Raw genomic sequence first — 57,671 nt, 5'->3', positions numbered from 1 at the left:
TGAACCAACTTGACCCAATAGCTGGCGCCTACCGGTAGCAAGGCATCATTGAAGTCATAGTTGGGGTTATGCAGCTGGCAGGGGCCCATGCCGTGATACGGCTGCTGGCGATGATCGCCGTCGCCATTACCCAGGAACAGATAGCAACCCGGCACTTTTTCCAGAAAAAAGGAGAAATCTTCGGCCGCCATAGACTGCATCACCGAGGGATTGACGTGCTCCTTACCGAAAGTCTCCTCGGCTACCTTGAGTGCGAAAGCCGTTTCCTGTTTCCAATTAACCAGGGGAGGGTAGGCGCGCACAAAATGCAGTTCCCCTGTGCCGCCATAAACCTGGGGCAGCGTCGTGGCAATGCGGCGCATATCCGCCTCGATCTTGTCGAGCGCATCCAGCGTATAGGTTCGCACCGTACCGCGCAGCACGGCTTCGCCCGGAATGACGTTGTAAGCATCCCCGGCATGAATTTGGGTAATGGACAACACCGCCGGATCGAGCGGATCTCGCCCCCGGGAAATCACCGTCTGCAAAGACTGCACCATTTCTGCGGCAATCACGATGGGATCAACAGCGCCATGCGGCTGCGCCGCATGACCACCCAGCCCCTTGATGACGATATCCCAGCGATTGCTCGAGGCCATCATGGGCCCGGCACGGAAACCGAACTGGTTGACCGGCATGCCCGGCATATTGTGCAAGCCGAAAATCGCATCGCAGGGGAAACGCTCGAACAGCCCGTCCTGCATCATGGCCCGGGCACCCACATTACCGCCTTCCTCGGCCGGCTGAAAAATAAAGTTTACGGCGCCGTCAAAATCCGGATGCGCCGCAAGATACTGTGCGGCGCCCAACAAAATGGCCGTATGGCCATCATGACCGCAGCCGTGCATGCGCCCGGCGATCGTGGATCTGTGCGCGAAACGATTTTCCTCGGGCATGGGCAACGCATCCATATCCGCCCGTAAACCAATCGACTTTTTACCGCTGCCAGCACGCAACACGCCCACCACACCGGTTCTCCCCAGGCCGGTATGGACTTCCAGGCCCAGGGCGCGCAGCCGTTCTGCGACCAGATTTGAGGTGCGGGTTTCCTGAAACGCCAATTCAGGGTGTGCATGGATATCACGGCGCAAGGCAGTCAATTCGCCGTGCGCGCGCTGAATTTCATCTATGGTTTTCATCGTCGGGGCAAAGATAAGAAACAGCCCTCTTTTAGCACACCGCCCATCCGGCATCATCCAGAGTAGGCCGAGGCCGGCTCAGGCCAGCAACAAGCTATCCACGGCCCTCGTTCGTGCAGCAGTTATAGTCCCTCATTAGCCTTTTTTTGCTGTTTTTTCTCCTCATGAGCCACGCCCTTCCCATCGCTGCCATCGCCACCGCCCCTGGACGCGGAGGCATCGGCGTCGTGCGCGTTTCCGGTCCGCGCCTGGATGCCTATATCCGCGCGCTACTGGGCCGCGATCTGACACCGCGTCATGCTCATTACCTGCCTTTTCTCGCGGAGGATGGCGAACGTATAGACGAAGGTATCGCCATCTACTTCCAAGGCCCGCATTCGTATACCGGCGAAGACGTGCTCGAGTTACAGGGCCACGGCGGACCCGCTGTGCTCAAGCGACTACTGGCGCGCTGTCTGGAAGCCGGCCGCAGTCTCGGTATGCGCCTGGCCGAACCCGGTGAATTCACCCGCCGGGCCTTTCTGAACGATCGTATGGACCTTGCCCAGGCCGAAGCTGTCGCCGATTTGATCGAGGCCTCATCCGAAGCTGCCGCACGCGGCGCAATGGCCTCGCTATCCGGTGAGTTCTCGCAACGCATCAATGACCTCTCAGGCCGCATTGTGCATCTGCGTATGCTGGTGGAAGCCACACTCGACTTCCCTGAAGAAGAAATCGACTTCCTCGAAAAATATCAGGCCAGACCCACCCTGGACGGCCTGCGCCAGGACCTCGACACCCTGATCGCTCAGGCCCGCCAGGGCATTATTCTGCGTGAAGGTCTGCATGTTGTATTGGCCGGTCAACCCAACGTCGGAAAAAGCAGCCTGCTCAATGCCCTGGCGGGTGATGACATCGCGATCGTCACCCCCATCGCCGGCACTACGCGAGACAAAGTCGTGCAAGAGATCTTCATCGACGGCGTGCCGCTGCATATCGTCGATACCGCAGGCCTGCGCGAAACAGAAGACACCGTTGAAAGCATAGGCATCGCACGCACCTGGAAAGAAATCGAGCGCGCCGACCTCATTTTGCACCTGCAAGACGCCACCGCCCCCGGCGACATCCTCGATGTCGACATCACCGCACGCCTGCCCGCACGCACGCCAGTACTGGCTGTCTTCAACAAAATCGATCTGTTGACCAGCACCGCTCAACTCGCTGAAAACAGCATCGGCATCTCGGCGAAACAGGGCCTGGGGCTGGAGGAACTGCGCGCCAGACTGCTGCAAATGGCCGGCTGGAATCCCGGTGCCGAATCTCCGTGGCTGGCCCGCGAACGCCACTTGCATGCACTGCAGGCAGCCCGAGACCATCTCGACATTGCTGCGGAACATGCTAGCCATGATGACCGTGTGCTCGATCTCTTTGCGGAAGAACTTCGCCTGTCGCACGAAAGCCTATCGAGCATCACCGGAAAGTTCACCAGCGACGATTTGCTAGGCGAGATTTTCTCCAGTTTCTGCATCGGAAAGTGATCTTGCAACCGCAATCTGGATTTGATCAGAAACAAACGCCATTTCAATCCGATTTCCCCAGAGCGGATAAAGCGATAAAAGCCATTGGAAAAGATCTTCAACGGTATTTTCACGACGGGAAAAATTTTATCTCACAGATCTCATCCGAAAAAAATAGTTGTTTGATCAACTATTTTTCTAGGAAAAAAACCAGTTCGATACCTGCTATCAAACCCTGGGTCTGACACTGCCATCAGCAAGACTCTGCTGGCGCATCCCCGCAACCGCAACAGGACTGTGCAAGTTGAACGCTACGCACCTAGCAAAAGATCAGTTTCTCTTTCTGGAATCGCTGAAAAGCGCCAAGGCCGAACAATGGGTGTCGGCGCAGAACGCAAGGACACTCGACAAGCTCGGCCAAGATCCGGCTATCGCCACGCTGACACAGCGTTTGGTAGAGAGCTACGACTCTCCTGATCGCATTGTCAGCTGCTCGCGGCATGGCGACTGGGCCTACAACACCTGGACCGATGCCGAACACCCTTTGGGGCTGGTGCGGCGTACGCCCTGGCAAGATTGGCTCGATGGCAAAGCTCAGTGGGACACTGTGCTCGATGTCGATGCCCTACCAATGAATCAGGAAAGCGCAGACGGCACGCGCTGGGCGCTGGCTGACTTTGATCTGCGCTATCCGGACGAAGAAAGAGCACTCGTCAGTCTTTCTCCAGATGGGTCTGATGCCTGCATCATCCATGAGTTCGACATGGTCTCGCGTTGTTTTGTGGATGCCGGTTTCGCACTGCCCGAACCCGGCCAGCATAGCATGGCTTGGATAGACCGCGATACGGTATATGTGGCATGGGATGACAGTGCCGAAAACGACGAGGCCGCACTGACCGATGCGGGACACCCTCGCCAGTTGCGCCGCTGGCGACGCGGCACGTCTTTGCTTTCCGCTCCGGTCGTGCTGGAATGCGCCAGCACCGACATCGTGGCTCATGCCTGGTTCGACCATGAACAGCAACGGCATCTGGCCACGCGTTATCTCAGCATGTGGCGTACCGACTGGTTATGGTTTGATGAGGCGGCCTCACAATGGCGACGCTATGCCGTGCCGGGCGATGCCGACCTGAACGAATGGCAAGACTGGCTATTTATCACGCTGCGTTCAGACTGGCGGACGGATGCGGAAAACTATGCCGCCGGTAGTCTTCTGGCGGTGCGGCGCGATGATTTTCTGGCGGGCCTGGCTAGGCCTGACGTGCTGTTCATGCCTGCCACGCGACGGGTTCTGGCCGATCTGGATTTCACGCTGCATTACCTCATCCTGACAGAACGCGAAGAGTGCGTGACCAAACTGCGACGCCTTCAGCCACCTGCCTCGCGCGAGGCAAGCTGGACATCGCAAGAGATCGCCATCCCCCCTGAAAGCGCCGTGGCGATGGAGGCGGTCGATGGTATGCGCGACGATACCGTTCTGATCCATGTCGATCACTTTCTCGAACCCACTGCGCTGTATTACGCCGACCTTAGCCGCAACGGGGGCGGCAAAGATGATTGGCGATTGCTGGCGCGCCAAGCTCCGCAGTTCGATACCCGTGGCATGAGTGCGCAGTTACGCCATGCCAACGCCCCCGACGGAACGCGCATCCCGTACTGGTTGATCGGACGGATATCAGATACCCCACAACCCTGCCTGTTATATGGCTATGGTGGTTTCGAAGAGTCGCTCGATGAACCCGCCTATATCGCAACCACAGGTATAAGCTGGCTGGAGCGCGGCGGGCTTTACGCCATTGCCTGCATTCGGGGCGGCGGCGAATTCGGTCCAGCCTGGCATCAGGCAGCATTACGTGAAAACCGCCAGATCGCTTTCGATGATTTCATTGCGGTAGCAGAAACCCTGGTCGCAACGGGTGTCACACGCCCCGAACAACTGGGTATCAGCGGCGCCAGCAACGGCGGACTACTGGTTGCGGCCTGCATGGTACAAAAACCCGAACTGTTTGGTGCCGTGCTTTGCAGTGTGCCGGTACTGGATATGGCACGTTTTCACAAGCTTCTGCAAGGCGCGACCTGGGTCGAAGAATACGGTAATCCGGACGACGCACAGGCTCTGAAATGGCTGCTGGCATACTCTCCCTATCATCAAGTTCAGGCAGACGTGGCTTACCCCGACGTGTTGTTCACGACGTCGTCCAGCGATGATCGCGTGCATCCCGGACATGCCAGAAAAATGGCCGCAAAAATGCAAGCGCTGGGTCACGAGAACGTCTGTTATCTGGAGCGCCGCGACGGCGGGCATGGCGCGGGTGTCGATGCGCGCGCCATCGCCTATGCCGAAGCCATAGAAGCCAGCTTTCTATGGCGTGCGCTGACTGAAGAACCAGCGGCCTGATACGGCAGTGGGACTATCTTCCGTGCATTTGCGCGCAGACGTCACGCAGCGCCTGCGCGAATAAGCCATCGACTTCCCGCGCCTGGGCATCGCTGCGCGTAAACAAGGCAATGGGCGGCAACTTCCATTCAAAAGTAAAAGGCACGACGGCGACACCGGCAATACGCACCAGCTCATCCGCAATATCGGCCGGCAGCGCCGACACGGCACGCTCGCTGGCGGCCACCATTTCACCAATCAGTTTGGATGAGTTGGTTTCGACCACAGGCATAGGAGGCGGCAATCCCACGCTGAGAAACAAGGCGGCCACCTGTTCGCGCATAGGGGTGTGGGCCGTACCAAGTATCCAGTCCAGATCAGACAGATCATTCCAACCTAGCTTGCTTTGCGTCAACCGGGCCGCCAGGCGCCGACTGGCAATCAAGCGCGGACGCTGGCGGTACAACACCTCGAATTGCAGTTTGTCGCGCATCGCCGGCGCAGCCGCCCGTGCAATCACCGCATCCAGCGCATGTTCCTGCAATTGTCCAAGAAGATGATCGCTGGTGCCTTCATGCACCGTGACAGTGACCCGCCGCCCGCCTGGCAAGGTCCGTGCAATGGCGGCCGAGATCAACTGGCCCGACACAAAGGGAATCACGCCCACCTTGATATGCCCCGCATGACCGTTGGCAGCCGCCTCCATATCGCGGGCAAGATGATCAAGGTCCTGCAACATGGCCTGTGCGCGCGCAAGCGCAATCTCACCCAGCGGGGTCGGCACCATGCCGCGTATCGAGCGGGTGAACAGCGGGGCGCCGAACATGGCTTCGATTTCGGCCAGTGCGCTGGTGACGGCGGGTTGACTCGTCGCCATATGTTGCGCGACCCGCGTAAGCGATCCGTGCTGGCGGATCATCAGCAATAAACGCAGATGCCGCATCTTCAAACGGGTCGCCAGACGGTGCAGGATATCGGCCGCACGGTTCATCACAGCACAGCCTTTTTCAGATAATGGAATGCCATGTCCTAATAATAAGACTTATCTTATGTATATATAAAAATCTCAAATTTCTGCCTTATGGATGATCGCTAGACTTGATCACATGCTGAGCACCCGCTGCAGCACACTTCAAGTAAGCGAGACAAGCCATGCCCCAGAATCCCAATGACCGTCAGGCAGCACTGGACTACCACGAGTTTCCGACCCCCGGAAAAATCGCCGTCACGGCATCCAAACCCCTGGTGACGCAACGCGATCTGGCGCTGGCCTATTCGCCCGGCGTGGCGGCGGCCTGTGAAGAAATCGTCGACGATCCCGCCAACGCCTTTCGCTATACCGGACGCGGCAATCTGGTGGGTGTGATCTCCAACGGCACGGCTGTGCTGGGTCTGGGCAATATCGGCGCGTTGGCCTCCAAGCCCGTGATGGAGGGCAAGGCCGTGCTGTTCAAGAAGTTCGCCGGCCTGGACGTGTTCGATATCGAAATCAACGAGACCGACCCTGACAAGCTGGTCGAGATCATCGCCGGCCTGGAGCCCACCTTCGGCGGCATCAACCTCGAAGACATCAAGGCGCCCGAGTGCTTCACGGTCGAGCGCAAGCTGCGCGAGCGCATGAAGATTCCCGTCTTCCATGACGATCAGCATGGCACCGCCATTACCGTCAGCGCCGCCTTCATCAACGGCCTGAAGGTCGTGGGCAAGGACATCAAGCAGGTCAAGGTCGTGACCTCGGGCGCCGGCGCGGCCGCGCTGGCCTGCCTGGACCTGATGGTGGACCTGGGCCTGCCGCTGGAAAACATCTGGGTGACCGATATCGAGGGTGTGGTTTACGAAGGCCGTGTCGCGCTGATGGACCCGGACAAGGCCCGTTTTGCGCAAAAAACCGACGCCCGCAAGCTGGCTGATGTCATCGCTGACGCGGATGTGTTCCTGGGCCTGTCGGCCGGCGGCGTGCTCAAACCCGAAATGGTCGCCGCGATGGCGCCGCGCCCCCTGATTCTGGCCCTGGCCAATCCCACGCCGGAAATCCTGCCCGAAGTCGCAAATAGCGTGCGTGACGATATCGTCATGGCCACGGGCCGTTCGGACTATCCCAACCAGGTCAACAACGTCCTGTGTTTCCCCTACATCTTCCGCGGCGCGCTGGACGTCGGCGCCACCACGATCACGCGTGAGATGGAAAAAGCCGCGGTTTACGCCATCGCTGGCCTCGCTGAAGAAGAGGCCAATGAAGTCGTGGCAGCCGCCTATGGCAGTTACGATCTGTCTTTCGGTCCGAATTACCTGATTCCCAAGCCCTTTGATCCGCGCCTGATCGTGCGCATCGCGCCGGCCGTGGCCCGCGCGGCGATGGCCGAAGGCGTGGCCACCCGCCCGATTGCCGATCTGGACGCCTACGTCGAGCAGTTGCAGCAATTCGTCTACCACTCCGGCGCTTTCATGAAACCCCTGTTCGCCATCGCCAAACAGGTCGTGCGTGACCAGGGCCGCGCGCGCATCGTGTTCACGGAAGGCGAAGATGAACGCGTGCTGCGTGCCGTGCAAGTCATCGTGGACGAAAAACTCGCCAAACCGATTCTGGTCGGCCGTCCGGCCGTGCTGCTTTCCCGCATCGAGAAATTCGGCCTGCGCCTGCGCCTGGGTCAGGACGTCGAGGTCACTAATCCGGAATACGACGAACGCTTCCATCAATACTGGACGACCTACTGGGAGCTGATGAACCGTCGTGGCATCACCAAGGAAATGGCGCGTGTGGAGATGCGCCGCCGCATGACGCTGATCGGCGCCATGATGGTGCGCCTGGGCGATGCGGATGGCATGATTTGCGGCGCAGTAGGGGCCTATCACGACCATTTGCGATTCGTGGATGAAGTGCTGGGCAAAAAACCCGGCGCCAACACCTACGCCGCAATGAACATCCTTTTGTTGGATCAACGTACCGTCGCATTGGTAGACACCCACGTCAACGAAGACCCCACGGCGCAACAGATCTCCGAGTTCACGCTGGCAGCCGCCGAAGAAATGAAGCGCCTGAATCTGGCGCCGAAAGTGGCGTTGCTGTCGCGCTCTAATTTCGGTTCGGGCAGTTCCACCTCCGGCGGCAAAATGCGCGCTGCGCTGGAACTGATCCGCGAACAAGCACCCGAATTAGAGATCGACGGAGAAATGCACGGAGATTGCGCGCTGGATGAGGCCCTGCGCCTGCGCATACTGCCCTCATCAACGTTGCGCGGCTCTGCCAATCTGCTGGTCTGCCCCAACGTGGACTCTGGCAATATCGCCTACAACCTGCTCAAGACGGCCGCAGGCGGTAATGTGGCCGTCGGTCCTTTCCTGCTGGGCGCCAACGCTCCCGTCAATATCCTGACGTCCAGCTCGACCGTACGCCGCATCATCAACATGACAGCGCTGACGGTCATCGAAGCCAATCGACGCGACTAAGCCTTCAACGCCTTCCTCAAACCGCCCGCAAGGGCGTTTTTTTTTGGCCTGAATCGCTGGCGCAGGTCAGGGTTTTCAGAACGCGCAGCAGCTTTTTTTGCCACTAGCGCTGCAGAAGAAAGTTCGGCGCGCTTTCTTTTCCACATCAAATTTTGCGCAGCTGACCGTCAGCAAGCACCTTCTTTTGTCAGGCGCACGCGGCCGCCCCTCGGCGGGAGAAAGCGCCCTGATGGCCGGATTTTGCCGCCTGAAATACCGAATTTTCATCCTCTACATGGCGGCGTTTTCAGGGCTGAAACACCCCGAATTCGGGGTGGAAGGACGCTCAGGGGCTGTGGATAACTCCTAAGGCGCGTTGTTGTGCACATTCTGTGAACCAAAGTTGAACAAGCAGGTGTTTTCGCCTTACCCCAAAAACTTGTTCAACTTGGGCTTTCTTGCCAAACAGAGTTCTTACACAGCCAAAAAGTGCTTTAAGTATTTGAAAAAAATAGGGTTTTCAAGGTTAAGGTAGTTATCCACAGGCCTTATTAATCATTAGTCTTTTTATAAAGAAAAAAAAGGAAAAGCCAAAGCGTCTTTTCTCAGCGCCACCATCCCCCGCGGGGTTCCTGCGATACGTAGTCCTTTTGAAGAAAATGAAGTCAGGCAAAACCAGGGCGCCCTGCGGCCAAATATCCGAACGCTCAAGCAGGCAGCGGTCGCCATGTCTGACTGTTGACCGTTCTTGACGGTCGATGAATTCAAACCCTTGCATCGCATCGACAGGCGAGAGGAAAACTTCAGGCTTTGTGCGGATCAGAAAAAAATTCGCCCGCTCAAGACCTTTACGAACTTTTTTTTCGGAGTCATTCCCTTGGGGGATATGACATCTCCATGCCAAAAAACCGCGGACGTCACTGTCCACGGCTTTCCTGCTTAACTTTTTTGATGTTCCGAAGCGCAATTTCGAGGGGCTGAAGCTGCCTAGCACTTATCCCCAGGAAACGCCGCCGTGCGTCCCGCACGGCTTGAAAAACAGCTTGTCAGCTGACTAGCTTCTTCTCGAACACAACCACAGAAAGAACCCGAACTGGCGTGATCAGCGCACTCTCGCGAAAACGCCTGTTGAAAACTCGTAGTAAGAAAAAAATGCGCGCTTCGCGCGGCGATGCGAACTCAGACCAAGATCTAAAACGTGGTGCTGAGGGCAGAAATAGGCGGATACTGCGATGGCTAGCATGCGTAGCGAATCGGGAAATTTTGCGAACCACGACTTATCCACTGTTGGCGGTGGATTACCCGTAGTGGGCCGTATCGGTCGAATTTTTTCCGAAAATGGCCAATGACGACTCGGTCTACTTAGGCTATTACCGAGAACGAGCTACCCGAACCGGGTAAACCGGGGTAGCAGCGTAGTGTTCATTGCCGGCCGGGTTTTTCTCTGCCCGCTACAGGCAACGATGGGCAAGGAGGCGAGCAAACAGGGGCCTGCTGCGATGAGTCGGGAAAACACCGTACATCCGAGCAGACGTCCCCCGGATCTCCAAACCTGAACACCCCGGCAGAAACGCTTGTATTGGCCTTTGTAGCCATTTGCGCTGTGTACCCGCTCCCCTGGTGACCGCCCGGCTGTTAGCGCCGCAGAAGGCGTTTAAAACGTGTTGAGACACCCTGGTTGACGACAGAGCCGATCCCAATCAAGGACTTGCGCGCCAAGACCCGGGATAGACTCTCTTCCCGGATAGCGGTTTGGACCTCTCTGCGGTCGCTACGCCAAGGTCGGGCTCGACGTGAACCGCATCTATCCAGGCTATCGCCACGCGGGAAACCCGCCTGGAAGCCTTTAAACGGCCGCTAGCGGCCTGAAAGGAAGATAGCCTGCCCGAAGGGGCACATCAGGGTTTTGAGAGCCGTATCGCGTGTTTTGAGGGTTTTCAGGGCATAGAGATCGCCGAGAACCCGCCCAAAAGCGAATGGGCATGACTCTTGCTATGGGATGGAAAAGGCATTTCAGCCCTTCCAGCGCATTTTTGACCTGATGAGTGCTCCACCCCTTAACCTGTCCATTCAAACGCCGTAGCGGGCGTTTTAAGCCCAGGGTGGAGCGGTCTGTGCGATTTCCCCCTGCGGTTTTACATCTCTTGTCGAAAGTTGCTGTGTTCTGCATGCCTCGAAGATCAGGCCGAGGCAAGGCGATGTGTTTGAAGACGATGGATATCCCACGTGAATTCACCGCTCTTGCTAGGCAAAGCCTGTCACGCCGCTGAATGAAGGGGAAGACTTCCTGCAGGGGAAAAACGGCGGAATCTGCCTGCCGCTGACATTTTTGCGTTTCCCGATGATTTGTACCCAACGTCGAACTTGTCTTTGCCTGATCGCTTTCCCGGAGCCATAAGCAGGTTTCCGTCGTCATTGGGCAGCGACTTTGCGGACTGACAATCACCAAGCCGGTTTTGCATTCTTTTTTGCGTCTTTTGAAAATAGTTGCTTAAACAACTATTTTCACCAAGCAGTGATATGGCGACGTTCACCGCATGGCGCGGAGAAGGAGGCTGTTGCGCCACTGGCATGAGCTATCTGTCGTGACTCTCGCGTATAACCAGGAAGGCGGCGTGACTTGTGCGCTGTCAGGTCCGTTTCACGAAAGATGTTTTGGATGACGCTACGTAAAGCCCCATGAAGGCTGAGGTGTTCTGTTGTAGCGAGCGAGTCACGGCAGATGTTGGCCTTGATGTCGGGCTGCGCATTGATGTAAAGCAAGGGGATCTGGCCTGAACAGGCGGGTCATCTTGATATAGCGATCTATTGCCCGCAGGTTTCCTGATCGAAGGCAAGAGCGAGTGTTTTTTTACCGCCTTTCGGCTATTCATGACCGATAAAACGTCCTGTATCCACAGGGTATGCAATGCAGCCGCACGATGCCATCAAAGCAACCGTATGAGGGCAGGGTTTTTGGCAATTCTCGAGCAGATAAATAGGAATTCTGCGCGATGAATGCTGATGGAAAAAAAGCCAGAAAAATATCGCAGCTTGCGATGTATCCCGTCTTTTCTTGATGCAATGCAAGACCCGTTTAATGTGCCGTTTTTGATGCAGGCTCGCCACAGCGCGCTGTCTCATGTCGGCCTATCGTTCAGTTCGAAGTCCGGTTCGACATGAGAGATCAGCGAACAGTGCATATCCATAGATACACACTGTTTAAACCTAAACTATGTACTAGACCTTGGCCAGGCGTTCAATGGCGGCATCGAGTGTTGCATCTTTTTTAGCGAAGCAGAAACGCACAATACGGTGGTTTGACTCGGCTGCGTTGGGGTCATGGTAGAACGCTGATACTGGGATCACCGTCACACCATGATCGATGGTCAGATTGCGGGCGAACTCGGCTTCGGGCTGATGCGAGATATCGCTGTAATCAGCCAGCAGAAAGAAGGTGCCGGGGCTAGGCAGCGGGCGGAAGCGGGTTTGCGCCAAACCTTGCGCCAGATGGTCACGCTTGCTTTGATAAAAGGCCGGCAGGTCAAGATAAGGCTTGGGATCTGCCATATAGGCCGCCAGAGCGAATTGCATCGGTGAAGACACCGTGAACACCATGAACTGATGCACCTTGCGCAGCTCGGCACTGAGTTGTCGAGGGGCGCAGCAATAGCCAATTTTCCAGCCGGTTGCGTGATATGTCTTGCCGAACGACGAGATCACAAATGCATGTTCGGCCAGCAGCGGACGGCGCGATATGCTGGCGTGCGGTTTGCCGTCGAATACGATGTGTTCATAGACTTCATCGGCTAGCAGCAGAATGCCTGTATCACGCACGATGGCTTCCAACGCATCCAGATCACTGTCATCAAGGATGGCGCCGGTGGGATTGTGCGGGAAATTCAACATCAATAGACGCGAGCGCGGCGTGATGGCATCGCGTACGCGCTGCCAATCCACCCGATAGTGCGGATCATCCCGCGTCGGCGCGCGCATTGGCACAGGGACCGCCGTGCCACCTGCCAGGCGGATGGCCGGCAGATAAGAGTCATAACATGGCTCGATCACGACGACTTCATCGCCGCTATTAACGGCGGCCAGCACGGTTGCCATCAAGGCTTCGGTTGCGCCGCTGGTGACTGTGATTTCGGTTTCCGGGTCATAACGATGACCATACAGCGCGGCTACCTTGTCCGCGATCGCGGCGCGTAGCGGGGCTACGCCCGGCATATACGGATATTGGTTATGTCCGGCAGCCATGGCTTCGGCGACCAGTTCCCGCAGGCGTGGATCGGGATCAAAGTCTGGAAAGCCCTGGCCAAGGTTGATGGCTTGATGATCGATCGCCAGACGGCTCATCACGGTGAAAATAGTGGTCCCGACATCGGGCAGCTTGGAGCGGATCATGGCTTTGAATAGGGGAGGCGAGGGTAAATGGGTGACGACACGTAGTATCCCAAAACTTTCAGACATCCGCGGGCATGTGCGCCTGATGGCAGGGCGGGCCTGCCTGTCGATGGGGAGTCGTCCTGGACACTCTCGGCTTGTTTGAACGCCAATTCGTGATGGTCGCAGAGGGGTTTGCCTCGGATCCCAGTGAAAAAATGCTACATACGGGTAAACAACTATAGGTCTGCGCAAGTGCGGATGAGTATGCTGGCCTTGCAGTGAATTCAAGCATTGCGCAAGCCCTGGTACCGCTTTTGGCGGCAAGCGGCAGACGAAACTTGCAACGAGCTCCTTGCTTGGCAAGTTGGTGTCAGCGTCCTTGATTCATTTGCAACTCGTTTTTTTTTTCCAGGACGCTATAAAAATGGCTCAAAAGGGCAAAGTTAAGTGGTTCAACGCCGATAAGGGTTACGGCTTCATTACGCCGGACAGTGGCGGTACTGATGTATTCGCGCACTTCTCCGCGATTCAAGGCCGAGGCTACCGCAGCCTTAACGAAGGCCAGGAAGTCGAATTTGATGTCAAGGATGGTCCGAAAGGGCCTCAAGCGGCCGAAATTCGCCCGCTTTAAATCGGGAAATCCCAATCCCGCTAGGCCAGGTCTGCATCCTGGCTCAACGCCCCAAGACCTAAAGTCTGGGGCGTTGTCGTTTCTGGGCCCGGCAGCGCACATTGCGGCTCAGAATTATTCGTAAATTGTTAGTATGTACTAACATTATTTTGTGGATTTCTATCCCGAGCCTCTTTGAGTTTTCGTGTTTATTGGACGAATCTTCCTGGACGTCGCTCGCGGTTTCCCAAGCAAAGTGCCTCTGGATAACTTTGTGGATAAAAATCCGGCTTGGAGCTCGGGGAGTGTGTTTTCCCTCGTCATACTGGCGGGGGCCGGCCGAGTTTTACACAAAATTCAGCGCACGATTTCCACATTGTTTTACCCAGGCTGCTTGGCTTCCTCCGTTAAGGCTTAGCTTGGTCTGAGTCTGAAGGATAGAAAAAAAACTGTGATTTTTCACGGAATTACAGAGTTCAGCCAGACATGGGCAGTTGACTTGCCTGCGCGTCGTACAGAAAGCGAGTTGAGGAAGCACTGAGTTTTCCACTGCCGCTACAGGCTTGTTCTTCACAAAGATATCCCCATATTCAATGTGTACGGTCTTTCGGGCACCGGCCTGTTTATAAAGTCCAATACACCGCCTGCTTGTGGATAGTTTTGGGGATTACTCCTAGAGTGACTTTTCGCCGCTGATTCGCGAAGGCAAAAGCTCAGGGGCCGAATGCCTACCTTCAGACGCTGATAACGGTAGGAACCCGCCACCAAGCCGAATGTGTTTATCTCTGTGGATAACTTTACTGTGAGGCAGCATTTCACGCTGAGCCGCATGTTTGCTTAAAGACAATTTCTTGGCAAAGTGGCGCGATTCGAATGTCTCTATAGCCTGGTTTTTGTTGGATGAGTTATCAACAGCTTTGTGCACCGTACTAAATTCGGCCTATCTTATTTATAGATTTTGATAATCATGGCGGTAGGCCACAGAGCGCTGATGGGCCTGTTCGGATCAAATCGTTGTCCAGCATTTCAACCGCGCTGCTTGAGGCAATCTGGGTTCAGGCAGATATGATGTTTCACGTGAAACACTCACAGGTTTTCTGGATTGGGTGTCATGTTCCACGTGGAACATGCCCTGAGACTGAGTATCCATACAGTAGTCTCAAATATGCTCAGATTTCTGTTTGAGAACGCGGGAAATTCCACGCTTAATGATGTTTCACGTGAAACATCACTAGGGGCCCATCTATAATGGCTCAAGAAAGCACTCACTTGCTCCCACACCATGAATTACCCCCACGAATTTGACGTCATCGTCGTCGGTGGCGGCCATGCCGGTACTGAAGCTGCGCTGGCTGCCGCCCGATCAGGTGCGAAGACCTTGCTGTTGACGCACAACATCGAGACCCTAGGCCAGATGTCCTGCAATCCTTCGATAGGGGGAATAGGCAAGGGCCATCTTGTCAAAGAGGTTGATGCGCTGGGCGGTGCGATGGCCATCGCTACCGATGAGGCAGGTATCCAATTTCGGATTCTGAACAGTTCGAAAGGTCCGGCTGTACGGGCCACGCGTGCGCAGGCCGACCGGGTTTTGTACCGCAAGGCTATTCGTCATCGCCTGGAAAACCAGGAAAACCTGTGGCTGTTCCAACAGTCGGTCGAAGATCTGATCGTCGAGGGAGACAAGGTTGTTGGTGCGGTCACCCAGATTGGCCTGAAGTTTCGTGGCCGTGCTGTTGTGTTGACCGCCGGCACATTTCTGAATGGCCTGATTCACGTGGGTCTTCAACACTATTCCGGGGGCAGGGCAGGGGACCCGCCCGCAAATTCACTCGGCCAACGGTTGAAGGAGCTCAAGCTTCCTCAGGGGCGTTTGAAAACAGGTACGCCGCCCCGCATTGATGGTCGAACCATCAACTATTCAGTCTTGGAAGAGCAGCCCGGAGATCTGGACCCTATACCCGTGTTTTCCTTTATGGGCTCGGCGGCGCTACACCCCCGGCAATTGCCGTGTTGGATCACCCATACCAATGAGCGCACACACGACATCATTCGAGGCGGCTTAGATCGTTCTCCCATGTATAGCGGGGTCATTGAAGGGATCGGCCCGCGTTACTGTCCTTCTATCGAAGACAAGATTCATCGCTTTGCCGACAAGCCGTCACACCAGATATTTCTTGAGCCCGAAGGTCTGGATACGCATGAGGTCTATCCCAACGGCGTATCCACCAGCTTGCCTTTTGATGTGCAGTACGAGTTGATCCATTCTCTGCCGGGTCTGGAGCACGCTCACATTCTGCGGCCAGGTTATGCGATCGAATATGACTACTTTGATCCACGTGGATTGAAAAGCAGTCTGGAAACCAAGGCCATTTCAGGTCTGTTTTTCGCTGGCCAGATCAATGGTACGACCGGCTATGAAGAGGCAGCCGCCCAAGGTTTGCTGGCAGGGATCAATGCCGCCCGTTATGCAAGCGATCGCGAGGCCTGGGTGCCGCGGCGCGATGAGGCCTATCTGGGGGTGCTGGTGGATGATCTGGTTACCCGAGGGGTTACCGAGCCTTATCGTATGTTCACTTCTCGCGCAGAGTACCGATTAAGTCTGCGCGAGGATAATGCCGACTTGCGTTTGACAGAAATCGGTCGTGAATTGGGCCTCGTGGATGATATCCGGTGGGATGCTTTCAACCGTAAGCGAGATGCGATTCAAGCCGAGGTGCAGCGTTTGCAATCTACCTGGGTCAATCCACGTCTGCTTCCTGAGGAGCCGGCGCAGGTGCTGTTGGGCAAAGCCATCGAGCGTGAATACGCTTTGGCAGATCTGCTCAAGCGCCCGAATATCAGTTATGAAGCGCTGATGCAGGCTCGCAATGGTGCTGGAGAACTGCTGGCAGGTCCTGGGCTTTTGGGAGATGATGTCTTGGCCGAACAGGTCGAGATTCAGATCAAGTATGCCGGCTATATCGAACGTCAGCGCGACGAAGTGCAAAAGCATGTGGTTCATGAGCAGCAAGCCATACCCGCCGATATTGATTACGACGCTGTCAGCAGCCTGTCCTTTGAGGTCAGGCAAAAGCTTAAGACTCACCGTCCCGAGACCGTGGGCCAGGCCGCCCGTATTTCGGGTGTCACACCAGCGGCCGTCTCCTTGTTACTTATCCATCTGAAACGCCTGCATTACGGTAAGCGGGCAATATGAGCACAATGCCCGAAGATATTGCCGCTGCGCAGCGGCTTGAACAGGCATGCCAGTCCCTGGGATTGGCGGCTGGTGCCGAACAACAGGAAAAGCTTCTGCGCTATATGGCGCAGATGCAACGCTGGAATCGCACGTATAACCTCACGGCCATCCGTGACCCAGAACAGATGCTGATCCAGCATTTGTTCGATAGCTTGTCCGTGGTGCAGCCTTTGGTGCGCGCTTTGCAGGCAGGGCAACCGGCTAAGGTCTATGACGTCGGCTCCGGTGGCGGACTGCCGGGTGTGGTGCTCGCCATCGTGCAACCCGAGTGGGACATCACCTGCGTTGACGCCGTCGAAAAAAAAACTGCTTTCGTTCAACAGATGGCTGGCACGCTGATGTTGCCTAATCTTCATGCCATGCATGCCCGTATCGAGCGCGTAGCACCTGCGGACTGTGATGTGGTGATCTCACGTGCATTTGCATCCTTGCACGATTTCGCCAATTTGGCCGGCCGCCACGTTCGACCTGGTGGTACGCTCGTCGCCATGAAGGGCAAGGTCCCCGCCGAAGAAATTGAAGGACTGCCGGCCGCCTGGCAAGTCGAACGCATTGAACCCCTGCAGGTGCCTGAACTCGATGCCGAGCGTTGCCTGATCTGGATGCGCCGCAGTCAAGGAACTCTATGAACAATATTCCGCCCACCAAGTCCGCCCGTGTATTTTGTATCGCCAACCAAAAGGGAGGCGTCGGCAAAACCACGACGGCCATTAACCTCGCGGCGGGGCTGGCGACCCATCAACAGCGTGTGTTGCTGGTCGATCTCGACCCTCAGGGCAACGCGACAATGGGTAGCGGCATCGACAAGAACAGCCTGGAGTCGAACCTTTATCAGGTATTGATCGGCGAGGCTACCATTGAGACCGCGCGCGTGCGTTCCGAATCGGGTGGCTATGACGTTCTCCCGGCCAATCGTGAATTGTCGGGCGCCGAGATCGATCTGGTCCAAATGGAAGAGCGCGAACAACAGCTCAAACTCGCCATCGAGACCGTGGCGGACCAATACGATTTCGTGCTGATTGACTGTCCACCGACCTTGTCGCTGCTGACGCTTAATGGTCTGGCCGCAGCAGACGGCGTCATCATTCCGATGCAGTGCGAATACTTTGCGCTTGAAGGTCTGTCTGACCTGGTCAACACCATCAAGCGCGTTCATCGGAATATCAACAATGATCTGCGCGTCATCGGTTTGTTGCGCGTTATGTTCGATCCCCGCATGACGTTGCAACAGCAGGTCTCGGCTCAGCTTGAGGCACACTTTGGCGACAAGGTGTTCAAAACGGTTGTGCCGCGCAATGTACGGCTTGCGGAAGCACCCAGTTATGGCATGCCCGGCGTGGTCTACGACCGCGCTTCACGTGGAGCCCAGGCCTACATTTCTTTTGGCGCCGAGATGATCGAGCGCGTTAAGGAAATGCAATAAGGGAGGGCTTCGCCCTTCGCATGAATAAAGAGCAGCGCCTGATGCGCTGAAGAAAGAGGACTATAAGGATGGCTACCAAGAAACCCAAGGGCCTGGGCCGGGGGCTGGATGCCTTGCTCGGGGCGGATGTTCCGGCTATCGACAATATAGGCAAGGCAGTCGAGCCTGAGAGCGCACTGCCCACGACGCTGCCTATCGACAGGTTGCGGGCTGGCAAGTATCAGCCACGTACCCGTATGGACGAAGGCGCCCTGAATGAGCTGGCCGAATCCGTCCGTACGCAGGGCATTATGCAGCCCATTCTCGTGCGCGGGCTTGCCATTCCTGGACAGTACGAAATCATCGCGGGTGAGCGGCGCTTCCGCGCGGCTCAACTGGCCGGTCTGAAAGAAGTGCCCGTGCTGGTGCGTGATGTGGCGGACGAGAACGCCGCCATCATGGCCTTGATCGAAAACATCCAGCGCGAGGACCTGAATCCGCTCGAAGAAGCGCAAGGTGTCCGACGCCTGCTGGATGAATTCGGTTTGACGCATGAGCAGGCCGCGCAGGCGATTGGCCGTTCGCGGTCGGCAACCAGCAATTTATTGCGCCTGCTGAACCTGGCTGTACCCGTACAGACCATGCTGCTGGCCGGCGATATCGACATGGGCCATGCCCGTGCGTTGCTGGCGGTCGATGCCGCCACCCAAATCCAGCTGGCCAATCTCATCATTGCTCGCCGCCTGTCCGTTCGCGAAGCCGAAAAAATCGTCGCTAAAACGGTGAAGGAGGGAGAAGCCACATCGCCCAAGAAGAAGGGGCCTTCACGCGATGTCACGCGTCTCGAAGAGGCGCTGTCTGATCATCTGGGCACGCGTGTGGTGCTCAAGGTTGGCGCTCGCGATAAGGGGCAGCTCGTCATTGATTTCCATGGCTGGGATCACCTGAATTCGCTGTTGGAACGGCAAGGATTGGCGGGAGTCATTGATGCCTGACCGTGCGCTTGCCCGCGTTGCGCTGTTGGCGACCGGTGGAACCATTGCCGGCGCTCAAGATAGCGCCGAGAGCGCAGCTTACCGCGCCGGAGCATTGAGCATCGATGCCTTGTTGCAGGCCGTACCTGGTCTGGCGCGTGCGGCAAATGTGCAGGCCGAACAGTTGGCCAATGTCGGCAGTCAGAACATGACCTATGACGTATGGCGGGCCTTAGCCGCGCGCGTGGCCGAGCTGTGTGCGGACGCGTCCATCGACGGTATTGTCATCACTCATGGGACGGACACTATTGAAGAAACGGCCTATTTCCTCAGCTTGGTGTTGCCCTTTGACAAGCCGGTGGTCCTGGTCGGCGCCATGCGTCCATCGACGGCACTGAGTGCCGATGGCCCTCGCAATTTGTTAAATGCCGTGACAATTGCTGCGCATCCGCAAAGTCGCGGACGCGGCCCGCTGGTCACCATGAATGACGACATTCATTACGCCCGTTCCGTACAAAAAACCGCCTGCGGCGGCGTGGCGGCGTTTACCTCGCCCAACAGCGGTAGGGCAGGGTGGGTTCGTGGTGGGCAGGTCGGTTTTTACGGGACGTCTAATATCGCCAGCGCGGCCGCTAAACAGGTTTTCAGTATGCCGCTGCCACCCGTGCGCAGTTGGCCGCGGGTGGATATCGCTTATGCCTGCGTCGATATGGACGGCGCCCTGATTGATTTCATCGCCGCCCATGCCCAAGGGATTATCCTGGCAGGCGTCGGTGACGGCAATGCAACCGACGATGCCATTGCCGCCATTGACCGCGCCGTGGCGAAAGGCGTCGTCGTGGTGCGTTCCACACGCACGGGTTCCGGCAGCGTCATGCGCAATATCGAAATCAACGATGATGGCCACGGCACGATCGCCGCCGGTGAGCTCAATCCTCAGAAGGCCCGTGTTCTGCTCACCCTCGGTTTGATGCGCTCACACGAGCCTGTGGCACTCCAGCGACTATTTGATCTGTATTAAAATAAGGGACAAATCAAATTTGTGGGAAATCCCCTTTTTTGGTTTGACACCGATAATAAATGTGTTCATAATCTCGTTTCTCTCAGGAGGGGTGCCCGAGTGGTTAAAGGGGGCAGACTGTAAATCTGTTGGCCTTGCGCCTACGTTGGTTCGAATCCAACCTCCTCCACCAAGAGAACTATTTCAAATCCAGGCACAGTAGTAGCCTGGATTTGCATGTAAGACATCTGTAGTACATGCGCGCACCACACGCGAAATAAAAATGTGAAGCAAGGTGAAAGGGTAGCCGCGGGTGTAGCTCAATGGTAGAGCAGAAGCCTTCCAAGCTTACGACGAGGGTTCGATTCCCTTCACCCGCTCCAAATGCCCATGTGGCTCAGTGGTAGAGCACTCCCTTGGTAAGGGAGAGGTCACGCGTTCGATCCGCGTCATGGGCACCAAAATTCTCTAATCTTTTCTTCAGTCAGAAGCTTCAATCCAGGTCAGGAGTCAGCCATGGCAAAAGGCAAGTTTGAACGTACCAAGCCGCACGTGAACGTGGGTACGATTGGTCACGTTGACCACGGCAAAACGACGTTGACGGCGGCGATCACGACGGTTCTGTCGACGAAGTTCGGCGGCGAAGCGCGTGGCTACGACCAGATTGACGCGGCGCCGGAAGAGAAGGCACGCGGCATCACGATCAACACGGCTCACGTTGAGTACGAAACGGAATCGCGTCACTACGCGCACGTTGACTGCCCGGGCCACGCTGACTACGTGAAGAACATGATCACGGGCGCGGCGCAAATGGACGGCGCGATTCTGGTGGTGTCGGCTGCTGACGGCCCGATGCCGCAGACGCGTGAGCACATTCTGCTGAGCCGCCAGGTTGGCGTGCCGTACATCATTGTCTTCCTGAACAAGGCGGACATGGTTGACGATGCTGAGCTGCTCGAGCTGGTGGAGATGGAAGTTCGCGAACTGCTGTCGAAGTACGACTTCCCGGGCGATGACACGCCGATCGTGAAGGGTTCGGCTAAGCTGGCGCTGGAAGGCGACAAGGGCGAACTGGGCGAGCAGGCGATTCTGTCGCTGGCTGCGGCGCTGGACACCTACATTCCGACGCCTGAGCGTGCGGTTGACGGTTCGTTCCTGATGCCGGTGGAAGACGTGTTCTCGATCTCGGGTCGTGGCACGGTGGTGACCGGCCGTATCGAGCGCGGCGTGGTGAAAGTTGGCGAAGAAATCGAAATCGTGGGCATCAAGCCGACGGTGAAGACGACGTGCACGGGCGTGGAAATGTTCCGCAAGCTGCTGGACCAAGGTCAAGCGGGCGACAACGTGGGCATTCTGCTGCGCGGCACCAAGCGTGAAGACGTCGAGCGTGGCCAAGTGCTGGCCAAGCCGGGTTCGATCAACCCGCACACGGACTTCACGGCCGAGGTGTACATTCTGTCCAAGGAAGAAGGCGGCCGTCACACGCCGTTCTTCAACGGCTATCGTCCGCAGTTCTACTTCCGCACGACGGACGTGACGGGCACGATCGATCTGCCGCAGGACAAGGAAATGGTTCTGCCGGGCGACAACGTGACGATGACGGTCAAGCTGCTGGCCCCCATCGCCATGGAAGAAGGTCTGCGCTTCGCCATCCGTGAAGGCGGTCGTACCGTCGGCGCCGGTGTCGTGGCCAAGATCCTCAAGTAATACCGAGTGCAAGGAAACGGGGCCGTCAGGCCCCATTTCCTTGTGCATAGAACTTGCACGAAAAAAGAAAAAGCAATATTATGTATGGTTCCGCGAGGTGCCATGCAGTTTGCAGCGGTGTCTTGCAGATTACTTTGCTGCAAATCAAGTGAAAGCCATAGGGGTATAGCTCAATTGGCAGAGCGTCGGTCTCCAAAACCGAAGGTTGTAGGTTCGATTCCTACTGCCCCTGCCACCACCCGCCGGAGAGTACCGCGAGCTGCGCATTCACGGCGGGCTCGTGTCGCAAAATGTCTAATACCAGCGTAGAAACCATTACCAGTACCGCTGACCGGATCAAGCTCGGGTTGGCGGTTCTTGTCGTTATAGCTGGCATCGTTGGGTTTTCCGTGCTGAGCGCGCAACCCATCGCTGCCCGGATAGGCGTTTTTGTTGGTGGCCTGGTGATCGCGGCCATCATCGTCTGGTTCAGCGAACCTGGCCGCCGCCTGATCAGCTACGCTCAAGAGTCGTACAACGAAGTTAAGCGTGTCTCCTGGCCTACGCGCAAAGAAACGGTCCAGATGACTGGCATCGTGTTCGCGTTTGTCGCGGTGATGGGCATTTTCATGTGGGTGCTCGACAAGGGCATCGAGTGGATACTTTACGGCCTGCTGCTGGGCTGGAAATAAGGACAGGCATGAGTAAACGTTGGTATGTCGTCCATGTGTATTCCGGCATGGAAAAAAGCGTACAAAAAGCCCTGAACGAGCGTATTGAGCGTGCAGAGCTGCAAACCTCTTTTGGTCGTATTCTTGTTCCCTCCGAAGAAGTCGTTGAGGTCAAGGGCGGTCAAAAGTCGATTACCGAGCGCCGGATTTTCCCGGGTTACGTCCTCGTTGAGATGGACCTGACCGACGAAACCTGGCACTTGGTCAAGAACACCAATCGAGTCACCGGCTTTTTGGGTGGCTCGGGCAACCGCCCGACTCCGATTTCCGAGCGCGAGGTCGAAAAGATCCTGTCGCAAATGGAAGAGGGCGTCGAAAAGCCGCGGCCCAAGATTCTCTTCGAAGTGGGCGAAATGGTCCGCGTCAAGGAAGGTCCGTTCGCGGACTTCAACGGCAACGTCGAAGAAGTCAATTACGAAAAGAGCAAGGTGCGTGTGTCTGTCACGATTTTTGGTCGTGCTACACCGGTCGAGCTCGATTTCAGCCAGGTCGAAAAGACCTGATTCTCAACCCCGGGGAGCCCGTTTAGGCGGGCGATATCACCCGTAAGGAGCAAAGCATGGCGAAGAAGATCGTCGGCTTTATCAAGCTGCAAGTTCCGGCTGGTAAGGCAAATCCGTCCCCCCCGATTGGCCCGGCACTGGGTCAGCGCGGCCTGAACATCATGGAATTCTGCAAGGCGTTCAACGCCAAGACCCAAGGCATGGAGCCTGGTCTGCCGATTCCCGTGGTGATCACCGCCTTCGCGGACAAGAGCTTCACCTTCATCATGAAGACCCCGCCCGCGACGGTCCTCATCAAGAAGGCCGCTGGCGTGCAAAAGGGTTCGCCCAAGCCGCATACCGACAAGGTTGGCACGCTGACGCGCGCTCAAGCCGAAGAAATCGCCAAGACCAAGCAGCCCGATCTGACCGCTGCCGATCTGGATGCCGCGGTTCGCACGATCGCTGGTAGCGCCCGCAGCATGGGCATCACCGTTGAGGGGATCTAATCATGGCTAAATTGTCTAAGCGCGCCGCCGCCATTGCCCAGAAGATCGACCGTACCAAGCTGTACCCGGTCGCTGAAGCCCTGACCCTGGTCAAGGAAACCGCCACCGCCAAGTTCGATGAATCCATTGACGTGGCAGTGCAGCTCGGCATCGACCCCAAGAAGTCCGACCAACTGGTCCGTGGCTCGGTGGTTCTGCCTGCTGGTACCGGCAAGAGCGTTCGCGTCGCCGTTTTCGCCCAGGGCGAGAAGGCTGAAGCCGCCCGTGCCGCTGGCGCCGAAGTGGTTGGCCTGGACGACCTGGCCGAGCAGATCAAGGCTGGCCAAATGGACTTCGACGTGGTCATCGCTTCGCCCGACACGATGCGTGTTGTCGGTGCCCTGGGTCAGATCCTGGGTCCGCGTGGTCTCATGCCGAACCCCAAGGTCGGCACCGTGACCCCGGATGTCGCCACCGCCGTGAAAAATGCCAAGGCTGGCCAAGTGCAATACCGTACCGACAAGGCCGGTATCATTCACGCCACCATTGGTCGTGCCTCCTTCGGTATCGAACAACTGCAAACCAACTTGGCCGCTCTGGTCGACGCGCTGCAAAAAGCGCGTCCTGCTGCCGCCAAGGGTATTTACCTGCGCAAGATCGCTGTCTCGTCGACGATGGGTGGCGGTGCTCGCGTGGAAATCGCTTCGCTGTCGGCCTAAGGCCGTCGGCAAACTGTACTTTGGGCCGCATCCGAGATTTTCGGATGCTGCTGTCAAAGACCGCTGGAGCGGTCCGTCGCAAATCATGGACGGTCGGCTTAATCTCGGTGCTCTGATAGGCCGAATCCAGCGTAGACGGCGTCCCCAGGAAGATTTCTTTACCCGAAGAACTCAACCAGGCGCCGCATTCGGTTGACGCGCAAGGCTTAGGCCCCAGGCGTCTTTTGATGGAGTGTTCAAACCGTGAGTCTCAATCGCCAAGAGAAAGCGGTGGTAATCGAGGAAGTCTCGGCGGAAGTCGCCAAGGCCCAATCGATTGTTATCGCCGAGTACCGTGGTCTGGACGTCGCCTCTGTCACCGTACTGCGCAAAACTGCGCGTGAATCGGGCGTTTACCTGCGTGTTCTTAAGAACTCGCTGGCCCGTCGTGCTGTTGCTGGCACGGCTTTCGAGCCGTTGGCTGAGCAACTGACCGGTCCGCTGATCTATGGTATCAGCGCTGATCCGGTCGCGGCGGCCAAGGTCCTCGCCGGTTTCGCAAAGAGCAACGATAAGCTGGTCATCAAGGCGGGCTCCTTGCCCAACAACTTGCTGAACCAAGAAGGCGTCAAGGCCCTGGCCACGATGCCCTCGCGTGAAGAGTTGCTCTCGAAACTGCTGGGCACCATGCAAGCCCCGATCGCGCAATTCGTGCGTACGCTCAACGAAGTTCCGACCAAGTTCGCCCGTGGCCTCGCCGCCGTGCGCGACCAGAAGGCCGCCGCCTGATATCAGGCGCGTCTTGCGGAATCTCGCTGAACGACTAAGCGACACCCAACCCTGGCATTACCCAATTCTGGAGTTCTAAAGAAAATGGCACTTAACAAAGCTGAAATCCTTGACGCCATCGCTGGCATGACCGTGCTCGAACTGTCCGAGCTGATCAAGGAAATGGAAGAGAAGTTTGGCGTGTCGGCTGCTGCCGCTGCTGTTGCCGTGGCCGCTCCGGCCGCTGGTGGCGCTGCTGCCGCTGCTGAAGAGCAGACCGAGTTCACCGTTGTGCTGGTCGAAGCCGGCGCCAACAAGGTGTCCGTCATCAAGGCCGTGCGCGAGCTGACCGGTCTGGGCCTGAAGGAAGCCAAGGACCTGGTTGACGGCGCTCCGAAGCCCGTCAAGGAAGCCCTGCCCAAGGCTGACGCTGAAGCCGCTAAGAAGAAGCTGGAAGAAGCCGGCGCCAAGGTCGAAGTCAAGTAAACCTTCGCGTTATCTGCCCGGGGACAGCGCTATTTGCAGTCCCCGGGCTTTTGCGTTTCCAGGAAACCCCTCCTGATAGCGGGTTTTTAGGGGTGTTTCCTGGAGTCGTATCACCTGGGGCCGTGGTTGACGGCCCATGCAACCTCGAGTCGGAGTGCTCATGCCTTACTCGTACACCGAAAAAAAGCGCATCCGCAAAAGCTTCGCTAAGCGTGAAGACGTTCAGAACGTTCCCTTTCTGCTTGCGACGCAACTTCAATCCTACCTAACTTTTCTGCAAGCCGAGACCGCCACTGCGGATCGGGTTAATGAAGGCTTGCAGGCGGCGTTTACGTCGATTTTTCCGATCGTCAGTCACAACGGTATGGCGCGCTTGGAGTTCGTCAGCTATGCGCTTGGCGAGCCGGTGTTCGATGTCAAGGAATGTCAACAACGTGGCTTGACCTACGCATCGCCGCTGCGTGCCAAGGTCCGCCTGGTGTTGCTTGACCGCGAAGTCAGCAAGCCCACCATCAAGGAAGTGAAGGAACAGGAAGTCTACATGGGCGAAATTCCGCTCATGACCACGACCGGTTCTTTCGTGATCAATGGTACGGAGCGTGTCATCGTTTCGCAGCTGCACCGTTCGCCCGGCGTGTTCTTCGAACACGACCGCGGTAAAACGCACAGCTCGGGCAAGCTGTTGTTCTCTGCCCGCGTGATTCCCTACCGTGGCTCCTGGCTCGACTTTGAGTTCGATCCCAAGGACGTGCTGTTCTTCCGTGTGGACCGTCGCCGCAAAATGCCCGTGACGATCCTGCTGAAGGCCATCGGCATGACGCCGGAGTCCATCCTCGCTCACTTCTTCGATTTCGACAATTTCGAGTTGAAGAGCGAAGGCGCGATGATGGAATTCGTGCCCGAGCGCTGGAAGGGCGAAATGGCCCGATTCGACATCACCGACCGTGCCGGTAAGGTGATTGTCGAGAAAGACAAGCGTATCAACGCCAAACATCTGCGTGATCTCGCCAATGGTGGCATCCAGCGTATTTCCGTGCCTGAGGATTTCCTCTATGGGCGCGTGCTGGCCAAGAACGTTGTGGACCCCGACACGGGTGAAGTGATTGCGTTGGCTAACGACGAAATCACCGAAAGCGTGCTGGACGCCATGCGCGCGGCCAAGGTGCTTGATCTGCAAACCCTGTACACCAACGATCTGGATCGTGGTCCCTACATCTCGCAGACGCTGCGTACCGACGAAACGGTCGATCAGACTGCTGCGCGCGTAGCTATCTACCGCATGATGCGCCCTGGCGAGCCGCCGACCGAAGAAGCGGTCGAAGCGCTGTTCCAGCGTCTGTTCTATAGCGAAGAAACCTACGATTTGTCGCGCGTGGGTCGCATGAAGGTCAATAGCCGTCTGGGTCGTGGCGATGACGCCAATGGCCCGATGACCCTGACCGACGAAGACATCCTCGAGACCATCAAGGTGCTGGTCGAGCTGCGTAACGGCCGTGGCCAGATCGACGATATCGATCACCTGGGCAACCGCCGCGTGCGCTGTGTGGGCGAACTGGCCGAAAACCAGTTCCGCGCCGGTCTGGTGCGTGTCGAGCGCGCCGTCAAGGAACGTCTGGGCCAGGCCGAGACGGAAAACCTGATGCCGCACGACCTGATCAACTCCAAGCCGATCTCGGCTGCCATCAAGGAGTTCTTCGGTTCGAGCCAGTTGTCGCAGTTCATGGACCAGACCAACCCGTTGTCGGAAATCACGCACAAGCGTCGTGTTTCAGCTCTGGGCCCTGGCGGTTTGACGCGCGAGCGTGCCGGCTTTGAAGTCCGCGACGTGCATCCGACCCATTACGGCCGTGTCTGCCCGATCGAAACGCCGGAAGGCCCGAACATCGGTCTGATCAACTCCATGGCGCTGTACGCTCGTCTGAACGAGTACGGTTTCCTGGAAACGCCTTACCGCAAGATTATCGACGGCCGCGTCAGCGATCAGATCGACTATCTGTCGGCTATCGAAGAAAGCCACTATGTGATTGCGCAGGCTAACGCCGCGCTGGATGCGGAAGGCCGTTTCGTCGATGACCTGGTCGCTTGCCGTGAAGCAGGCGAAACCATGCTGACCTCGCCGGTCAACGTGCACTACATGGACGTGGCGCCGTCGCAGATCGTATCTGTCGCGGCTTCGCTGATCCCCTTCCTTGAGCACGATGACGCCAACCGTGCACTGATGGGCGCCAACATGCAGCGCCAGGCCGTGCCTTGCCTGCGTCCGGAAAAGCCGCTCGTCGGTACCGGCATCGAGCGCACTGTCGCTGTTGACTCGGGCACGACCGTGCAGGCGCTGCGTGGCGGCCTGGTCGACCACGTTGACGCCGAGCGCGTCGTGATCCGCGTCAACGACGAAGAAAACGTCGCGGGCGAAGTGGGCGTAGATATCTACAACCTCATCAAGTACACCCGTTCCAACCAGAACACGAATATCAACCAGCGTCCGATCGTCAAACGTGGCGACCGCGTCGCCAAGGGTGACGTGCTGGCTGACGGCGCATCGACTGACCTGGGCGAACTCGCTCTGGGCCAGAACATGCTGATCGCCTTCATGCCCTGGAACGGCTACAACTTCGAAGACTCGATCTTGATTTCCGAGCGCGTGGTGGCCGATGACCGCTATACCTCGGTGCATATCGAAGAGTTGACCGTGGTCGCTCGCGATACCAAGCTCGGGCCTGAAGAAATCACGCGCGACATCAGCAACCTGGCCGAGACCCAGCTCAACCGTCTGGATGAGTCGGGCATCGTCTACATCGGCGCCGAAGTCAGCGCTGACGACGTGCTGGTCGGCAAGGTAACGCCCAAAGGCGAAACCCAGCTCACGCCGGAAGAAAAACTGCTGCGCGCCATTTTTGGCGAGAAGGCTTCCGACGTTAAAGACACCTCGCTGCGCGTGCCCTCGGGTATGACGGGCACGGTTATTGACGTGCAAGTCTTCACCCGCGAAGGCATCGTGCGCGACAAGCGTGCACAGTCCATCATCGATGATGAGCTGCGCCGCTATCGCCAAGACCTGAACGACCAGCTGCGCATCGTTGAGAACGACCAGTTCGATCGTATCGAGAAGCTGCTGGTGGGCAAGACCGTCAATGGCGGTCCGCGCAAGCTGGCTAAGGGTGCTACCGTTACCAAGGCTTACCTGGCGGATCTGGATCGCTGGCAGTGGTTCGATATTCGTCTGTCGGACGAGCCGCATGCCGTCGTGCTGGAGCAGGCCAAGGAATCGCTGGAGCAAAAGCGCCACCAATTCGACCTCGCGTTCGAAGAAAAGCGCAAGAAGCTCACGCAGGGTGACGAGCTGCCTCCGGGCGTGCTCAAGATGATCAAGGTCTATCTGGCCGTGAAGCGTCGTCTGCAGCCTGGCGACAAGATGGCCGGCCGCCACGGTAATAAGGGTGTGGTCTCGCGTATTACTCCGGTTGAGGATATGCCCCACATGGCCGATGGCACGACTGCCGACATCGTTCTGAACCCGCTCGGCGTGCCGTCGCGGATGAACGTTGGTCAGGTGCTGGAAGTTCACCTGGGTTGGGCCGCCAAGGGCGTGGGTCAGCGTATCGCCGACATGCTCCAGGACGAGCGCACGGCTCAGGTCAAGAACATCCGTGCCTATCTGGAAAAGGTCTACAACACGACCGGCACCGGCGCGCGCATCAGCGAGCTGTCGGATGAGGAAGTCATCGAACTGGCCAACAACCTGAAGCGCGGCGTTCCGTTCGCTACGCCGGTGTTTGACGGCGCGACCGAAGATGAAATCACCATGATGCTCGAGCTGGCCTACCCGGATGACGTGGCCAAGCGCATGCAACTGACGCCTTCGCGTGCTCAGGCCTGGCTGTTCGACGGCCGTACCGGCGAGAAATTCGAGCGTCCGGTCACCATCGGCTACATGCACTACCTGAAGCTGCATCACTTGGTCGATGACAAGATGCACGCTCGTTCGACCGGTCCGTACTCGCTCGTGACTCAGCAGCCGTTGGGCGGTAAAGCGCAGTTCGGCGGCCAGCGTTTCGGTGAGATGGAAGTGTGGGCGCTGGAAGCCTATGGCGCCTCCTACACCCTGCAGGAAATGCTGACCGTGAAGTCGGATGACATCACCGGCCGGACCAAGGTTTACGAAAACATCGTTAAGGGCGATCACGTCATCGACGCCGGCATGCCGGAATCGTTTAACGTGCTGGTGAAGGAAATTCGCTCGCTGGCCCTCGACATGGATTTGGAGCGTAACTAATGAAAGCGCTACTCGATCTCTTTAAGCAAGTCTCGCAAGACGAGCAATTCGATGCCATCAAGATTGGCCTCGCCTCGCCGGAGAAGATCCGTTCGTGGTCTTACGGCGAAGTCCGTAAGCCCGAGACGATCAACTACCGTACCTTCAAGCCCGAGCGTGATGGTCTGTTCTGCGCCAAGATTTTTGGCCCGATCAAAGACTACGAGTGCTTGTGCGGTAAGTACAAGCGCCTGAAGCATCGTGGCGTGATCTGCGAGAAGTGCGGCGTCGAAGTGACGGTCGCCAAGGTTCGTCGCGAACGCATGGGCCACATTGAGCTGGCCAGCCCCGTTGCGCACATCTGGTTCCTGAAGAGCCTGCCGTCCCGTTTGGGCATGGTGCTCGATATGACCTTGCGCGACATCGAGCGCGTGCTCTATTTCGAAGCCTGGTGCGTGATCGAACCTGGCATGACGCCGCTCAAGCGCGGCCAGATCATGTCGGACGACGATTTCCTCGCCAAGACTGAGGAGTATGGCGATGACTTCCGTGCCCTGATGGGCGCCGAAGCGGTGCGCGAACTGCTGCGTACTATCGATATCGACCGCGAAGTCGAAACGCTGCGCGGCGAGCTCAAGGCCACCAGCTCCGAAGCCAAGATCAAGAAGATTTCCAAGCGCCTGAAGGTGCTGGAAGGCTTCCAAAAGTCGGGTATCAAGCCCGACTGGATGGTCATGGAAGTGCTGCCCGTGCTGCCGCCGGACCTGCGTCCGCTGGTGCCGCTGGATGGCGGCCGCTTCGCGACCTCTGACCTGAACGATCTCTATCGTCGCGTCATCAACCGCAATAACCGTCTGAAGCGCCTGCTGGAGCTGAAGGCCCCTGAAATCATCCTGCGCAATGAGAAGCGCATGCTGCAGGAGGCCGTCGATTCGCTGCTGGACAACGGTCGCCGCGGCAAGGCCATGACGGGCGCCAACAAGCGCCAGCTCAAGTCCCTGGCCGATATGATCAAGGGCAAGAGCGGTCGTTTCCGTCAAAACCTGCTGGGCAAGCGCGTGGACTACTCGGGCCGTTCGGTCATCGTGGTGGGTCCGCAGCTCAAGCTGCACCAGTGCGGTCTGCCCAAGCTGATGGCTCTTGAACTGTTCAAGCCCTTCATCTTCAATCGTCTGGAGATGATGGGTCTGGCCACGACCATCAAGGCAGCCAAGAAGCTCGTTGAAAGCCAAGAGCCGGTGGTGTGGGACATCCTCGAAGAGGTGATCCGCGAACATCCGGTCATGCTGAACCGTGCGCCGACCTTGCACCGTCTTGGCATCCAGGCATTCGAGCCCGTCCTGATCGAAGGTAAGGCCATCCAGCTCCACCCGCTGGTTTGCGCGGCGTTCAACGCCGACTTCGACGGTGACCAGATGGCCGTCCACGTGCCGCTGTCGCTGGAAGCCCAGCTCGAAGCCCGCACCCTGATGCTGGCTTCGAACAACGTGCTGTTCCCGGCCAACGGCGAACCGTCCATCGTGCCGTCCCAGGATATTGTGCTGGGTCTGTACTACACGACTCGAGAGCGCATCAATGGCCGTGGCGAAGGCATTTTCTTCGCTGACGTCGCTGAAGTTCAGCGCGCCTACGACAACGGCGAAGTCGAACTGCAAACTCGCATCACCGTGCGTCTGAAAGAGCACGAGCGTGATGAGCAGGGCGAATGGCAACCCGTCATCCGTCGTCATGAGACGACGGTCGGCCGTGCGCTGCTGTCCGAAATTCTGCCTCGCGGTCTGCCGTTCACCGTGTTGAACAAGGCCCTGAAAAAGAAAGAAATTTCGCGCCTGATCAACCAGTCGTTCCGCCGCTGCGGCCTGCGCGACACCGTGATCTTCGCGGACAAGCTGATGCAATCAGGCTTCCGCCTGGCAACCCGTGGCGGTATTTCCATCGCCATGGAAGACATGCTGATCCCGGCAGCCAAGGAAGTCATCCTGGCCGAAGCTGGCCGTGAAGTGAAAGAAATCGACAAGCAGTACTCCTCGGGTCTGGTCACGTCGCAGGAACGCTACAACAACGTTGTGGACATCTGGGGCAAGGCGGGCGATAAGGTCGGCAAGGCGATGATGGAGCAGCTCGCTACCGAGCCGGTCGTCAATCGTCATGGCGAAAATGTTCGTCAAGAGTCGTTCAACTCCATCTACATGATGGCCGACTCCGGCGCGCGGGGCTCTGCCGCTCAGATTCGTCAGTTGGCCGGTATGCGTGGCCTGATGGCCAAGCCGGACGGCTCCATTATCGAAACGCCCATTACGGCAAACTTCCGTGAAGGCCTGAACGTACTCCAGTACTTCATTTCGACTCACGGCGCGCGTAAGGGTCTGGCGGATACGGCACTGAAGACGGCAAACTCGGGCTACCTGACCCGCCGTCTGGTCGATGTGACGCAAGACCTGGTCATCACCGAAGTCGATTGCGGCACCTCGCATGGCTATTCGATGAAGGCTCTGGTTGAGGGTGGTGAGGTTATCGAGCCGCTGCGCGACCGTATCCTGGGCCGCGTGGCTGCCGTGGATATCGTCAACCCGGATACGCAGGAAACCGAGATCACGGCCGGCACCTTGCTTGATGAAGATCTGGTCGATCTGATCGATCGCGTGGGCGTGGACGAAGTCAAGGTTCGCACCCCGCTGACCTGCGAAACGCGTCATGGTCTGTGCGCGCACTGCTATGGCCGCGATCTGGGCCGTGGTTCGCATGTCAACGTCGGTGAAGCCGTAGGCGTTATTGCTGCGCAGTCGATCGGTGAACCGGGCACGCAGCTCACGATGCGTACCTTCCACATCGGTGGCGCGGCATCGCGTTCGGCTCTGGCCAGCGCAGTCGAAACCAAGTCCAACGGTACGGTCGGTTTCGCCAGCACGATGCGTTACGTCACTAACGCCAAGGGCGAGCGCGTTGCGATTTCCCGCTCGGGCGAACTGGCGATCTACGACGACAACGGCCGCGAGCGCGAACGTCACAAGATTCCCTATGGCGCGACGGTGCTGGTCGGCGACGGCGATGCCGTCAAGGCCGGTACCCGTCTGGCGACCTGGGATCCGCTGACCCGCCCGATCGTGTCGGAATACGGTGGCGCCGTGCGCTTCGAGAATATCGAAGAAGGCGTGACCGTGGCCAAGCAGGTCGACGAAGTTACGGGTCTGTCCACGCTGGTCGTGATTACGCCCAAAACGCGTGGCGGCAAGGTCGTCATGCGTCCGCAGATCAAGCTGGTCAACGATAACGGCGAAGACGTGCGCATCGCGGGTACTGACCATGCGGTGAACATTTCCTTCCCGGTTGGCGCGCTGATCACGGTGCGCGACGGTCAGCAGGTGGCTGTCGGTGAGGTGCTGGCGCGTATTCCGCAAGAATCGCAAAAGACCCGCGACATTACCGGCGGTCTGCCGCGTGTGGCCGAACTGTTCGAAGCCCGTTCACCCAAAGACGCCGGCATGCTTGCCGAAGTCACGGGCACGGTTTCCTTCGGTAAGGACACCAAGGGTAAGCAGCGTCTGGTCATCACCGACCTGGAAGGTATCAGCCACGAGTTCCTGATTCCCAAGGAAAAGCAAGTGCTGGTGCACGACGGCCAGGTGGTCAACAAGGGCGAAATGATCGTGGACGGTCCGGCCGACCCGCACGATATTCTGCGCTTGCAGGGTATCGAGAAGCTGGCGACCTACATCGTCGACGAAGTGCAGGACGTCTACCGTTTGCAAGGCGTGAAGATCAACGACAAACACATCGAAGTGATTGTTCGTCAAATGCTGCGCCGCGTGAACATCACCGATCCGGGCGATGCAGACTTCATCCCGGGTGAGCAGGTCGAACGTTCGGAACTGCTCAACGAGAACGATCGTGTGATCGCCGAGGATAAGCGCCCGGCTCAGTACGACAACGTGTTGCTCGGTATCACCAAGGCATCGCTGTCCACCGATTCTTTCATCTCTGCGGCATCGTTCCAGGAAACGACCCGCGTGCTGACCGAAGCGGCCATCATGGGCAAACGCGACGATCTGCGTGGTCTGAAGGAAAACGTCATCGTGGGCCGTCTGATTCCGGCCGGTACCGGCTTGGCTTACCACCTTGCCCGCAAGGACAAGGAAGCGCTGGAAGCTGCCGAGCGCGAAGCCGCCCGCCAGCAGGCCAACCCCTTCGAAGAAATGCCTGTTGCGGCGGATATCGAAGTGGATGTTTCGCTGCCTTTCGAAGGCGAGACGCCTGCTGAGTAAACCTGCGGGTTTGCTGCAAGTCAAAAACTGCCGGCCCTGTGCCGGCAGTTTTTTTGCTCCTTAATTCGACGTTTCGAAGAGGGGGGCTGAACAGGGGCTCGTGTTCCTGGCCGTCTGGCCGAGTGTGGTTCGCATCCGGATGGCCTTCTCCTGCGTTATGCAGCGCGCTAGCTCTTCCGTGCTATTGCGTGGCCATAAATACTTCAGGGGGGCAATATGAACAACGGCCTTCAAGACGCTGCCAACGTCCATGGTGTTTTCGCCTTGCCCGTCGTCGAAATTAAAGCGATTCGCTGAGGTTCGATTGATGGGATTGCCGTCTGCCCAAAAAGTTGAGCACACAACCATTATGAAAATTGCAGTGGCCGCGCACTGTTTTCTGTGTTTGAACGTGACGCCTCTAGTGACCTCCATTCGGTGACAGCAAATGCCCATCCCCGCGCGCTCAGTGATGGCCTGCCGCGTCACGGTAATGCCCGGCGCGGTGAAGCGGAGCCGGATGCGCTGAGACACACTTATCCGATACAGAAACAGGCCGAACAGGGGGCAGTCCTGAAAGTATCCGTTCGACCTAGCGTAAACCCGAGGAGAAAAAGCGCCGGGGTAGTGAAAACACTGGGATATTCAATCGTTTCAACGGGAAGCCGCGATTTATCACTAAGCTGGTTTATGCTTGGCCATCTGACAAGTTCTAGTAGCCTTGTGTAAACGCCTCGTCGGAGAGTTCTCAGATCAATCTTTTGGAAGCCGCTTGTTTGAGTAGCTTGTTTGAGTAAAGGGTGCTGCGGCCGTCATCGCCGCGTATGTTCAGATGCAATCTTTTTTTGCAGCAGGTCCATCGATGTCGCGCAGTCCGTTTGCCGGTGCTGCTCCGTTGGCTCATAGGCCACTGAATGCGATTGCCGCCACGGCAGGCGGAGGCGTACCCGAGGCGCGCATCAAGCGGCTGCTCAAAGAGCTGATTGCACCGTTGCAGGCTTTACACGACAGAGGCCGTATTTGCGGCGATGTCAGCACATCCTCAATCGGCTTGGATGAGGGGGGCCGAGCTCATCTCATGGCCGTGGATACGCAGCCACGTCAGTCAGAAAGTCCGGGGCCTGTTGTTGTCGCCGGCTTTGCACCCTATGAGTTTTATGTGCAGTCGATGCAATGGCCACGCGGCCCGTGGAGTGATATTTACAGCCTCTGTGCGGTCGTGCATTCGCTGGTGACCGGTACGCTGCCGGCACCGAGTGCCGACCGATTTGAGCAAGATAATTACGTGCCGCTGGCACAACGCGAATTGCCGCGCTATAGCCAGGAGTTTCTGCGCAGCATCGATGCCGGACTCGCTTTGTGTCCGCAGGATAGGCCGCAGTCTATGGCGGACTTCGCTGCAAGCCTCGCTTTCATGCCTGCGGTTGATCAGGCGGCGCTGGTGACGATTCCCCCTATCGAGTTGCATGCTGAAGAACCCCGTATGCTACCCCTGCTCCATGTGGCATCGCGCAGGGGTAGCTTGGCGCTGGTCTGCCTCTCATTGCTTGCCATGTTGGCGATGGCCGTGTACTGCTGGGATCGTCTCGCCAATGCGGCGCCGCCAGTGATCGCCGCGTCTCAAACGGTGCCGGTCGCTTTCGTTCCCAAAAAGTCGCCGGTTCTGTTGGCCTCAGCGGCCCAACTGCTGGTGCCGCAGGCCGCTGCGGGGCCTGCACCTGGTCTTGCTACTGAAGTGAAGGCAGATAATCAGGCCGGTATCGCGGTGCCTCTGAATATTCAGCCTTGGGGTGAAGTCTGGATAAACGGCGTGAACCGTGGCGTATCGCCACCGCTGCGGGAACTCAAACTGGTTCCCGGAAAATACAGCGTGATGGTGCGCCATGGTGACTGGCAGCCCTATATGGCGGCCCTTGAGGTCAAAGCGGGCGCTGCGATCAGCCACATCTTTCGCTGATCAGCGTCAGTGTTCTTCGCTGCGCGGTAGCTTGAACAAGAACGTCGAACCCTGCCCCGGGGCGCTGGTCACCCAGGCCCGGCCCTGATGCCGTTCGGCTACGGTACGCACAAAGGCTAGGCCCAGCCCTGCGCCACCGGCATCCGCATCGATAGCGGCGCCCATGCGCGAAAAAGGCTGAAATACACGCTCCATATCCTCGGCGGCGATTCCCGGCCCTTCATCCTGAATACGTATCACCCAATACAAATCATCCTGGCCGACGCTGCACTGAATGCGGCTGTCTCTAGGGCTGTACTTAATCGCGTTATCCAGCAGATTGGCGAGAGCGCGGCGCAGCAAGGCTTGGTCGCCCATCACAAAGGCGCTGGGTAAGGCGTCATCCAGGACGACGGTGATATGGCGGGTTTGAGAGACTGCCCAAAAATCATCACAGACTTCACGCAACAAGTCGGCCAGGTCCAGGGGCACCTTGTTTATCTTCATGGACTCCGCGCGTGTCAATTGCACGAAGCCATCCATCAAGTGCAGCGTGCGAGTCGCCAGTTGAGCAATGCGCTGCAAGGTTTCTGTCTGGTCCTGGCTGTGTGCTTCTTTTTCGTGCAGCGCGACCAGGGCAAGAATCGAGTTTTGTGGCGCCCGCATATCGTGGGAAATAAAGCGCAGCATCTCTTCGCGCTGGCGTTCGGCATGACGAATGGCGCTGATGTCGATCAGTGTGAGGATGGTGCCGACAAACTCTCCCTCACCGGAATGGATCGGCGCGCATTTGAAAATCACGTCGCGGCCGCCCTGCACGCGGGTTTCCAGGTCCGCGCTCCAACCTGAGCGCGGCGGTTTGCCGGCGGCTTCCTGTATCGATGCCGTGATGGCCTCCAGCATGGCGTTTGTCGGCAGCAGGGTGGCAAGAACGTCCGACGCTTGCTGACCAATATGCGGTGGCCGTGTCCGGATACGGCGAAAGAAAAACACGGCTGCCCGATTGCGGAATTGGAGGCGGCCAGCCTGATCAAAAACCAGTGTGGCATCAGGCATGCCGTTCAGGCCGTCAGTGAGAAACTGGCGCAGATTACGTACCAAAGCCAGCGCGCGGCGGAACTGGCTCAGACGGTCTTCGACCGAACGGCGTCCCAGCAAGCTGGCGGCCGGGCGGGCGCCATCGAGCACGGGAGCATACTCGTGCCTCAGCCTTTTGAGTTCGCTGTCCATATAGCGCAGCACGGCCTCTTGGCTGCGCCAGCTCCATAGGGGATAGCATAGCGCCAGGCTGAAGAGGGCGGCAGAAGGCGGGAACCATAGCTGGCCAAAGCGCAGCATCAGCACGGCGCCGGGTAGCACGAGAAGAAGCAGGATCAGATTGAGGGCCAATGACAGCTTGGGTGAGCCGTGTCGCATCACCAGGCAGAGTAAGAGCACGGGCAGTGCGCTGGCCAGCATGTTTTCCAGTGCGGAGGCCGTGCGCAATGACCAATGCTGGCGCTCGGCCTGCAACATATTGGCCAAGATTTCCATGCCCGCCATGCCGCTGCTGCGGTGTGAAACCGGTGTGGGGAAGGTGTCGGTCAAGCCCGTGGCCCAAGATCCCACGATCACGTACTTATCGCGGAACCACTCCGGTGCGAGCCGTCCCTCCAGCACGTCCAGGTAGGGCACCATTTTTATGTGGCCTGGCGGACCCGTAAAGGGAATCAGCGTCTCGCCCTTGTCCTGGGCCTTGCCCATGAAATGATCGGATGGTTCATTCGCGGCTTGGAGCAGGGCGAGTGAAAAGTGCTTCCAGCGCTCGTCGCCCACGGTGCGCTCCCAGGCGCTGTGACGCACGACGCCATCCGCATCCACCGGGATATTGATGAAACCCAGGGCTGCTGCGGCATCGGCCAATTTCGGCTCGGGTGTTTGAGCGGCAGTGGGCGTATTGAGATCGTCCAGTACGAGGGGCAAGACGACGCGGCCGTGCGCGCGCATTGCCTTGGCCAGGGCCTCGTCAGCGCTGGGATCGTTCCGGTCGGGTTCCGACAGGATCAGATCCAGACCGACTGCCCGTGCCTCATGCAGCTGGTCTAGCAACGCTGCATGAACCTGCCGCTTCCAGGGCCAGCGGCCCATTTTGGCAATACTGTCATCGTCAATCGTGACCAGGACGATATCGGTTTGCGCAGGTCTGCCGATCAGCGAGATCGCCCTGTCGTAGAGCGTCTGGTCGATCCGGCCCAAGCCGGAAAAAGCGCCCAGGAATGCTGCAAACAGCGTGAGCAGCGCAGTTAGGAAAAAACCTGAGCGAGGCCGGAACGCACGGGGGTCTGCGGCCATTGCACTTCCTGTCAGTAGGTTTGCAAAGCGATGATCTCACCTGTGCCACTGAGCACGGGCTTGTCGTCGGTGCTGAGCAAGGCTAGCGTACCTTCAAAGGTTTGCCGCGCCTCATAGCCCGCAAGCCCGAACTCGTCGATGGCGCTCACGTTGACATAATAGGTGCCAGGACCCGGTGCGGCAAATCGGATATCTGGCGTGTTGTACTGCTTAGCGGCGATGACTTGCATGCCATCGCTATCACGCGAGACCCGCACGTTGTAGGCCTGTGCGCCAGCAACCGGGGTGACCAGGGCGGTCCAGCCGCCCTCTGCGCGGCGTGGTGTTCCCAACGCGGGGGCGGGCAGCAAGGGCCGCAGGCCCAGGACGCTCCCGTCACTACCAATGCGGGCCCCTTGGCCTTGATGCACGGTGATGGGCGCTTCAGGTTTCTGACCCGGTGCGTGGGCCTGTACCCGCACATTGCCTTCCAGCACAGCCTGGCTGGCGCCATTGGACGAGGCCTCCACGCGAAAGCGCGTACCCCGCACGCCGGTTACTGCCACTGGGGAACGGATCTCGAAACGGCCCACGCCACCGCCATCGGGAGCAACCTTTGACTCCATTGCGCCCCGCTCTACCGATAGCACGGTGTCGGTGATGGGCATATGTTTAAAACGGCGCAGGCGTTGCAAACTCACGGCGCTATTGGGGGGCAATGCGATTTCGCTGTCATCGGAAAGTCGCAGGGTCATGAAGCTGTTCGGACCGGTCGTCAGCAGACCGCCTTCGCTCACAGCGCTGCCCTCTTTGAGTTCCTGCCCATCGAGTCCGGCCTTGCCAGTCAGGCTGGTAACCTGTGCGGAACTGGCCACCTCCGGAATCATGGCTAAGGGGATGCGCAATTCGCGTGCGACGGGCAGGGCGTGGGTATCGCCTATGGCATTCAGTTGCTGTAGCACCTGCCAATGGCTCTCCTTGCCAGTGTAGGACGCAGCGAGGCCGCTCAGTGTGTCGCCAGGACGTACCCGGTGAATAAAATCCTCGTTCAGCGTACCCGCAGGCTGAGCATGGACGGCGGTCGTCGCCAGCGCCACACTCAGCATCAAGGGCGCGCGCCGGAAGCTCCGGTGCATGGCCACTCTCCAGTTATTTCAAGCGCGTCAGGGCGCGTTCAGTTCGGTGTTTCTTTACCCGCTACGGTTTCCAGGCGGTAACCCAGGGCATAGGAAGACGTCAGACGCAGACCGTTCTCAGGCCGCAATTGCAGTTTCTGACGTATGTTCGACAAATGCGTATCCAGCGTGCGCGAGGTCGGAGGAATCTCCCGGTTCCATACGCTTTCAGCCAGCAGGTCACGCGAGAGCAGACGGCCGATATTGCGTAGAAACAATAGCGCCAATTCGTATTCTTTGGGCGCCAGGGGAATCGCCTCGCCATGCAGTTCGATAACGCGCCGCGCCGGGTCCACATGATAAGGGCCAAGATCGAAAGCCGGGTTTTCCAGCGAGGTAGTCGCTTGTGTGCGGCGTAGCAGGGCAGCTACACGGGCGAGCAATTCGGCCGCTCGCAAGGGCTTGACGATGTAATCGTCTGCGCCAGCGTTCAAACCTTCGACCAGATCCTCTTCCTGATTGCGGCTGGTCAGAAAAATAATGGGCAGTCCTATGCCGTAACGGGCCCGCAAATGACGCACGACTTCGTCGCCGTCCATGTCGGGCAACTGCCAGTCAACCAAGATCAGATCAAAGCTCTCTACGCGCATCGCCGCCAGTAAATCCTGGCTTTGCTGAAAACTGCGGCATTCGTAATGGGCTTGTTGCAGGAGCTGCTGAATGTGGCGTGCCTGATCCAGGTCATCTTCCAATGAGGCTATTTTCATAGGCCCTGTCATTTTCCCAGAGGTTGGGGCCAGTGAGTACCAGCCAATCCGAGCGCCGCGGCTTGCGCTACGCTGCAATCATAACCTTTGTTATAACTCTCTGATTTAGCGCAACAACTTGCTCAATCATTGCAAAGTTGACGAATCTTGACTGGTGGAAATTCGCAATACAACGCCACACTATCTCTAATCGCATCGAGATTTGCAGTGTTTGCATAGTCTGGGATGTAAAACCATTTAAGGGTGAGATAGGGTCTGGTCATGAAACACTTGAGCACTCTAATCATGGTGCCGGATTCAGCCAGCCGCGCTCGCATCATTGCCGTGCTGCTGCAAGCTGGTATTTCGACAAAAGGTTGTTCCACACCGCTGGAACTCTTCGGCATGCTCAACGAAGAGCATTACGACATCGTCGTGCTGGATTGCAGCGATCTGGGTGAGCTGGGATTTTCCTTGATTGCGCGTCTGCGGGGCTCTGCTGAGCTCGGCATCGTCGTCAAAGCCAGCGAAATGCCGATGGAGATGCGTTTGCGTTGTCTTCAGAGCGGCGCCGATGCTGCGCTGACCGAGCCGCTCGACGACCGTGAACTGGCAGGCGTTTTGCTGGCGCTGGCGCGTCGCCTACCCGCCTGGCGCGAGGATGCGTCTGACTCCCTGGCGGGCACCTTATCCGGGCCTGGCAAATGGGAGTTGCGCGACCAGGACTGGACGCTGGCGGCCCCCCTGGGCGCCACGCTGTCGCTGTCGGCCAACGAACGGTCTATCGTGCGTGTGCTCTTGCAGGCCGGTGGGAATGCCGTCAGCCGCGAGCTGTTGGCTGAAGAGCTCAGCGCCGACGGCGCCAGTTCGCGGATGACGGGCACGCGCAGCATCGATGTCGTGATCAGCCGTCTGCGTCGAAAGGCCGAGTTGGCCGGTCTGAACCTGCCTATCCGCACGGTCTACGGCAGCGGCTACTTGTTTGCGCAGGTTTGAGGCCGGGGGGCGCTGCGTACAGGGCTTGCTTTCGCGCAAATTTTGCGCATCCCCTTTGACAGCAGCGGCTAACTAAGCTAAGCTGAAGGGCTTACTGCTTTATGCGCGTGCAAAGTACAGGTGCTGCGGATGTAAGCAAAACTGCCGGATGCGTCACGAGTTCAGGTAGTTTTGTCCGCGACCCCACCCCCACGGAAGCTGCCGATCAAACCGCCTTAGGGTTTGCGCCCAGAGAATCCTGCCGGGGTAATAGCAGTGAAACAGGCATCTTTCAAACTTTGTGCGCTTGTCTGCAAGACCCGCTCTTTTACGTCAACCACGTCAGAGGCGGTTTTGCGCAAACTGCCTCCGCCAGGGCGCTCTTAGCATCAGGCGCCCGGAGGACATAGTACGTAAGTACTTACCAGTGGTACGTAAAAGGGATTTCAAAGGTCATGCCTACCATTAGCCAACTCGTGCGCAAGCCGCGCGAAGTCAGCATCATCAAGAGCAAGAGCCCCGCGCTGGAAAATTGCCCCCAGCGTCGCGGCGTTTGCACCCGTGTCTACACCACCACCCCCAAGAAGCCGAACTCCGCTCTGCGTAAGGTTGCCAAGGTGCGTCTGACCAACGGTTACGAAGTCATTTCGTACATCGGCGGTGAAGGCCACAACCTGCAAGAGCACTCGGTCGTTCTGGTGCGTGGCGGTCGTGTGAAGGACTTGCCCGGTGTGCGTTATCACATCGTGCGCGGCTCCCTTGACCTGCAAGGCGTCAAGGACCGTAAGCAAGCTCGTTCCAAGTACGGTGCCAAGCGCCCGAAGAAGGCCTAATCGTCTTCAAGGCAGTACCCCGGTTGCGGGAAGACCCGTAATCCGGAGAGTGTGCAGCTGCGCCAGTGGAAGCTGGAATAGTGTGCAGCACGTAAGTGGTCATTCTGTATGGGTGGCCGTGACCGTGTAAAAAACGCGGTTCAACTGAACAGACACAAGGAAGCAAAAATGCCCCGTCGTCGCGAAGTACCCAAGCGCGAGATTCTGCCCGATCCCAAGTTCGGCAGCGTCGAACTCGCCAAGTTCATGAACGTTGTGATGCTGGACGGCAAGAAAGCCGTCGCCGAGCGCATCGTCTACGGTGCCCTGGCTCAAGTCCAGACCAAGACCGGCAAAGAGCCGATTGAAGTCTTCACGCTGGCCATCAACAACATCAAGCCGATCGTCGAAGTGAAGAGCCGCCGCGTTGGCGGTGCCAACTACCAAGTGCCGGTTGAAGTGCGCCCCGTGCGCCGCCTGGCCCTGGCTATGCGTTGGCTCCGTGAAGCCGCCAAGAAGCGTGGCGAGAAGTCGATGGATCTGCGTCTGGCTGGTGAACTGATCGACGCCTCCGAAGGTCGTGGCGCCGCAATGAAGAAGCGCGAAGACACGCACAAGATGGCCGAAGCCAACAAGGCTTTCAGCCATTTCCGCTGGTAATTTAAGGATTAACCCACCATGGCCCGCAAAACCCCGATCGAGCGCTATCGCAACATTGGTATCTCTGCGCACATCGATGCAGGGAAAACCACCACGACCGAACGCATCCTGTTCTATACCGGCGTCAATCACAAGATTGGCGAAGTGCATGATGGCGCAGCCACCATGGACTGGATGGAGCAAGAGCAAGAGCGTGGCATCACCATTACGTCGGCGGCTACGACGGCGTTTTGGCGCGGCATGGCCGGCAACTTTCCCGAGCACCGCATCAACATCATCGACACCCCGGGACACGTGGACTTCACCATCGAGGTGGAGCGTTCCATGCGCGTTCTGGACGGTGCCTGCATGGTGTACTGCGCCGTGGGTGGCGTTCAGCCGCAGTCGGAAACCGTTTGGCGCCAAGCCAACAAGTACGGCGTGCCCCGTTTGGCCTTCGTGAACAAGATGGACCGTACCGGCGCCAACTTCTTCAAGGTCTACGAGCAGCTGCGTACCCGCCTGCGCGCCAATCCCGTCCCGATCGTGATCCCGATCGGCGCCGAAGATACGTTCACCGGCGTGATTGATCTGGTCAAGATGAAGGCCATCATCTGGGATGAAGCCAGCCAAGGCACCAAGTTTGAATACGCCGACATCCCGGCCGAACTGCAAGCCAGCGCCGAAGAATGGCGTGAGAAGCTGGTCGAGGCCGCCGCCGAGTCGTCCGAGGAACTGATGAACAAGTACCTCGAAACCGGCACGCTGGAAGAAGCCGAAATCAACGCGGCTATCCGTCAACGCACCATCGCTGGCGAAATCCATCCGATGCTGTGCGGCACCGCCTTCAAGAACAAGGGCGTGCAGCGCATGCTGGACGCGGTCATCGAATACCTGCCTTCGCCGATCGATATTCCGCCGGTCGATGGCACTGACGATGACGGCAACGAAGTCCAGCGTCGTGCTGACGACAGCGAAAAGTTTTCGGCTCTGGCATTCAAGCTGATGAGCGATCCGTTCGTGGGTCAATTGACCTTCGTGCGTGTTTACTCGGGCGTGCTGAAGTCGGGCGATACGGTCTACAACCCCATCAAGGGTAAGAAAGAGCGTATCGGTCGTATTCTGCAGATGCACGCGAACAACCGCGAAGAAATCAAGGAAGTTCTCGCTGGCGACATCGCCGCCGTGGTGGGTCTGAAAGACGTGACCACCGGTGAAACGCTGTGCGACATCGACGCTCACGTCACGCTGGAGCGCATGGAGTTCCCCGAGCCCGTGATTTCGCAGGCCGTTGAACCCAAGTCGAAGGCTGACCAGGAAAAGATGGGCCTGGCGCTGTCGCGTCTTGCTCAGGAAGATCCGTCGTTCCGCGTGCGCAGCGATGAAGAGTCCGGCCAGACCATTATTTCGGGCATGGGCGAGTTGCACCTTGAAATTCTCGTCGATCGCATGAAGCGCGAATTCGGCGTGGAAGCCAACGTCGGCAAGCCGCAAGTGGCCTACCGCGAAACCATCCGCAAGACCTGCGACGAAGTTGAAGGCAAGTTCGTCAAACAGTCGGGCGGTCGTGGTCAGTACGGTCACGTGGTGCTCAAGGTTGAACCGCTGGCTCCTGGCGGTGGCTACGAGTTCGTCGACGCCATCAAGGGCGGTGTGGTTCCTCGCGAATACATCCCCGCCGTGGACAAGGGCATCCAAGAAACCTTGCCTGCTGGTATTCTGGCTGGCTACCCCGTCGTGGACGTCAAGGTCACGCTGTTCTTCGGTTCGTACCACGATGTGGACTCGAACGAAAACGCGTTCAAGATGGCCGGCTCGATGGCTTTCAAGGAAGGTATGCGCAAGGCCAGCCCGGTCCTGCTCGAACCGATGATGGCTGTTGAAGTTGAAACGCCGGAAGACTACGCTGGTGGCGTGATGGGCGATTTGTCCTCGCGTCGCGGTATGGTCCAAGGTATGGACGACATGGTCGGCGGCGGTAAGATCATCAAGGCAGAGGTTCCTCTGGCCGAGATGTTCGGTTACGCCACCAACCTGCGTTCGCTGACCCAAGGTCGTGCCACGTACACGATGGAATTCAAGCATTACTCTGAAGCTCCCAAGAACGTCGCTGACGAAGTCATCGCTGCTCGGGGCAAGTAAATAACCGTCGCCGTGACCCCGTGATGCGGGGCGCGGCAAATATCCAAGTTTCCTTGAAAGTTAAAGGATATAGATCATGGCAAAAGGCAAGTTTGAACGTACCAAGCCGCACGTGAACGTGGGTACGATTGGTCACGTTGACCACGGCAAAACGACGTTGACGGCGGCGATCACGACGGTTCTGTCGACGAAGTTCGGCGGCGAAGCGCGTGGCTACGACCAGATTGACGCGGCGCCGGAAGAGAAGGCACGCGGCATCACGATCAACACGGCTCACGTTGAGTACGAAACGGAATCGCGTCACTACGCGCACGTTGACTGCCCGGGCCACGCTGACTACGTGAAGAACATGATCACGGGCGCGGCGCAAATGGACGGCGCGATTCTGGTGGTGTCGGCTGCTGACGGCCCGATGCCGCAGACGCGTGAGCACATTCTGCTGAGCCGCCAGGTTGGCGTGCCGTACATCATTGTCTTCCTGAACAAGGCGGACATGGTTGACGATGCTGAGCTGCTCGAGCTGGTGGAGATGGAAGTTCGCGAACTGCTGTCGAAGTACGACTTCCCGGGCGATGACACGCCGATCGTGAAGGGTTCGGCTAAGCTGGCGCTGGAAGGCGACAAGGGCGAACTGGGCGAGCAGGCGATTCTGTCGCTGGCTGCGGCGCTGGACACCTACATTCCGACGCCTGAGCGTGCGGTTGACGGTTCGTTCCTGATGCCGGTGGAAGACGTGTTCTCGATCTCGGGTCGTGGCACGGTGGTGACCGGCCGTATCGAGCGCGGCGTGGTGAAAGTTGGCGAAGAAATCGAAATCGTGGGCATCAAGCCGACGGTGAAGACGACGTGCACGGGCGTGGAAATGTTCCGCAAGCTGCTGGACCAAGGTCAAGCGGGCGACAACGTGGGCATTCTGCTGCGCGGCACCAAGCGTGAAGACGTCGAGCGTGGCCAAGTGCTGGCCAAGCCGGGTTCGATCAACCCGCACACGGACTTCACGGCCGAGGTGTACATTCTGTCCAAGGAAGAAGGCGGCCGTCACACGCCGTTCTTCAACGGCTATCGTCCGCAGTTCTACTTCCGCACGACGGACGTGACGGGCACGATCGATCTGCCGCAGGACAAGGAAATGGTTCTGCCGGGCGACAACGTGACGATGACGGTCAAGCTGCTGGCCCCCATCGCCATGGAAGAAGGTCTGCGCTTCGCCATCCGTGAAGGCGGTCGTACCGTCGGCGCCGGTGTCGTGGCCAAGATCCTCAAGTAATATCCCAGCACGGGGGCGGTCAGGCTGTTGGCCGCCTTCGTTTTTCGTTCTTTAGGAAACGCCATGAAAAACCAAAAGATCCGCATCCGTCTGAAGGCTTTCGATTACAAGCTGATCGACCAGTCCGCAGCGGAAATCGTTGACACCGCCAAGCGTACCGGCGCTGTCGTCCGCGGTCCGGTTCCCCTGCCCACGCGCATCCGTCGCTACGACGTTCTGCGTTCGCCGCACGTCAACAAGACCTCGCGCGACCAGTTCGAAATTCGTACCCATCAGCGTTTGATGGACATCGTTGATCCTACCGACAAGACCGTTGACGCTCTGATGCGTCTGGACCTGCCGGCCGGTGTCGACGTCGAGATCGCGTTGCAGTAAGCAAGGCTCAGGTTTCTCCTTCGCCGAAACCTGTAAAGCGGCCGCTCTTCGAAAGAAGCGCGGTCGTTTTTTTGTTCCGCGTTTTGAGTCCGGGCGAGCTTGAGCAGCACGCTGCCTGGCAATCTGTTCACCGAACGTCTGTATGGCCTGGCTCTGAGGTTAGCGCGTCGCAGCCGTCGATGTTCAGGTTGTCGAGGTTCGCCTAAGTGACGTAGTGGTCACTCACTGGCAGTGCAGCCCAAGAGGCTGTAGCCAGTCGTTGGGGGGCGTTGCAACAACGCTGCGGATACCCTGGGCGGGATGAGGCTAAGTGCTTGTGTCCACTACGAAAAACGTGCTAATATGAGAAGCTTGCCATTTTGTGGCGAGAGAAGTGGGTGAGCAAATTTCGCCCAAAGTTCTTTGTACTGTAGGGCAGAAGGCCGTTACCCTTTGCCTGATTAGCCCCGACCAATCGCAGTCGGGAATGGAGAAAACGATGTCGAATACGACACCCACGCCCGCCGCTCACCGGCTGGGTCTGGTGGGTCGCAAGGTCGGCATGACCCGTATTTTCACCGAGGAAGGCGAGTCCATCCCGGTGACCGTACTGGACGTGTCCAACAACCGCGTGACTCAAGTCAAGTCCCTGGAATCCGACGGCTACGCCGCCATCCAAGTGACTTATGGCAATCGCCGCGCCTCGCGCGTGACCAAGGCTGAGGCCGGTCACTTCGCCAAGGCTGGCGCTGAAGCCGGCAGCATCCTGAAAGAATTCCGCCTCGATCCCACCCGCGCCGCCGAATTCACGGCTGGCTCGGTCATCGCCGTGGAATCCGTCTTTGAAGCCGGTCAACAAGTCGACGTTACGGGCACCACGATTGGTAAGGGCTTTGCCGGCACCATCAAGCGCCACAACTTCGGCTCGCAACGTGCCTCGCACGGTAACTCGCGTTCGCACCGCGTGCCTGGCTCTATCGGCCAAGCACAGGATCCGGGCCGCATTTTCCCCGGCAAGCGCATGGCTGGCCATCTGGGCGATGTGACTCGTACCGTTCAGAACCTCGACGTCGTTCGCGTTGACGTCGAGCGCGGTCTGCTGCTGGTCAAGGGCGCTGTCCCTGGCCACGCTGGTGGCGATGTCATCGTGCGTCCGGCTGTCAAGGCGCCGGCCAAGAAGGGGGCGTAAGTAAATGGATCTCAAGCTCCTGAACGACCAAGGTCAGGCCGCCACGTTTAGCGCGCCCGACACCATCTTCGGCCGTGATTTCAATGAAGCGCTGGTGCACCAGATCGTTGTTGCCTACCAGGCCAACGCTCGTAGCGGCAACCGCGCTCAGAAAGATCGCGCTGAAGTCAAGCACTCCACCAAGAAGCCCTGGCGTCAAAAGGGTACCGGCCGCGCTCGCGCTGGTATGACCTCGTCGCCGCTGTGGCGTGGGGGTGGTCGCGCGTTCCCGAATTCGCCTGAAGAAAACTTCAGCCAGAAGGTCAACAAGAAGATGTACCGTGCCGGGATCCGCTCGATCCTGTCGCAGTTGGCCCGTGAAGACCGCATCGCTGTGGTTGACACCTTCTCGCTCGAGTCGCCCAAGACCAAGCTGGCGGCTGAGAAGCTGAAGGCGCTGGGTCTGGATTCCGTGCTGATCATCACCGACACGGTGGATGAAAATGTTTACCTCGCCACCCGCAACCTGCCGCATGTTGCCGTGGTCGAGCCCCGCTATGCCGATCCGCTGTCGCTGATCCACTACAAGAAAGTGCTGATCACCAAGCCGGCCATCGCGCAACTCGAGGAGATGCTCGGATGAACGCCGAACGCTTGATGCAAGTCCTTCTCGCGCCGGTCGTGACTGAAAAAGCCACGTTCGTTGCCGAGAAGCACCAGCAAATCGCCTTCCGTGTCGTGGCTGACGCCACCAAGCCGGAAATCAAGGCTGCCGTCGAACTGCTCTTCAAGGTGCAGGTCGAAGCTGTGCAGGTCCTCAACCGTAAGGGCAAAGTCAAGCGCTTTGGCCGATTCGTTGGTCGCCGCCGCAATGAGCGCAAGGCCTACGTTTCGCTCAAAGAAGGCCAGGAAATCGACTTTGCGGAGGTGAAGTAAATGGCCCTCGTTAAAGTTAAGCCGACTTCGGCTGGCCGCCGTGGCATGGTGAAGGTTGTCAGCCCTAACCTGCACAAAGGCGCGCCTCACGCCGCTCTGCTCGAAAAGAAGATCCGTGGTTCGGGCCGTAACAACAACGGTCACATCACGATCCGTCATCGTGGCGGTGGCCACAAGCAGCACTACCGTGTTGTCGACTTCCGTCGCAACAAGGATGGCATCCCCGCGAAGGTTGAGCGTCTGGAATATGACCCCAACCGCACGGCGCACATTGCCCTGCTGTGCTACGCCGATGGCGAGCGTCGTTACATCATCGCTCCGCGCGGTCTGGAAGTGGGTGCCACGCTGATTTCGGGTATCGAAGCCCCGATCCGCGCCGGCAACACGCTGCCCATCCGCAATATCCCGGTGGGTACGACCATTCACTGCATCGAGATGATCCCCGGCAAGGGTGCTCAGATGGCCCGTTCGGCCGGCGCTTCCGCCGTGCTGATGGCCCGCGAAGGCACTTACGCTCAGGTTCGCCTGCGTTCCGGTGAAGTCCGTCGCGTGCACATCGAATGCCGTGCCACCATTGGTGAAGTCGGTAACGAAGAACACAGCCTGCGTCAAATCGGTAAGGCCGGTGCTATGCGCTGGCGCGGTATCCGCCCGACGGTCCGTGGCGTTGCCATGAACCCGATCGATCACCCGCACGGTGGTGGTGAAGGCCGTACTGGCGAAGCTCGCGAGCCGGTCAGCCCGTGGGGTACTCCGTCGAAGGGTTACAAGACCCGTCGCAACAAGCGGACGAACAATATGATCGTCCAACGGCGCAAGCGCAAGTAAGAGGCGAACACTATGTCACGTTCGATCAAGAAAGGCCCGTTTGTCGACGCGCACCTGACCAAAAAGGTGGAAGCGGCCGTTGCGGGCAAAGACAAGAAGCCGATCAAAACCTGGTCGCGCCGTTCCACGATCCTGCCCGAGTTCATCGGTCTGACGATCGCTGTGCACAACGGCCGTCAACACGTTCCCGTTTACATCAACGAGAACATGGTCGGTCACAAGCTTGGCGAGTTCGCCTTGACCCGTACGTTCAAGGGTCACGCTGCGGACAAGAAGGCGAAGAGGTAAGCGATGGAAACTACTGCCATTATCCGTGGGGTTCACATCTCGGCCCAAAAGACCCGTCTGGTTGCGGATTTGATCCGCGGCAAGTCGGTTGCTCAGGCGCTGAACATCCTGACCTTCTCGCCCAAGAAAGCTGCCGTCATCCTGAAGAAGGCTGTCGAGTCCGCTATCGCTAACGCCGAACACAACGACGGCGCCGATATCGACGAGCTGAAGGTCACCACGATTTTTGTGGACAAGGCTCAATCGATGAAGCGTTTCTCGGCTCGCGCCAAGGGCCGTGGCAACCGTATCGAGAAGCAGACCTGCCACATCACGGTCAAGGTCGGAGCTTAAGGAGTCAAGATGGGTCAGAAAATTCACCCCACTGGGTTCCGTCTCGCGGTCACCCGTAACTGGTCCTCGCGTTGGTACGCTGACGACAAGGATTTCGGCGGCATGCTGGCCGAAGACATCCGCGTGCGCGAGTACCTGAAGAAGAAGCTCAAGAGCGCTTCCGTTGGTCGCGTGGTTATCGAGCGTCCCGCCAAGAACGCCCGTATCACTGTTTACTCGGCTCGTCCGGGCGTGGTGATCGGCAAGCGCGGCGAAGACATCGAAAGCCTGAAGGCTGATCTGCAGCGTCTGATGGGCGTGCCCGTGCACGTCAACATCGAGGAAATCCGCAAGCCGGAAACCGATGCTCAGCTGATCGCCGATTCGATCTCGCAACAGCTCGAAAAGCGCATCATGTTCCGCCGCGCCATGAAGCGCGCCATGCAGAACGCAATGCGTCTGGGCGCCCAGGGCATCAAGATCATGAGCTCGGGCCGTCTGAACGGTATCGAAATCGCTCGTACCGAGTGGTACCGCGAAGGCCGCGTGCCGCTTCACACGCTGAAGGCAAACATTGACTACGGCACCTCCGAAGCCCATACCACTTATGGTGTGATCGGCATCAAGGTGTGGGTCTACAAGGGCGACATGCTGGCCAATGGCGAGCTGCCGGTCGAAACCGCTGCCCCGCGTGAAGAAGAACGTCGTCCGCGCCGTGCCCCCCGTGGCGATCGCCCCGATGGCGCCCGTAACGGCCGTCCGGGTGGTGGTCGTGGCCGCGCTCCCCGCAAGGCGGATGCGGCTCCGGCTCCTGAAGGAGAATAACCATGCTGCAACCCTCTCGCAGAAAGTATCGCAAAGAGCAAAAGGGCCGCAACACCGGCCTGGCTACTCGCGGCGCCCAAGTGTCCTTCGGCGAATTCGGCCTGAAGGCCACTGGCCGCGGCCGTCTGACCGCGCGTCAGATCGAAGCTGCTCGTCGTGCCATCAACCGTCACATCAAGCGCGGCGGCCGTATCTGGATTCGCATTTTCCCGGATAAGCCGATCTCGCAAAAGCCGGCTGAAGTCCGGATGGGTAACGGTAAAGGCAACCCCGAGTATTGGGTCGCTGAAATCCAGCCCGGCAAGGTGCTCTACGAAATGGAAGGGGTCAGCGAAGAGCTGGCGCGCGAAGCGTTCCGCTTGGCCGCCGCCAAGCTGCCGATCTCGACCACGTTCGTTGCGCGTCATATCGGTGCTTAAGGAGTACAAATATGAAAGCTAGCGAACTCCGTTCGAAAGACGCCGCCGAGCTGGGCAAAGAGCTCGAGAGCCTGCTGAAGGCGCAATTTGGTCTGCGCATGCAGAAGGCTACGCAGCAGCTTGCCAATACCAGCCAGCTGCGCAACGTGCGTCGCGACATCGCGCGTGTGCGTACCTTGCTGACCCAGAAGGCAGGGAAATAAACATGAGCGAAACGCAAAACACCCAGGTTACCAAGCGCCAGCGTACGCTGGTTGGCAAGGTCGTCAGCAACAAGATGGACAAGACTGTCGTTGTGCTCGTTGAGCGCCGCGTCAAGCACCCCATCTACGGCAAGATCGTCATGCGTTCGGCCAAGTACAAGGCCCATGACGAATCGAACCAGTACAACGAAGGCGATACCGTCGAAATCGCGGAAGGCCGCCCCATCTCGCGCTCCAAGGCGTGGCGTGTGGTGCGTCTGGTCGAAGCGGCGCGCATCATCTAAGTCGTATCTTTGCGGCGTTTCAGGCTAGCCTGGAATGCCCCGAAGTGAAACGGCAGGGATTGCATCCCTGCTGTCAGATTGCCGAAAAACCCCTGCATGTCGTCAGAGATGCGGGGGTTTTTTCTTTGGTGCGCTGTGGGGTTCCCCAGACGTGAGCCGCATGAGCTGGATAGGCCGACCCGGGAACCGTTGGCACCAGGCACTCATAGCTGGTGTATCCGTTGCGCGGCGCACTGGCAGCCAGATCTGTCTCTTGGCGTGGGTGGGAACTGCCCGCCTTTTTTGATGCGCTGGGGTATCCCCAGGCACTGCTCATACCAATCATCCAGCGGACTTTCGGCAGGCATGCGCAGAGAGTAATCATCTGCTGCCCGGCGCTTTCTAAGCCTCGATTCCAGCGTGGCCACCGATCCCTCGCATAAGCTGGATTGCCAGCGAAATCACGGATGACGACAGAGGCGCTTCTACTTGGCCTAGCGGCAGCATTGCATTCGCAACGCCTCCGACCAAGCGCCTAGCGTGCGGGGACTGCGTTTCAGCGTTAACGGGCGCCGTAATCCTGGTAAACCCTTATAGGGCTTACACTTAAAGTCTCATAATTATCTTAATTTGATAAAAATATTAATATAAACTCATGTCTATCATGTGATTGATGGTTTTTTATCAAATGATTGGCACAAAAACGCTTGAGGTCAAATTTAGCCACTTCGGCTTCCATGTCTATGACCTGGAGGCTATGGCGGATTTTTACAAAGCCGTACTGCAGTTCACTGAAACGGATCGGGGTGCTTTAGGCGCTATTCAGTTGATTTTTCTCAGCCGAGATCCTGATACGCATCACCAGTTGGCCTTGCTGACCGGGCGTCCCGAGGATGTGCACACATTCAACCCGATCAATCAAATCTCTTTCCAAGTTCCTGATCTGGCCAATCTGCGCCAAGTTCACGAGCGTGCTTTAGCTGCCGGGGCCAATGATATGCAGGCAACTACCCATGGCAATGCGGTATCGCTGTACTTCCGTGATCCGGAGGGCAACCGCATTGAGGTGTTCATGGATACCCCTTGGTACTGCTATCAACCTTTGCGCGAGGCGATCGACTTTGATACCAGCGATGAGCACGTGATGGCTCAAGCTGAAGCTATCGCCAAGCGCACGCCCCGCTTTATGCCGCGCGAGGAATGGCGAGCAAAAATACAAGCACGTATGGACCGTGACCAAGGTCGCACAGATTAAGCATTTTTGCGCACAGCGCAGTACTAACTCCAACTGAAACCATAGCGGACAGTATGAAACTTATCAGCTTCGAACACCAAGGCCGCGCCACTTACGGCGCTGTTGTTGGAAATGACGTTTGGGACTTAGGTCAGACATTCGGTGAAAAAGCGCCAGACTTAAAAAGTCTGATTGCCTGCAATATGCAAGCGGATGCTGCACAAGTGCTTGCATCTCAAGCCGCAAGCTTGAAGTTTGACCAACTTACCCTGCTGCCAGTGGTGCCGAACCCGGGCAAGATTTTGTGCATTGGCCTGAATTACGGCGAACATGTGCGAGAAACAGGTAAGACGATCACCGAGAGTCCGGTGATCTTCATGCGCCTGAATGAGTCGCAAGTTGCCCATGGCCAAGACATCGTGCGTCCTCCGGAATCCAGCCGTCTCGACTATGAAGGTGAAATTGCGATCGTGATTGGCCAGGGCGGGCGTCGCATCAGCGAGGCGGACGCTTGGAATCATATTGCGGGTTACTCCTGCTACAACGACGGCAGCATTCGCGACTGGCAAGTGGCTACTTCGCAGTGGGGCCCGGGCAAGAATTTCTGGCGCACAGGGGGTTTTGGTCCCTGGATGGTGACTTCTGACGAAATTGCACCCAACCAGAAAATGACATTGACCACCCGTTTGAACGGGCAAGTCATGCAGCAGGCGACGACGGACATGATGATACACAGCATCCCCCGCCAAATTGCCTATATCTCCACGTTTATCCCCTTGGAAGCTGGCGATGTGATCGTAACCGGTACTCCCGGTGGCGTGGGCAATAAGCGTACGCCACCCGTATTCATGCAGCCTGGCGACATCGTGGAAATTGAAGTCGATGCAGTAGGTATTTTGCGTAACGGTATTCGTGACGAGTAACACCGGAATACAGCGAAAACAGGTTTAAAAAATCTGTTTTCCCCTCAAGGAAAGACAGTGAAAAACTGCACGGAGGAGACATGGGAAAAAAATTATCGGCTGTTCAGGCTAAGAATAAATTCCGCTTTTTTTGCGGCATAGCGTTGGGATGCCTGGCTTCCAATGCCAATGCAGATCCATCTTACCCATCACACCCTGTTCAACTGCTTGTCCCGTTTGCACCGGGCGGTGGCCTGGATTCAAATGCCAGGAGGTTTGCACAGGAATTCTCAGAAAAACTGGGTCAGCCTGTGGTGGTTGTTAATCGTGATGGGGCTGCCGGCACTATCGGGATGCAGCAATTAGCTCGTTCGACACCCGATGGCTACAACCTGGCATTTAGTCCTGCTGTGCCGTTAACCAGCGAACCTCATCGCATCGCAAAGCTTTCTTACAAGCTCCAAGATTTTCAGCCGATTTGCCAGATATTCGACAACATTTTCGGCGTCGTGGTGCACAAAAAATCTGCGGATAAAAGCATCAATGATTTACTCGCGCACGCCAGGAAATCTCCAAATGGTGTGAGCTATGGCACGTCTGGAACAGGCTCTATTCCCCACCTGGGCATTGCTGACGTAGAAGCCAACACCGGCACGACATTTACCCATATCCCGTACAAAGGAGATGGGCCCATGCTGCAAGATCTACTTGCAGAGCGATTGGAGTTTGGCGCCATGCTGGTCAGCTCTGCGACCGCGCATATCAATAATGGGAATCTGAAGCTCATTGCCGTTTTTTCAAACAAACGGCACCCGGCATTTCCTGATGTACCAACCCTGCTCGAGCTTGGCGTCCCTGTAGAGCAAGCGAGTTTTGGCGGCCTTTTCGCTCCCGCAAATACTCCTAAGGCTGTACTGCAGCATCTCGAAGAGGCATGTCAAAAGGCTACACAGAGTACGGCCTATCAGGAATGGGCCGGTAAAAATAATCAAGTGCTGGACTACCAAGGCGCCAATGATTTCCAAAGCCGGCTTCTGCGTGACTTTGAACTCAAGAGAAACACGCTTCAACGTTTGTCGCTAAGCAACTAATCCAGCCATGACAGAGCTAAGAATTATTACTGCGTCGACACGACCAGGTCGTGTAGGGCCTGCTGTATCAGCTTGGCTAGAAGCGCTTTGCGCATCTTTACCGAGTATTCAAGCTCGCGTGCTTGATTTGGCCGCCTACGATTTCCCCATTTTTGATGAGCCCAAGCACCCAAGACTTGGTCAATATGAGCATGCGCTTACACGTCGGTGGGCGAATGACATCGCCAGTGCAGATGCATTTGTTTTTGTGCTGCCCGAATATGACCATATGCCGCCAGCATCCTTGATCAATGCGATTACCTATCTGTCTAAAGAATGGCAGTACAAACCAGCAGGCCTCGTCAGCTATGGTGGTTTATCCGCAGGTCTACGAGCTGCCCAGGCAGTCAAGCCCATGCTGGCGGCGCTAAAAATGGTGCCCTTGGTGGAGTCCGTCGCAATACCAATGATTGCAGACAAGGTCTCTAACGGCGTTTTGGAAAACACGCAGCCGTTACAACAAGCTGCAGAGCAAATGTTAATCGAGCTTCAGCGCTGGTCTGGTGCTTTGAAAACACTGCGTTAACGCACATTTAAATTTTAGATCATGAACCTACTGTCCTCTTTATCCCGTCGGTTGTTGATGTGCGCCCTGGTCACTGGAGTGATCAGCACTAGCGCAGTCGCCGAGACTCCCGCGTGGCCTGTCAAGCCTATCAGCCTGGTCGTTCCTTATGCAGCCGGCGGGTTGACAGACCAGTTGGCGCGTGAGGTTGCCACCTATATGAGTAATGAGCTCAAGCAAGCTGTAGTGGTGGATAACCGTCCCGGTGGCGCTGCTCATATTGGTATGAATGTGATCAAAACAGCGCCGGCTGACGGGTACGCCGTATTTTTTGGCGATGTTCCATCGTTGGCCACTAATTTGGGCTTGTTCAAAAAACTCAGCTATGACCCGCGTAAAGACTTGCAGGCCGTGACACAGTTGGTCGTTGCTCCAGCATTGGTGGTCGTTCCGACGAATAGCCCTTACCGCAGCTTTGAAGATCTGGTTACTGCGGCTAAAGCCAGTCCTGACGCAATCAGCTATGCGTCGCAAGGCGTGGGTACCGGGGGACACCTGTTTGGCACGTTGATGGCCAAGCATATCGACGCCACCATGACCCATGTAGCCTATCGAGGTTCATTACCCGGTTTGAGCGATTTGATGGGAGGACAAGTCAACTTTATGTATGACGCTATCCCGACATCGGGCAGTTATGTCTACGCCAACAAGCTTCGTGCGCTGGCGATTGGTTCCGACCAGCGTGCGCCATCTTTGCCAGATGTGCCGACGCTCAAAGAGCTGGGCTATGGCAGCATAGTTCCTACGTTCTGGTGGGGTGTCGCTGTCAAGGCAGGTACACCTCAGCCGGTAGTAGACAGGTTGAATCAGGTTATTACGGCTGCCATGCACGACCCGGTGATATCCAAGAAAATCACCGAAAAAGGTGTGCAAATAAAAACCAGTAATCCAGAAGAATTCGGCCGTTTCATCAATGATGAAATTGCCTATTGGACGCCCGTCATGCGTGCGGCCAATATGTCCGCAGACTAAGCCGTCTCTCTAATTTATTTTTTCTATTACACAATGAACCGCTTTCAAGGAAAAACTGTCCTTATCTCCGGAGGCAGCGGTGGGATGGGTATGTCTATCGCCCACCGCTTTACGCAGGAGGGCGCCATAGTCGTACTGGCTGATTTGATTGCCCCTGATACAGAACGCCTTCAACGCATCTTTGGGGATTTACCCTATCCGCACTGGGTCCAGTTGGATGTCACACAAGCTGCATCCTGGGAGCAGGCTGTGGCCTACGTGGTAGAGCAATACCAACACTTAGATGTGCTGGTGAATAATGCAGGCGTGGTCATGAGGGGCAGTCACGCGATCGATGAACTGCCACTGGATGACTGGCAGCGTTTGTTCTCCATTAACGTCGATGGGACTTTGCTAGGGCTCCAAGCCGCAATTCGTGTGATGAAGCAACAATCTCAAGGCGGCTCCATCGTAAACTTGGGTTCTGTAGCAGGCCAAGTGGGATCACGTGATGCGGGTGCTTATGGCGCAAGTAAAGCAGCCGTCACCAACTTGACGAAACAGGCAGCACTGAGCGCCGCGCGCTTTGGTTATAAAGTACGTGTCAATGCGGTGCACCCAGGTTATGTGTGGACTCCGCTGGTGGAAGCCAAATTGATTCAGCAATTTGGTTCTTTGGAGGCGGCTCAACAAGCGGTGCGTGCAATGAACCCTATGGGTGATATTGTTACGACTGAGGACGTGGCTGCTTCCGTAGCATTCTTGGCATCTCGCGATGCACGTATGATTACGGGCGCAGACTTGGTTATTGATGGTGGTCGCCTGATTCAATAAACACGGCAATATTTGACCGGCCTCTGCACCGAGTGGATCGTTGCGGAGGCTTTGCTTTTTTATACGACATGTCTAGCCTTACACGCATGCTTTCTGTCTTGGACTTATTCACCCAAGACCGCGCGACTTGGAGCGCAGAAGAGGTTGCTCAGCAGCTAGATTGCTCCATTCCTACCGCTTATCGCTACCTGAGAGAGCTGACAGAGGCTCAGTTGCTACGGGCTGCGAGCACGGGGCGTTATGTACTGGGCAACCGCATCGTGGAACTGGACTATCAATTGCGCAGCGGTGATCCCTTGATCCAAGCCAGCGCTGGTCCCATGAAGGACTTAGCTCAGCAGGTGGACTGTGATGTCGCGCTGGTCATGCTGAGCGGTGATCATGTCCTGACCATTCAGTATGAGTCTCATGGCGTGCAGATGCGCGCCAGTTATGGGCGCGGCCGCCGCATGCCCACTTTCAAAGGCGCGATGTCTTTGGCGGTCCTATCCTCTTTAAGCAAACCGCGATTGCGCAAACTGATGCAAAAAAACGCAGCAGAATTGGATGGGTCTGCCACGAACGATGCTTTGGAGACATTGAGCCAAACGCTCAAACTCGTGCGCAAGCAAGGTTA

Annotated in this window: 50 protein-coding genes and 4 tRNA genes (2 of these 54 running past the window's edge); 47 read left to right on the top strand and 7 right to left on the bottom strand. The window is 57.6% G+C overall.

The window, feature by feature from the left end; all coding sequences use genetic code 11:
• On the bottom strand, nt 1-1,178 hold the 5' portion of the coding sequence (locus U0029_RS17205; RefSeq protein ID WP_114852135.1) for a M20 aminoacylase family protein. It extends 22 nt beyond the left edge of the window; the window shows 1,178 of its 1,200 coding nt (coding positions 1-1,178); its start codon is at nt 1,176-1,178; its stop codon lies off the left edge, out of view.
• Between the two features lie 164 nt (nt 1,179-1,342).
• Here U0029_RS17205 and mnmE point away from each other — a divergent pair, with 164 nt between their 5' ends.
• Both mnmE and U0029_RS17195 read left to right on the top strand, forming a co-directional pair.
• A complete protein-coding gene (gene mnmE / locus U0029_RS17200) occupies nt 1,343-2,695 on the top strand; it encodes a tRNA uridine-5-carboxymethylaminomethyl(34) synthesis GTPase MnmE (RefSeq protein WP_012419055.1) in 1,353 nt (450 codons plus the stop codon).
• A 283-nt stretch (nt 2,696-2,978) separates the two neighbouring features.
• Nucleotides 2,979-5,072, top strand: coding sequence for a prolyl oligopeptidase family serine peptidase (locus U0029_RS17195; RefSeq protein ID WP_114852136.1), 2,094 nt, complete (start codon nt 2,979-2,981; stop codon nt 5,070-5,072).
• A 13-nt stretch (nt 5,073-5,085) separates the two neighbouring features.
• Here the strand turns inward: U0029_RS17195 and U0029_RS17190 are convergent, their stop codons facing one another.
• Nucleotides 5,086-6,042, bottom strand: a complete 957-nt coding sequence (locus tag U0029_RS17190) for a LysR substrate-binding domain-containing protein (protein ID WP_114852137.1) — start codon at nt 6,040-6,042, stop codon at nt 5,086-5,088.
• A gap of 161 nt (nt 6,043-6,203) precedes the next feature.
• On the opposite strand from U0029_RS17190, the gene U0029_RS17185 reads away from it, so the two are divergent.
• On the top strand, nt 6,204-8,498 hold the full coding sequence (locus U0029_RS17185; protein WP_115600726.1) for an NADP-dependent malic enzyme: 2,295 nt from the start codon (nt 6,204-6,206) through the stop codon (nt 8,496-8,498).
• A 97-nt stretch (nt 8,499-8,595) separates the two neighbouring features.
• Complete coding sequence (locus tag U0029_RS17180) at nt 8,596-8,847, top strand: hypothetical protein (RefSeq protein WP_119653230.1); 252 nt, start codon at nt 8,596-8,598, stop codon at nt 8,845-8,847.
• Nucleotides 8,848-9,012: 165 nt separating this feature from the next.
• Here U0029_RS17180 and U0029_RS17175 read toward each other — a convergent pair whose 3' ends face one another.
• A complete protein-coding gene (locus U0029_RS17175) occupies nt 9,013-9,405 on the bottom strand; it encodes a hypothetical protein (RefSeq protein ID WP_119529923.1) in 393 nt (130 codons plus the stop codon).
• Nucleotides 9,406-11,696: 2,291 nt separating this feature from the next.
• The gene (locus U0029_RS17170; RefSeq protein ID WP_012419059.1) at nt 11,697-12,863 is read right to left on the bottom strand and encodes a pyridoxal phosphate-dependent aminotransferase; all 1,167 of its coding nucleotides are present in this window, start codon (nt 12,861-12,863) and stop codon (nt 11,697-11,699) included.
• A gap of 406 nt (nt 12,864-13,269) precedes the next feature.
• Here U0029_RS17170 and U0029_RS17165 point away from each other — a divergent pair, with 406 nt between their 5' ends.
• The 20 genes from U0029_RS17165 (at nt 13,270) to U0029_RS17070 (ending at nt 35,858) form a co-directional block, all read left to right on the top strand.
• Complete coding sequence (locus U0029_RS17165; RefSeq protein WP_012419060.1) at nt 13,270-13,476, top strand: cold-shock protein; 207 nt, start codon at nt 13,270-13,272, stop codon at nt 13,474-13,476.
• Between the two features lie 1,261 nt (nt 13,477-14,737).
• Nucleotides 14,738-16,651, top strand: coding sequence for a tRNA uridine-5-carboxymethylaminomethyl(34) synthesis enzyme MnmG (gene mnmG, locus U0029_RS17160; RefSeq protein ID WP_114851557.1), 1,914 nt, complete (start codon nt 14,738-14,740; stop codon nt 16,649-16,651).
• Nucleotides 16,648-17,322: a 16S rRNA (guanine(527)-N(7))-methyltransferase RsmG gene (gene rsmG / locus U0029_RS17155; protein WP_012415713.1), complete on the top strand. Its 675-nt coding sequence runs from the start codon at nt 16,648-16,650 to the stop codon at nt 17,320-17,322. The genes mnmG and rsmG overlap by 4 nt, the downstream gene beginning before the upstream one ends.
• Nucleotides 17,319-18,116: a ParA family protein gene (locus U0029_RS17150; RefSeq protein WP_012415714.1), complete on the top strand. Its 798-nt coding sequence runs from the start codon at nt 17,319-17,321 to the stop codon at nt 18,114-18,116. Before rsmG ends, U0029_RS17150 begins: the two co-directional genes overlap by 4 nt.
• A 68-nt stretch (nt 18,117-18,184) precedes the next feature.
• A complete protein-coding gene (locus U0029_RS17145) occupies nt 18,185-19,090 on the top strand; it encodes a ParB/RepB/Spo0J family partition protein (RefSeq protein ID WP_012415715.1) in 906 nt (301 codons plus the stop codon).
• A complete protein-coding gene (locus tag U0029_RS17140) occupies nt 19,083-20,090 on the top strand; it encodes an asparaginase (protein ID WP_012415716.1) in 1,008 nt (335 codons plus the stop codon). The genes U0029_RS17145 and U0029_RS17140 overlap by 8 nt, the downstream gene beginning before the upstream one ends.
• A gap of 85 nt (nt 20,091-20,175) precedes the next feature.
• Nucleotides 20,176-20,262, top strand: a tRNA-Tyr gene (locus U0029_RS17135).
• Between the two features lie 116 nt (nt 20,263-20,378).
• A tRNA-Gly gene (locus tag U0029_RS17130) sits at nt 20,379-20,452 on the top strand.
• 3 nt (nt 20,453-20,455) lie between these two features.
• Nucleotides 20,456-20,530 (top strand) — tRNA-Thr (locus U0029_RS17125).
• Nucleotides 20,531-20,585: 55 nt separating this feature from the next.
• On the top strand, nt 20,586-21,776 hold the full coding sequence (gene tuf / locus U0029_RS17120) for an elongation factor Tu (protein WP_012415717.1): 1,191 nt from the start codon (nt 20,586-20,588) through the stop codon (nt 21,774-21,776).
• 159 nt (nt 21,777-21,935) lie between these two features.
• A tRNA-Trp gene (locus U0029_RS17115) sits at nt 21,936-22,011 on the top strand.
• 55 nt (nt 22,012-22,066) lie between these two features.
• Nucleotides 22,067-22,447: a preprotein translocase subunit SecE gene (gene secE, locus U0029_RS17110; RefSeq protein WP_012415718.1), complete on the top strand. Its 381-nt coding sequence runs from the start codon at nt 22,067-22,069 to the stop codon at nt 22,445-22,447.
• Nucleotides 22,448-22,455: 8 nt separating this feature from the next.
• A complete protein-coding gene (nusG, locus tag U0029_RS17105) occupies nt 22,456-22,989 on the top strand; it encodes a transcription termination/antitermination protein NusG (protein ID WP_012415719.1) in 534 nt (177 codons plus the stop codon).
• A gap of 56 nt (nt 22,990-23,045) precedes the next feature.
• The gene (gene rplK / locus U0029_RS17100) at nt 23,046-23,477 is read left to right on the top strand and encodes a 50S ribosomal protein L11 (RefSeq protein WP_012415720.1); all 432 of its coding nucleotides are present in this window, start codon (nt 23,046-23,048) and stop codon (nt 23,475-23,477) included.
• 2 nt (nt 23,478-23,479) lie between these two features.
• Nucleotides 23,480-24,175 carry a 50S ribosomal protein L1 gene (rplA, locus tag U0029_RS17095; RefSeq protein WP_012415721.1) on the top strand — a complete coding sequence of 232 codons (696 nt, stop codon included), beginning with the start codon at nt 23,480-23,482 and terminating at the stop codon, nt 24,173-24,175.
• Nucleotides 24,176-24,418: 243 nt separating this feature from the next.
• Nucleotides 24,419-24,943: a 50S ribosomal protein L10 gene (gene rplJ, locus U0029_RS17090; RefSeq protein ID WP_041937470.1), complete on the top strand. Its 525-nt coding sequence runs from the start codon at nt 24,419-24,421 to the stop codon at nt 24,941-24,943.
• A gap of 84 nt (nt 24,944-25,027) precedes the next feature.
• Nucleotides 25,028-25,408 (top strand): 50S ribosomal protein L7/L12, encoded by a 381-nt coding sequence (rplL, locus tag U0029_RS17085; protein ID WP_012415723.1) that lies wholly within the window; start codon nt 25,028-25,030, stop codon nt 25,406-25,408.
• Between the two features lie 160 nt (nt 25,409-25,568).
• Nucleotides 25,569-29,681: a DNA-directed RNA polymerase subunit beta gene (rpoB, locus tag U0029_RS17080; RefSeq protein ID WP_039052216.1), complete on the top strand. Its 4,113-nt coding sequence runs from the start codon at nt 25,569-25,571 to the stop codon at nt 29,679-29,681.
• On the top strand, nt 29,681-33,922 hold the full coding sequence (gene rpoC, locus U0029_RS17075) for a DNA-directed RNA polymerase subunit beta' (protein ID WP_012415725.1): 4,242 nt from the start codon (nt 29,681-29,683) through the stop codon (nt 33,920-33,922). Before rpoB ends, rpoC begins: the two co-directional genes overlap by 1 nt.
• An 841-nt stretch (nt 33,923-34,763) precedes the next feature.
• Nucleotides 34,764-35,858, top strand: coding sequence for a serine/threonine-protein kinase (locus tag U0029_RS17070; RefSeq protein WP_114851559.1), 1,095 nt, complete (start codon nt 34,764-34,766; stop codon nt 35,856-35,858).
• Between the two features lie 6 nt (nt 35,859-35,864).
• On the opposite strand, the gene U0029_RS17065 is transcribed toward U0029_RS17070, so the two are convergent.
• From U0029_RS17065 to U0029_RS17055, 3 genes are read right to left on the bottom strand one after another with little or no spacing between them, the layout of a single operon-like run.
• Entirely contained in the window at nt 35,865-38,168 is a 2,304-nt protein-coding gene (locus tag U0029_RS17065) for a CHASE2 domain-containing protein (protein ID WP_114851560.1), read from the bottom strand.
• A gap of 11 nt (nt 38,169-38,179) precedes the next feature.
• Nucleotides 38,180-39,283: a FecR family protein gene (locus tag U0029_RS17060; protein WP_012415728.1), complete on the bottom strand. Its 1,104-nt coding sequence runs from the start codon at nt 39,281-39,283 to the stop codon at nt 38,180-38,182.
• A 38-nt stretch (nt 39,284-39,321) separates the two neighbouring features.
• Entirely contained in the window at nt 39,322-40,041 is a 720-nt protein-coding gene (locus tag U0029_RS17055; protein WP_114851561.1) for a response regulator transcription factor, read from the bottom strand.
• A gap of 249 nt (nt 40,042-40,290) precedes the next feature.
• Here U0029_RS17055 and U0029_RS17050 point away from each other — a divergent pair, with 249 nt between their 5' ends.
• The 23 genes from U0029_RS17050 to U0029_RS16940 form a co-directional block, all read left to right on the top strand.
• Nucleotides 40,291-41,004: a response regulator transcription factor gene (locus U0029_RS17050; protein WP_114851562.1), complete on the top strand. Its 714-nt coding sequence runs from the start codon at nt 40,291-40,293 to the stop codon at nt 41,002-41,004.
• A gap of 434 nt (nt 41,005-41,438) precedes the next feature.
• Nucleotides 41,439-41,816, top strand: a complete 378-nt coding sequence (rpsL, locus tag U0029_RS17045) for a 30S ribosomal protein S12 (RefSeq protein ID WP_005017264.1) — start codon at nt 41,439-41,441, stop codon at nt 41,814-41,816.
• Nucleotides 41,817-41,984: 168 nt separating this feature from the next.
• Nucleotides 41,985-42,455 carry a 30S ribosomal protein S7 gene (rpsG, locus tag U0029_RS17040; protein WP_012415731.1) on the top strand — a complete coding sequence of 157 codons (471 nt, stop codon included), beginning with the start codon at nt 41,985-41,987 and terminating at the stop codon, nt 42,453-42,455.
• 18 nt (nt 42,456-42,473) lie between these two features.
• Nucleotides 42,474-44,576 carry an elongation factor G gene (fusA, locus tag U0029_RS17035; protein WP_012415732.1) on the top strand — a complete coding sequence of 701 codons (2,103 nt, stop codon included), beginning with the start codon at nt 42,474-42,476 and terminating at the stop codon, nt 44,574-44,576.
• A gap of 76 nt (nt 44,577-44,652) precedes the next feature.
• Entirely contained in the window at nt 44,653-45,843 is a 1,191-nt protein-coding gene (gene tuf, locus U0029_RS17030) for an elongation factor Tu (RefSeq protein WP_012415717.1), read from the top strand.
• 63 nt (nt 45,844-45,906) lie between these two features.
• Nucleotides 45,907-46,218: a 30S ribosomal protein S10 gene (gene rpsJ, locus U0029_RS17025; RefSeq protein ID WP_003806903.1), complete on the top strand. Its 312-nt coding sequence runs from the start codon at nt 45,907-45,909 to the stop codon at nt 46,216-46,218.
• Between the two features lie 478 nt (nt 46,219-46,696).
• On the top strand, nt 46,697-47,386 hold the full coding sequence (rplC, locus tag U0029_RS17020; RefSeq protein WP_039051829.1) for a 50S ribosomal protein L3: 690 nt from the start codon (nt 46,697-46,699) through the stop codon (nt 47,384-47,386).
• Between the two features lie 4 nt (nt 47,387-47,390).
• A complete protein-coding gene (rplD, locus tag U0029_RS17015) occupies nt 47,391-48,008 on the top strand; it encodes a 50S ribosomal protein L4 (RefSeq protein WP_012415734.1) in 618 nt (205 codons plus the stop codon).
• Nucleotides 48,005-48,301, top strand: coding sequence for a 50S ribosomal protein L23 (rplW, locus tag U0029_RS17010; RefSeq protein WP_012415735.1), 297 nt, complete (start codon nt 48,005-48,007; stop codon nt 48,299-48,301). The genes rplD and rplW overlap by 4 nt, the downstream gene beginning before the upstream one ends.
• The gene (gene rplB, locus U0029_RS17005; protein WP_012415736.1) at nt 48,302-49,129 is read left to right on the top strand and encodes a 50S ribosomal protein L2; all 828 of its coding nucleotides are present in this window, start codon (nt 48,302-48,304) and stop codon (nt 49,127-49,129) included. It begins immediately after the preceding gene.
• Between the two features lie 12 nt (nt 49,130-49,141).
• Nucleotides 49,142-49,417, top strand: a complete 276-nt coding sequence (gene rpsS / locus U0029_RS17000) for a 30S ribosomal protein S19 (RefSeq protein WP_012415737.1) — start codon at nt 49,142-49,144, stop codon at nt 49,415-49,417.
• A gap of 3 nt (nt 49,418-49,420) precedes the next feature.
• Nucleotides 49,421-49,750: a 50S ribosomal protein L22 gene (gene rplV / locus U0029_RS16995; RefSeq protein ID WP_010925688.1), complete on the top strand. Its 330-nt coding sequence runs from the start codon at nt 49,421-49,423 to the stop codon at nt 49,748-49,750.
• Between the two features lie 9 nt (nt 49,751-49,759).
• Nucleotides 49,760-50,554, top strand: coding sequence for a 30S ribosomal protein S3 (gene rpsC, locus U0029_RS16990; RefSeq protein WP_012415738.1), 795 nt, complete (start codon nt 49,760-49,762; stop codon nt 50,552-50,554).
• A gap of 2 nt (nt 50,555-50,556) precedes the next feature.
• Entirely contained in the window at nt 50,557-50,973 is a 417-nt protein-coding gene (rplP, locus tag U0029_RS16985; protein WP_012415739.1) for a 50S ribosomal protein L16, read from the top strand.
• A gap of 11 nt (nt 50,974-50,984) precedes the next feature.
• Complete coding sequence (rpmC, locus tag U0029_RS16980; protein WP_012415740.1) at nt 50,985-51,176, top strand: 50S ribosomal protein L29; 192 nt, start codon at nt 50,985-50,987, stop codon at nt 51,174-51,176.
• A gap of 2 nt (nt 51,177-51,178) precedes the next feature.
• Entirely contained in the window at nt 51,179-51,460 is a 282-nt protein-coding gene (gene rpsQ / locus U0029_RS16975; RefSeq protein WP_012415741.1) for a 30S ribosomal protein S17, read from the top strand.
• A 652-nt stretch (nt 51,461-52,112) separates the two neighbouring features.
• Nucleotides 52,113-52,694 carry a VOC family protein gene (locus tag U0029_RS16970; protein WP_231838544.1) on the top strand — a complete coding sequence of 194 codons (582 nt, stop codon included), beginning with the start codon at nt 52,113-52,115 and terminating at the stop codon, nt 52,692-52,694.
• Between the two features lie 53 nt (nt 52,695-52,747).
• A complete protein-coding gene (locus U0029_RS16965) occupies nt 52,748-53,596 on the top strand; it encodes a fumarylacetoacetate hydrolase family protein (RefSeq protein WP_012415743.1) in 849 nt (282 codons plus the stop codon).
• Nucleotides 53,597-53,676: 80 nt separating this feature from the next.
• Nucleotides 53,677-54,666 carry a tripartite tricarboxylate transporter substrate binding protein gene (locus tag U0029_RS16960; protein WP_114851563.1) on the top strand — a complete coding sequence of 330 codons (990 nt, stop codon included), beginning with the start codon at nt 53,677-53,679 and terminating at the stop codon, nt 54,664-54,666.
• A gap of 7 nt (nt 54,667-54,673) precedes the next feature.
• The gene (locus U0029_RS16955; protein WP_114851564.1) at nt 54,674-55,231 is read left to right on the top strand and encodes an NADPH-dependent FMN reductase; all 558 of its coding nucleotides are present in this window, start codon (nt 54,674-54,676) and stop codon (nt 55,229-55,231) included.
• A 21-nt stretch (nt 55,232-55,252) separates the two neighbouring features.
• Nucleotides 55,253-56,242, top strand: a complete 990-nt coding sequence (locus U0029_RS16950; RefSeq protein ID WP_236824184.1) for a Bug family tripartite tricarboxylate transporter substrate binding protein — start codon at nt 55,253-55,255, stop codon at nt 56,240-56,242.
• 90 nt (nt 56,243-56,332) lie between these two features.
• On the top strand, nt 56,333-57,055 hold the full coding sequence (locus U0029_RS16945; RefSeq protein ID WP_236824185.1) for an SDR family NAD(P)-dependent oxidoreductase: 723 nt from the start codon (nt 56,333-56,335) through the stop codon (nt 57,053-57,055).
• An 86-nt stretch (nt 57,056-57,141) separates the two neighbouring features.
• Nucleotides 57,142-57,671: the 5' portion of an IclR family transcriptional regulator gene (locus tag U0029_RS16940; protein ID WP_162790319.1), read on the top strand. It continues 214 nt past the right edge of the window; 530 of the gene's 744 nt are visible here — the first part of the coding sequence; the start codon lies at nt 57,142-57,144; its stop codon lies beyond the right edge, outside the window.

The sequence above is a fragment of the Bordetella avium genome (assembly GCF_034424645.1).
GTDB classification, from domain to species: domain Bacteria; phylum Pseudomonadota; class Gammaproteobacteria; order Burkholderiales; family Burkholderiaceae_B; genus Bordetella; species Bordetella avium.
Note: the sequence above shows the minus strand (reverse complement) of the source record. Positions and strands in the feature narration are given on the sequence as shown.

What these genes read in the sequence shown, in the direction of transcription:
- mnmE (WP_012419055.1), top strand. Translation starts at nt 1,343, where the DNA reads ATGAGCCACGCCCTTCCCATCGCTGCCATCGCCACCGCCCCTGGACGC.
- U0029_RS17190 (WP_114852137.1), bottom strand. Translation starts at nt 6,042, where the DNA reads ATGAACCGTGCGGCCGATATCCTGCACCGTCTGGCGACCCGTTTGAAG.
- U0029_RS17185 (WP_115600726.1), top strand. Translation starts at nt 6,204, where the DNA reads ATGCCCCAGAATCCCAATGACCGTCAGGCAGCACTGGACTACCACGAG.
- U0029_RS17170 (WP_012419059.1), bottom strand. Translation starts at nt 12,863, where the DNA reads ATGATCCGCTCCAAGCTGCCCGATGTCGGGACCACTATTTTCACCGTG.
- U0029_RS17165 (WP_012419060.1), top strand. Translation starts at nt 13,270, where the DNA reads ATGGCTCAAAAGGGCAAAGTTAAGTGGTTCAACGCCGATAAGGGTTAC.
- mnmG (WP_114851557.1), top strand. Translation starts at nt 14,738, where the DNA reads ATGAATTACCCCCACGAATTTGACGTCATCGTCGTCGGTGGCGGCCAT.
- rsmG (WP_012415713.1), top strand. Translation starts at nt 16,648, where the DNA reads ATGAGCACAATGCCCGAAGATATTGCCGCTGCGCAGCGGCTTGAACAG.
- U0029_RS17150 (WP_012415714.1), top strand. Translation starts at nt 17,319, where the DNA reads ATGAACAATATTCCGCCCACCAAGTCCGCCCGTGTATTTTGTATCGCC.
- U0029_RS17145 (WP_012415715.1), top strand. Translation starts at nt 18,185, where the DNA reads ATGGCTACCAAGAAACCCAAGGGCCTGGGCCGGGGGCTGGATGCCTTG.
- U0029_RS17140 (WP_012415716.1), top strand. Translation starts at nt 19,083, where the DNA reads ATGCCTGACCGTGCGCTTGCCCGCGTTGCGCTGTTGGCGACCGGTGGA.
- tuf (WP_012415717.1), top strand. Translation starts at nt 20,586, where the DNA reads ATGGCAAAAGGCAAGTTTGAACGTACCAAGCCGCACGTGAACGTGGGT.
- secE (WP_012415718.1), top strand. Translation starts at nt 22,067, where the DNA reads ATGTCTAATACCAGCGTAGAAACCATTACCAGTACCGCTGACCGGATC.
- nusG (WP_012415719.1), top strand. Translation starts at nt 22,456, where the DNA reads ATGAGTAAACGTTGGTATGTCGTCCATGTGTATTCCGGCATGGAAAAA.
- rplK (WP_012415720.1), top strand. Translation starts at nt 23,046, where the DNA reads ATGGCGAAGAAGATCGTCGGCTTTATCAAGCTGCAAGTTCCGGCTGGT.
- rplA (WP_012415721.1), top strand. Translation starts at nt 23,480, where the DNA reads ATGGCTAAATTGTCTAAGCGCGCCGCCGCCATTGCCCAGAAGATCGAC.
- rplL (WP_012415723.1), top strand. Translation starts at nt 25,028, where the DNA reads ATGGCACTTAACAAAGCTGAAATCCTTGACGCCATCGCTGGCATGACC.
- rpoB (WP_039052216.1), top strand. Translation starts at nt 25,569, where the DNA reads ATGCCTTACTCGTACACCGAAAAAAAGCGCATCCGCAAAAGCTTCGCT.
- rpoC (WP_012415725.1), top strand. Translation starts at nt 29,681, where the DNA reads ATGAAAGCGCTACTCGATCTCTTTAAGCAAGTCTCGCAAGACGAGCAA.
- U0029_RS17070 (WP_114851559.1), top strand. Translation starts at nt 34,764, where the DNA reads ATGTCGCGCAGTCCGTTTGCCGGTGCTGCTCCGTTGGCTCATAGGCCA.
- U0029_RS17065 (WP_114851560.1), bottom strand. Translation starts at nt 38,168, where the DNA reads ATGGCCGCAGACCCCCGTGCGTTCCGGCCTCGCTCAGGTTTTTTCCTA.
- U0029_RS17060 (WP_012415728.1), bottom strand. Translation starts at nt 39,283, where the DNA reads ATGCACCGGAGCTTCCGGCGCGCGCCCTTGATGCTGAGTGTGGCGCTG.
- U0029_RS17055 (WP_114851561.1), bottom strand. Translation starts at nt 40,041, where the DNA reads ATGACAGGGCCTATGAAAATAGCCTCATTGGAAGATGACCTGGATCAG.
- U0029_RS17050 (WP_114851562.1), top strand. Translation starts at nt 40,291, where the DNA reads ATGAAACACTTGAGCACTCTAATCATGGTGCCGGATTCAGCCAGCCGC.
- rpsL (WP_005017264.1), top strand. Translation starts at nt 41,439, where the DNA reads ATGCCTACCATTAGCCAACTCGTGCGCAAGCCGCGCGAAGTCAGCATC.
- rpsG (WP_012415731.1), top strand. Translation starts at nt 41,985, where the DNA reads ATGCCCCGTCGTCGCGAAGTACCCAAGCGCGAGATTCTGCCCGATCCC.
- fusA (WP_012415732.1), top strand. Translation starts at nt 42,474, where the DNA reads ATGGCCCGCAAAACCCCGATCGAGCGCTATCGCAACATTGGTATCTCT.
- tuf (WP_012415717.1), top strand. Translation starts at nt 44,653, where the DNA reads ATGGCAAAAGGCAAGTTTGAACGTACCAAGCCGCACGTGAACGTGGGT.
- rpsJ (WP_003806903.1), top strand. Translation starts at nt 45,907, where the DNA reads ATGAAAAACCAAAAGATCCGCATCCGTCTGAAGGCTTTCGATTACAAG.
- rplC (WP_039051829.1), top strand. Translation starts at nt 46,697, where the DNA reads ATGTCGAATACGACACCCACGCCCGCCGCTCACCGGCTGGGTCTGGTG.
- rplD (WP_012415734.1), top strand. Translation starts at nt 47,391, where the DNA reads ATGGATCTCAAGCTCCTGAACGACCAAGGTCAGGCCGCCACGTTTAGC.
- rplW (WP_012415735.1), top strand. Translation starts at nt 48,005, where the DNA reads ATGAACGCCGAACGCTTGATGCAAGTCCTTCTCGCGCCGGTCGTGACT.
- rplB (WP_012415736.1), top strand. Translation starts at nt 48,302, where the DNA reads ATGGCCCTCGTTAAAGTTAAGCCGACTTCGGCTGGCCGCCGTGGCATG.
- rpsS (WP_012415737.1), top strand. Translation starts at nt 49,142, where the DNA reads ATGTCACGTTCGATCAAGAAAGGCCCGTTTGTCGACGCGCACCTGACC.
- rplV (WP_010925688.1), top strand. Translation starts at nt 49,421, where the DNA reads ATGGAAACTACTGCCATTATCCGTGGGGTTCACATCTCGGCCCAAAAG.
- rpsC (WP_012415738.1), top strand. Translation starts at nt 49,760, where the DNA reads ATGGGTCAGAAAATTCACCCCACTGGGTTCCGTCTCGCGGTCACCCGT.
- rplP (WP_012415739.1), top strand. Translation starts at nt 50,557, where the DNA reads ATGCTGCAACCCTCTCGCAGAAAGTATCGCAAAGAGCAAAAGGGCCGC.
- rpmC (WP_012415740.1), top strand. Translation starts at nt 50,985, where the DNA reads ATGAAAGCTAGCGAACTCCGTTCGAAAGACGCCGCCGAGCTGGGCAAA.
- rpsQ (WP_012415741.1), top strand. Translation starts at nt 51,179, where the DNA reads ATGAGCGAAACGCAAAACACCCAGGTTACCAAGCGCCAGCGTACGCTG.
- U0029_RS16970 (WP_231838544.1), top strand. Translation starts at nt 52,113, where the DNA reads ATGGTTTTTTATCAAATGATTGGCACAAAAACGCTTGAGGTCAAATTT.
- U0029_RS16965 (WP_012415743.1), top strand. Translation starts at nt 52,748, where the DNA reads ATGAAACTTATCAGCTTCGAACACCAAGGCCGCGCCACTTACGGCGCT.
- U0029_RS16960 (WP_114851563.1), top strand. Translation starts at nt 53,677, where the DNA reads ATGGGAAAAAAATTATCGGCTGTTCAGGCTAAGAATAAATTCCGCTTT.
- U0029_RS16955 (WP_114851564.1), top strand. Translation starts at nt 54,674, where the DNA reads ATGACAGAGCTAAGAATTATTACTGCGTCGACACGACCAGGTCGTGTA.
- U0029_RS16950 (WP_236824184.1), top strand. Translation starts at nt 55,253, where the DNA reads ATGAACCTACTGTCCTCTTTATCCCGTCGGTTGTTGATGTGCGCCCTG.
- U0029_RS16945 (WP_236824185.1), top strand. Translation starts at nt 56,333, where the DNA reads ATGTCTATCGCCCACCGCTTTACGCAGGAGGGCGCCATAGTCGTACTG.